We start from the raw sequence: 56,999 nt of genomic DNA, 5'->3' as shown, positions 1-56,999 counted from the left end.
GCAAAGGGCAGGTTTTGAATAAAACTCGTCGATATTGGAGCGCCACAAAATTTTCTCCGATCGAGATCGGACAAGAAGTCGATAATCGCATAAATATGACTCGAAGGAAATATCTCAACGATAGCCCGGACCACATCTTCAGACCCCCCCCAACTGCTCAACCACTCGTGAGAAATAGCAATTCGAAGATTATTCAACACCTGTAATGAAGAATCTTTTTTACTTATCATGATGAATGATCCAGCGAAACCAAAGACAACAAATAAAGCAACCAACGGGAGTATAAGGGTCTCGATTACAAAATCAACAAGGCGCCCAAAAAATACCTTGAATTAATTTTTCCATGATGTGCAAAAGTGGCAAACAACCCAAAATATCGCCATTTCCACGCCTCATAGATGAAAATTAAAAATGCATCATCGCACAGCGAAGCGCAACGCTTCAAATTTATATTTTCAGTCAAGCGCTACGCCGCGGCTTAAACCAAAACTTGGCCCAATCAAGAGTCAAGGGACTCCCAACCAACACTGCGAGTTGAATCAAAAATGCACATCCAGCCAGACCTAAAATCCGCCCCCACCACGGATCAAAAGACATCACAGATACGCCGCTTAATAGAAATGCGGCAATGGCTCCACTCACCAAAGGCTGAGCAACATCTTTCATCAACCAATCACGCCAAAAATTTGGCAAAAATCGCTTATTAATCAACCAAACATGGTACACCAAAAGACATGCATTGGACAAAACCCAAATCCATCCAACTGCGACCAGGCCATATTCAGGCACCGCCCACAGCGTCAATGGAATAACCAAACCCATCAGAAAAATATTACAACCAATAGCGAATCTTGTTATACCTTGGCAAAATTGAGTAAACAATGGAATCTGCGCCAGAGCATTAGAATAAATACCTACCATCATAAACCTGATCACGAGAGTCAATGAATGGTAGTCGAAATCGGGCGATAGCCAGACTTGAACCAGCTGATCAGAGAATACAAATACAAATAAAAAGACCCCGGTGGTCAGCACTGATATCCATCTGGAGAAATGATGAATGCTCCGTAAAAATTCTTGCCCAATTCCACCTATCGAAAACATTCGGACCAAAACGGGATAAGCGGCATTGGAGATAGGTGAATAGAAAAGCACCAGCCCGTTTGCAATAGTCAATGCCAACGAAAAGTACCCGAATTCCCGCAATGGAAGAAGCTGCGTTAGCAAAAGCCGGTCTAATTGAGTAAGCATCGCTTGACTCACCGCAACCATGCTTAGCCCTAAAGAGAAACCCAATACCACTTTGATATTTCTCCATCGAAATGGCAATTTCAATCGGTGGCCCAACCAAGTTTGGCGCAGCAACAGCCACATTAAAAAAGCTTCCAACCCCAAAGAACCAACCAGCACCAAGCAATAACGATCAATTCCTCCTTGGGGGTTCTCAAATACAAACCATGCGCCCAGCAAACGCAATAAAGTAGTACCAAACAAACTGCCGGCAGCAACACCCTGTGCGCCCAAACCAAATAATGCATTTCGATACAGCATCACCAAAGTTTGGCCTGCAATCATAGGTCCAAAGAGCTGAAGCGTCGTCAATCCACCTGAAATTCGCGCAGCGCCTTCAAATATTCGCACCCCTAACTTCGAATCAAAGAAAAAATAGAATATGACCACCATGACCAACGAGATAATCAAGTAGCATTTTTCAACAGAAGAAAAAACAACGCGAGCACTGTACTGCCGATCATTTTTAGAATCAGCCTCGGCGAGCATCTTGACCATCCCATAGGAAAATCCGATCTCAAGCAGCCCAAACAAGGTCTGTATTAATAATCCGGTGGCTAACAGGCCGTAGGCTTCAGGGCCCCATCGTCTCAAAACGAACGGGGTTATAAAAATTCCAAACAGTGCAGCACCTAAATTTGCCAGAAAATTAAGTACTACATGAACTTTCATAGCTCACACGTGGAATAAAATTGTTGTAGCTGCTTCAAACAAGAAGCAGCACTATTTTCCCAGGAACAAGTAGAAATTGAACTGGGACATCCATCTCGTTGCCCATAAACCTTCTCTACTTTCTCAGCACAACTCGATACACTACCTTGACGATAGTATTCGACATACTCATCAGAATTCTCAATGAATGCTGGGATATCAGAGGCCACAACTCGCAACCCACGCGCTCGAGCTTCAAGCAATGGCAAACCGAAGCCTTCAGCCAGCGACGGGAATATAGCAGCGATAGATGAACGATAAATCAGATCAAGCTCTGCATCATTGGCATCATGAACTACCCACAACCGCTTACCCCATTGAGGATGAAATGGCAATTGATCCGTAAACTCTTTCAAATCCGAGTTCAGACGCCCGACTAAAAATAGACCACAAGGAAAACCACGAGCCCACATCTGCTCAAAAACATTCAACAGCCAAGGATAATTCTTCCTGTGCTCAAAGCTCCCAACGGAACAAAAATAGGAACCTAACTTGACAATGAGCTGCTCGATAGACTTTCGAATAGGAGTGCCTGCCAAAGACTTTTCATCAGCCCCCAATCTAAAGTTAGACAGCGGCATTTCAGGGATATTATTCGCAACCATCCATTCAGCCACTTCATTTTTTGTATGAACTGAATTGCATATAACAGCGTCACAATTTTTCAGTATCTTTTCGAGCCAAGACGAAAAAATATAAGAGAAAAGAGGTGAGCAAAATTGGCGGTGATTGATAGGTATCAAATCATGAACCAGCAAGACGACAAATGCACCTTGTTGCCGCGCATGGCGAGCGGCCAGCCAAACGTGATAGCTCCAAGAGGCATCGGGCAGAAAAACCAAATCACCCGTTTGGTAGGTGATATTTTTATTGTTCTTGGCCAGCAGACGAAAAACTATATGCGAATGAATTGACCAAGCGATGTACGCTAACTGAAGTGGCAAAATCCACAACAAAAGTCGGCGCAATGGACCTTCCGTCACCCACCGATGAAATGCAGCCAATAATACTTTTGACGTGCTCAGTTCATCTTTTTTCTTTGATACCACAGAACTTTCATCTGACTTATTCAGCGCAGAGTCAGCATATCGAAATCCCTTAGGGTGATAAACCACGGGCAGAACCTCAACCCCTGAGCATCTTTGCTGGGATTGCATACAAGTCAACAAGCGCTGTACCGCTCGAGTGATACCAACCACACCCGATTGGGTACGGGTAAAGCTCACGTCAATAAAAATGCGGTGGAGCTTTCTCATATCTGGCGCTCCCACGGCAAACCAGCCCGGCCTCGTAACTGTTGGCAATCGAGCGTGAAATGCCCTGCCGCCACATCTTCAACAGATCCGACCCTGGTGATTTGATAGGATCTATAGTATTTATAAAACACCCCTGACTGGGGAATTGCATAAATTTTCATATCTGATCCAGGATAATTTCTCAAACCACCGCCGTTCAAAGGCAGGGTAGAACTCTCACCAGTCCGAAAGAATCTTGGGCAGATTAACTCCAATTGATTCAAAGCAGCCTCGATTATTTCTGGTATTTCCTTCTTGGACGAAATAGATTGCTTGTACGCGACTTTCAAATGGCATTGCCAAAATGAAAACATCGGTGTTTTGGCACTTTGACCGATCAAAGAAGCCCCACCGTCATTATCCGACGACTGAGAAATAGGCAACAAATAGCAAGAATTTGATTCCTCAGTCAGCTCCAATTGAAAAGGAGCCACCATATCATTGATGCTAAGGCGCATAGCTTGGTCTGGCAATCCATCACGATCCATATGATCGAGAATCGCCGGCAAAATCAGGTCGATGCGTTCCGCATCAGCTAATTTTCTTTTTGCTTTTTCAAAAAGTCCTACGCGCTCTTCACGGCGATCCAATGAGAGCAAACCAATCCATTGGGTCGCAGCATCCATTTGCGGCGCGAGTATCGAATACGACAACGAAGAAACTGAGACGAAAACTCTCTTATTCGGTTTGATTGAAATCTCAGGCCAGACCACCTTAAATACGGGCCCACGAGACCAGGGGAAAAAATTCCAATTATTCCAAGGCACTGTCAGGCATAGTAAATAGCCTTGCAATGACATCGCAAAAAAGATCAGTGTTAACCTGAATTCGGCAGTGGTCGGCAGGGCTCGGATGCACATCACGAGCAACGGTCCCACCACAAACAGGCAATACATGAAATATCGGCCATTTCCAGAGGTGATCAACCAGGGAATGAATGACAGGCCAACGAGGAGGGTCAATGCAAACATGACATGGACCTGTGCCTGCTTTAATACACGCTGCCGACCAAGCACCCAAAGCAGCAAAAACATCAAAACAAATAAGGCAAACCGACCATCAGGAGCCATAATCTCAACATAGATACCGCCATTTGGAAAAAACATCGAGAAAGGACGCAGCAGGGCCTCCCAGAATGAATCAGGCATGAATCTGATCATGGCTGCCATCCAAAAACGCGGCGCGCAGTTTCAAATAGATTATCGTAATAGGGATAAATGGGATTTCCAAAATACTGCCACAGAACCGATCCCCAATATCCATAAATAACGAGAAAACCAAACAATACAGAAAGACAAGCACATATCATGTACATGGACTTTCTTACAAGGCTGCCAGGCGCAACATACATCCAAAATACGGGAAATACGATTGACAGCGGTCCGTTGCTCAACTTAAAAGCGACTGCCATACCGACAAAAAATCCAGCAACAATAAATTTGGTCAGATCAATAATCTTTGGAGTTCCGACCTGATCCTGAGTGGATCTGGTGGGCAGAACAGTGAATGCGACGGCCCATAGCATGGGTATGGCGGCAACCCAATCGTTGGCTGTGGTATCCAGGAAAGATAATGATACACAGGAGGTGAACGCCAGAATGCTGCCTAAGATACGGCAAAACTGATCGAAGACTGTGTTCTGAGGCATTCCTGCCTTGCATATCAACCAGACTGCAGGCACCGATAACAAATACTGAATATTGATGATGGCGCCAGCCAAGGCTCCATTGATATCCGCGTGCATCAAGCGATAAGGCAGCCAATACAAATATGGAAATTGGTAAACCTGGGTACCAGCTGCCTGAATATCTCGGCCAAACCTCTCATGCTCAGCACTCCATCCAAGATAGATGTGATGATTCAAACCATCCCAGCTAAATCCAATATGCCCAAGCATCAAAGGAACACCGCAAAAGACAAGCCCTGCCAAAACCATCAGAAACAAAATCTCTCCACGCGTTGACAGCCACGCCGATCGGTATAGGACTTTCATGGAGTATCCGCAGCTGGAGAAGGCTTATAAAAATCAAGTGCTGTGACGAAAAATGTAGCCATGGCCAGTTGACCACCGACCATCATCAATGTCACGGCAGGAATGACCTGTCGCATCATTTGCACAGGATCAAGTGGACCAAAATGAAGTGCACGCCACGTTCCAAACAGAGACCCCGACCATACCAAGCCAGACATAAAAATCAGAAAGGCAGATAGTCCGCCGACCTCCAAACCCAACCAAGACGGCCAGTGATCCAACCACTTGGTCTTAGTCCTGAAACCAAACCACACACTGCTCCAATGCGTGATCCCAGCCAATATCAGTAACTGCACACCCAAGACGATAGCCACCATCATGTAGAGCAAGGAATGAACACCAAAACCCAAGGTAGGCAAACTCACCGGCCCGGAACTCAAAAGCGACATGCCTAGAAGGCCGATCAGCAAAAAAACGGCGCCGGGATAAAAAAACAACCAACGCGGACAAAAAAGAAGTAGAAATCGCAGATGGCGCCAGCCATCGCGCCAGGGGCGAAGATGAGGCGCGCGTGCACGCCCATCTGGCCAGAGGATGGTCGGCACTTCACAGATACGTAAACCTGCCAACGAAGCTTTGACAACCATTTCGCTGGCGAACTCCATGCCTGTGGTTTTGAGCCCTAGTTTCAGAACGGCAGCTCGATCGAACCCACGCAGACCACAGTGAAAATCTCGCACAGCAGAGCGAAAAAATAAGCGCCCAAGAAAACTCAGAATGGGATTACCAAGATAGCGATTGAGTATCGGCATTGCGCCTGGTCGGATGCCTCCTGCGAAGCGGTTCCCCATCACCAGTTGAGCTCCTTGCCGCAGGGCGGCCACAAAACCGCCCAAATCAGAGAAGTCGTAGCCGTCATCGCAGTCCCCCATGATGACAAAACGCCCCTTGGCCTGCTTGATGCCCGCAGTGAGGGCTGCGCCGTAGCCCCGCACAGGCACAGAGATCACTCGAGCGCCATTGTTTGCTGCAATCTCCTGGGAGCCATCTTGTGAGCCATTGTCGGCAATCAAGACCTCGCCAACGATGTTCTGAGACGTGAGAAATTGGCGAGCCTTGCGAATACAGGTCGACAAAGTGGCCGCCTCATTGAGGCAGGGCATCAGGATCGTGAGTTCCATAGCAAGCACCAAGAAAAAAGGGCGGCATCAGCCGCCCTTTCGAATAGCTTCAAACAAGCCGCATCAAGCGCCCTTGCAGGAGCCAGGCAGGTACTTGGTGGCAAGCGATGTACCGCTGCCGCCACACAGCCACAGCTGAATGGTCTGGTTCGGGGCAGACACGGCAGAACCGCAGGTAGCCGATACGCCAGTACCCGAAGTGGCGCTGGTCTGACAAGGCTGCAGGGTCACTGCACCTGCGATGCTGCTGCCCAGATTTTGCGAAGTGGCGGTAATGACACCTGTACTGCTGACAGACACCGAAGCCACATACTTGCTGGCTGCAGTGGAAGACTCACAACCCCAATTGCCAGAGGTCGGCAATGCCGAAGCTGTGGAGGTCTGTACGGTCTCAGTCACAGTGGTACGGCACGCAGACGCCGCCAAAATCACTTCCGACACCTTGGCACGCACGGTGTAGTCCTGATATGCCGGCAGAGCCACGGCAGCCAAAATGCCGATGATCGCAACCACGATCATCAATTCGATCAGGGTGAAACCCTGTTGGACGGTACGCTTCATGTGAAAACTCCTGAAATGAAGGGGAAGAGCGGTCGAGTTCAGCAGATTTCGTGCCATGCAGTTTCTACGAATTTGTGCGTAGGAAGTCATCCAAGTCGCCCCAGCATGAGCAAAGGTGTCATATGTGTATTTTTGTTGCGGCCCGGCGGACAATTTTGTCAGAACAAAAATGTCATGGGCTGTTGTTTCAGATTTCAAACTCATCGCCTGAAGCCAGCCACTGCAGCGTCAGGGGCCAACCCACGGGATGCTCGGCCTGCTGCTCGAGGGCCTGGAGTTGGGCGGCGATGTCTGCGGTTTCAGAGGGTTTGGTGTGGGTGATGTGGATGGAGAAACCCGGCTGGGCGCCAAGATGACGCAGTTGTTCGATCAGGCTGGTGGGTGACAGGTGGCGGCTGCGCACGGCAAGATCGTGCTCGGCTTCGCCAAAGGCGGTCTCGATCACCAGCGCCTTGACAGGCAATTGTCGGATGCGAGCCCAGAAAGCGGGATGGCCACAGGTGTCGCCCGTGAAAACCCAGGCCCCCCGGCCGACATCGACAGAAAAGCCCACAGCCGGCACAGCGTGTTCAGCCGGCAGCACCTCGATCTGACAAGAACCAGAGGCCAGAACATCGCCGCACTCGAAAGGATGCAGGGTCACAAAGGGCTGCGCGGGGTTCGGCAGCCGGGTGAAATCGGGCCAGATGACGTCGTTGAACACGTGCTGACGCAAGGCCTCCAGGGTTTGCGGAAGGGCTCGCACGCGCAGTGGGCTCTGGCGCCACTTGCTCACAGAATCGAGCATCAGGGGCAAGGCGGCGATGTGGTCAAGGTGGGAATGGGTCAGGAACACGTCGTTGACGCGCACCATTTCCTCCAGGGTGAGTTCACCCACGCCGGTGCCGGCGTCGATGAGCACCGATTCACCGATCAGAAACGAGGTGGTGTGGCAGCCTCTGGCAATGGCGCCCGAGCAGCCCAGAACCCTGATTTTCATGCGCAAACATCCCTACTTGATGTCAAAGACCGTCACGCCATCCCAGTCGTCGGGAGGGGGTGTCTGCTGGTAGTGCAACAAACGCTCGCCATATATCTGACAAACCGTTACCAACGACTTCATTTTCCGCAACTCTTTCAGCATCTGGCCACAGACAGCCCAATTTTTTGCGCGGTAGTTCGCCAAAAATTCCGCCCATTGGGCCAACTCGTCCTGAAGGAGGCGCCCTGAGACCTCACTCGCGGGCACAGGGTGGGGCGTGTGGATCAGTACAGGCTCCCCCTTGCCCTTGACGCGCACACAATCCAGCGTCTGCCACAGGGCCTCACGGTCGGCTTGCCGTCGGGTGGCATCCCCAGCAATCACCGAGACACCATAGAGCCTGGACAGGCCCTCCAGGCGCGAAGCCAGGTTGACCGCGTCACCGATCACGGTGTAGCTGCGGCGCAGGTCCGATCCCATGTCACCCACCCGCATCAACCCGGTGTTGAGGCCGATGCCGACGCTCACGCTGGGCAGGCCCTGAGCCAGCCGCTCCTGATTGAAACGCTCCACCTCGGCCACCATGTCCTGCGCGGCACGCACTGCCAACGCAGCGTGGTTGGGCAGGGTCACCGGCGCACCCCAAAACGCCATGACGCAATCCCCGATGTACTTGTCGATGGTGCCTTGATGACGCCGGATGCAGACCGTGAGTCGGCTGAACAACTGATTGAGCAAGGCCTGCACAGCCTCGGGCTCCAACCCTTCGGAGAGTTGAGTGAAGCCCCGCATGTCGCAGAACATGACGGTGAGCTCGCGGCTGGCGGCACGCATGCTGTATTGGTCAGGTGCCTGCAACATCTGATCGACCAGTTCCGGGGGCACATAGGTGCCAAAGACGCTGGCCAGGCGGCGCTTGGCACGGCTCTCCACCAAGTAGCCGTAGCTCATGTTGACGCCGAAGGTCAGCAAGATCAGCAACAGGGCGCTGGCCAGGGGCAACACCAGCCCGTGCGCGCTGTAGAGGGCAAAGTTGAGACCACTGACCAGCAGCAGACTGGCCAGGCTGGTCCACATCGCGGCAGCCGCACTGAGCCCGGGCAGCAGCAAGGCCAAGGTCAAGCCCACGGTAGCGAGCACCAGCACCTCGTACCCGGCGGCGTAATCGGGACGCACCAGCAGATGCCGGTCCAGCAAGCCGCTGATCAGATTGGCGTGGGATTCCACCCCGGGGTAGATCTGCCCCACGGGCGTGGCCCGCAAATCCAGCAGCCCCGGCGACGTGGAGCCCACCAGTACGATGCGGCCCTGAAGATCCTCACGCGAGGCATTGGCCTGCAGCACATCGATCGCCGAAACATAGCGGTAGGAGCCCCCCCCCGGCCCACCCCGCCCGCGAAAGGGCACCAGGGCGGTCCCTGATGGATCCAAGGGAACGCGCTCTGTGCCGGTGGCACCCTGCAATTGCAAGGCCTCCAGCACCGGAACCGATGAATCCCCACCGGGCGATTGCGCCCAGACCGGACCGCTCACCTGCAGGTCGCGCGCAACACGGTACAAGGCCAGGGCCAGTGACTCAAAGTACTGCCCATCATGCCGGGACAGCAGCGGCAGGGAGCGGACCACACCATCCTCATCGGTGACCGAGTTGAAAAAGCCGGCGCGCGGGGCCGCTCGCGCCAACTCGGGCAGGCTGGCACCGTAGCCGTCCCAGTCCAGCACCTGCAGGCCTTCCGAGGGCACCTGCGCCGCATTCAGGACGGGTGCTGGCAACTCGCCTTTGCGTCGTCCATCGCGATCGCTCGAAAAGTAATAGCCCAACACCACCGGGCGGCCCTGCAGCGCCTGTGCAAAGCGCCGGTCGTAATTCAAGCTGGGGGTGAGGTGGTCCAGTTGCTGCCGAAAGCCCTGGTTGTCCTGCAGCGGGCCGCTGGCCAAGGCCTGCAGAGAGGCCAGCCCGGAGCTGGTGTCCGACTCGGAGAACAGCACGTCAAATCCCAGTGCGGCAATCCCGTAATGCTGGAACAAACGGTCAGCCAGCAAGGCCAGTTGATCGCGCCCCCAGGGCCAATGCCCCAGTTGGGCCAGGCTTTTCTCGTCGATGTCGACAATCACCACCCGCTCGTCCAAAGTGGCCGGCATGGTCAGGCGCAGGCGGACGTCGTAGATCTGGTCGTCCAGCCGATTCACCAGGGTCAGCGGAACGGCTCCCAGCACATGGGCCAGCAGCAGCACGGCCGGCACCAGCATGACGCCGCGACGCCAGAAGTGCCGAATGCGCAAGCGGCGCAGGGTTGCCGCCACGGCAGGCCAGACCATGCGGGCCGCCCTGAAAACGCTCAAACCTGGAAGAACTGCATCTGTGTGCCTGCCAGCTCCAGCACGTCGCCACTTTTCAAGGTGACGGGCTCGGCGCTGACAGGGTTCCCATTGAGGGTCGGGAACGTACCGCCTTCCACATGGGCCAACACAAAACCATGCGGGCGACGGGTGATGGCGGCCACCGCCACCCCAGGCTTGCCGATGGTGGTGACCACCTTGGTCAGGCTGACCTCACGGCCAGCCGCGGAGCCCGACAGCACCTTGATCGAACCCGCCAGGGATTCGCCGGCCTGCATGGGTGTCGACTGGTAGCTGCCCATCGCCGCGGGCACTGTGGAAAGAGATTCGGAGATCGACACCGGCGGCTTCACCACCATCGTCTTGTCGTATTCGCTGGATTCCAACTCGGCGATGAAGCGAATCTTGTATTTGCCCACTTCGATGGTGTCGCCGCTCTGCAGTTGCTGCTTTTTGACGGCCTTGCCATTCACATAGGTCCCGTTGGTACTGTTGAGATCTTCCAGCGTGACCACGTGTCCCGCCATCTGCAGCACGGCATGCTCACCGCTGACGGCCAGATTGTCGATGACGATATCGTTGTAAGGCCTCCGGCCCAGGGTGGTGCGCTCCTTGGTCAGCTGCACTTCCTTGATGACGACCCCATCGATCGATACGATCATCTTGGGCATGTTCGGTACTCCTGAAAACCTGGCTTGTTATGGATCGGTGGTATTCGCACCTCGGCGAATCGGCGAGTTGGCAGCGCTAGCCGCCCCAAAGGCGTGACAGAAGCCTTTTCTTGGACGAGGCGTCCCCCGCTCGGACCAGCAATACGCTGATATTATCGCGCCCCCCATGGTGATTGGCGATCTTGATCATGCGCGTTGCTTTCTGGGTCAATGCCTCGGGCGCATTCAACAATTCGGCGATCTCGGACGCACCGATCATGTCCGACAAGCCATCCGAGCACAGCAGGTAAAGATCGCCGTTCTCGACCCGACATTCGCTGACCTCCAGAATGGCGGCGTCCTCCACCCCCATGGCACGGGTGACCAAGTTGCGATTGATGGACACCGCGGCTTGCTCTGGCGTGATCAGCCCGGCGTCGACCTGCTCCTGCAGCAACGAGTGGTCCTTGGTGAGCTGTGCCAGTTCGCCATCGCGCAGGCGATAGCAGCGCGAGTCGCCGATGTGGCCCAGCATCAGGCGTGCGTCCTGAAACACCCCCATGACCAGCGTTGTGCCCATGCCCGAGTACTGTGGATTGCTGTGGGCCGCATTGAAGATGGCCCGGTTGGCGTTGTCCACACAGATTTCCATCGCCCGCTGGATTTCCTTGGCGTTGGCATGGCGCCCGGCCTGGGACAGCCAGCGTGACAACTCGGTGCGGATGAAGGTAGTGGCCATGCCGCTGGCCACCTCGCCAGCGTTGTAGCCGCCCATGCCATCGGCCAGCACAGCCAGACAGGTCGACTCGTCAAATGTGACGGAATCCTCGTTGTTGGCACGGGCCAGACCAGGGTCCGTGAAGGCACAAAACTCGTATTTCATGGTTCAAAAACTGGATTCGGCTCAAGGAACCCAGGACAACCGCGGCAGCTCCGCCAGCCTCTCGCAGCCCACGCCAAGGCATGGACAACCCCCTCGACAGCGGAGGCACAAGGCACACAGCGCCCTGCAGCGGGAGCACCGGCGTCAACCTTGAACCACTTCGTCGATCACCCCCAGCGCAGCGCGACCGCGTGCGCAGCACACCTCGTCACGGCACACGCAGGCCCACCCGATGAGGCCTTCATGACCTCGCCAAGACAGACCACGCAGCAGGGTGATTTGTTGACTTATTTACACAAATAAACTGATCGACACACTATCAGAGCCCCTAAGGCGGAGCAAGCCGGCTGCAGCAGAAAAAGACAACGGGGCCAGCGCGTGAGCGCTGGCCCCGTTGTTCAATCGCAGCCCGGCTGGAATGCCGGGCCCCTCAGCAAGTGCTCTCAGGCGGCCTTGTGGGCCGCGGCGGCGCGGGCCTGCAGCACCTTGCCCACCAGCACCACCAACACGGCACCTGCCGTGGCAGCTGCGTAGTGCAGCCAGGGGTTGGCGTGTGCAAAGTCAGCCAGGAAGACATCGCTGGCGATTGTTTCACCGCCCACCCAGCCAATCAGTGCGGCACCCAGCATCACGATGATCGGGAAGCGTTCCATCAGCTTGATCATCAGCGTACTGCCAAAGATCACCAGGGGAATGCTGATGCCCAGGCCCAGGATCAGCAGCAGATCGCTGCCCTTGGCAGCGGCGGCCACGGCGATCACGTTGTCCAGGCTCATCACCAGGTCAGCGATCAGGATGGTGCGCACAGCGGCCATCATGTTGCCCGACGACTTGGCTTCGCCTTCTTCCTCTTCTTCTTCGCTGAGCAGTTGGACACCGATCCACAGCAGCAGCAAACCGCCAACCACCTGCAGGAACGGCAGGCCCAGCAGCTTGGCAGCCACAAAGGTCAGCACGATGCGCAACACCACGGCAGCGCCGGAGCCGAACAAAATGGCCTTGCGTTGCAGTTCGGGGGGCAGCGAGCGGGCCGCCAAAGCGATCACCACCGCGTTGTCACCGGACAAGATGATGTTGATCCAGACAATCTTGATCAGACCGATCCAGAAGTCCGGGCTTTGCAGCATTTCCATGCAGTTTCTCCTGTGTTTTGAATGCAAGAAGCGCCCGAAACCTGCGTTTCGAGCGCTTCTGTTGAGTGTGAGGCCGCAGTTTAACGGCCCCTTGCACAATGGCCGTCCGTAATATTGCTTACGGACGCCGCTGGCTTACTTGAGCTGAGCTTTCAGCAGCTTGCCCAGTTCGGACGGGTTGCGCGTCACGACGAAGCCGCACTCTTCCATGATGGCGAGCTTGGCATCGGCGGTGTCAGCACCACCCGAGATCAGGGCACCGGCGTGGCCCATGCGCTTGCCGGGAGGCGCGGTCACGCCAGCGATGAAGCCGACCACCGGCTTCTTCATGTTTTCCTTGCACCAGCGAGCAGCGTCGGCTTCATCGGGGCCGCCGATTTCACCGATCATGATCACGGCGTCGGTGTCCGGATCGTCGTTGAACGCCTTCATCACGTCGATGTGCTTCAGGCCGTTGATGGGGTCGCCACCAATGCCCACGGCGCTCGACTGGCCCAGACCGACTTCGGTCAGCATGGCCACGGCTTCATAGGTCAGGGTGCCCGAACGCGAGACCACGCCGATGCGGCCCTTGCGGTGGATGTGACCCGGCATGATGCCGATCTTGATTTCGTCAGGGGTGATCAGGCCAGGGCAGTTGGGGCCCAGCAGCAGGGTGCGCTTGCCACCGGCGGCTTCCTTGGCCTTCATCTTGTTGCGCACTTCCAGCATGTCACGGACGGGGATGCCTTCGGTGATGCAGATGGCCAGGTCCAGGTCGGCTTCAACAGCTTCCCAGATGGCGGCAGCGGCGCCTGCGGGCGGCACGTAGATCACCGACACGGTGGCGCCGGTCTCAGATGCGGCTTCCTTGACGGAGGCGTAGATCGGGATGTTGAAGATCGACTCGCCGGCCTTCTTCGGGTTCACGCCTGCCACGAAGGCGTTCTTGCCGTTCGCGTATTCCTGGCACTTTTCGGTGTGGAACTGGCCAGTCTTGCCCGTGATGCCCTGGGTGATGACCTTGGTGTCTTTGTTGATGTAGATCGACATGTGTGTTCTCCGGGCTTACTTGACGGCAGCCACGATCTTGGTCGCAGCTTCGGCCATGGTGTCGGCGGCAATGATCGGCAGGCCGGATTCGGCCAGCAGCTTCTTGCCCAGCTCTTCGTTGGTGCCCTTCATGCGCACCACCAGCGGCACGGACAGGTTCACAGCCTTGCAGGCGGTGATCACGCCGTTGGCGATGGTGTCGCACTTCATGATGCCGCCGAAGATGTTGACCAGAATGCCCTTGACCTTTTCGTTCTTGAGCATGATCTTGAAGGCTTCGGTCACCTTCTCGGCCGTGGCGCCGCCGCCGACGTCCAGGAAGTTGGCCGGCTCGCCGCCGAACAGCTTGATGGTGTCCATGGTGGCCATGGCCAGACCGGCACCGTTCACCAGGCAACCGATGTTGCCGTCCAGGCTGATGTAGGCCAGATCGAACTTGGAAGCCTCGACTTCAGCCGGATCTTCTTCGTCCAGATCGCGGTAGGCCACGATTTCCGGGTGACGGAACAGGGCATTGGCGTCGAAGTTGAACTTGGCGTCCAGGGCGATCAGGTTGTTCTTGCTGTCGCGGTTCAGCGGGTTGATTTCAACCAGCGAAGCGTCGGTGTCCATGTAGCACTTGAACAGCTTCTGGAAGATGTCCACGGCCTGGGCGGTCGACTCGGCGGGCAGGCCGATGCCGTTGGCGATGCGGGTGGCTTGCTCGGCATCCAGACCGGTCAGCGGGTCGATGAATTCGGTGATGATCTTCTCGGGCGTGGAGTGAGCCACTTCCTCGATGTCCATGCCGCCTTCGCTGGAGGCAATGAAGGCCAGCTTCTGCGTGGCGCGATCGGTCACGATCGAGACGTAGTATTCCTTCTGGATGTCGGCGCCGTCTTCGATGTACAGACGACGGACCTTCTGGCCTTCAGGGCCGGTCTGGTGGGTCTTGAGCTGCATGCCCAGGATCTCGCCAGCCAGGCGCTTCACGTCATCGATGGACTTGGCCACCTTGACGCCGCCGCCCTTGCCGCGGCCGCCCGCGTGGATCTGGGCCTTGACGACCCAAACCGGGCCGCCCAGTTTCTGGGCAGCTTCCACCGCCTCTTGAACCGTGAATGCAGGGATGCCACGGGGGACGGGCACACCAAACTGACGCAAGATTTCCTTGCCTTGGTACTCGTGAATCTTCATGAGGTCTCTCTCAGGAATGGATGATTTTCACCCGGCGACCTCGCAAAAGCTGGCGTCGGGCAGTGGACACAGCAACCTCGAAATGTATCATGCTGCCCTGCACAAACCTTGTGCGTAACTTACGTGGTTACCACATCACTCAGTCAGGAAGACACCATGGCCTTGGTTTTTATTGACGGCGAAGCAGGCACCACCGGCCTGCAAATCCGGGAGCGGCTGCAACACATGCCTGCCATCGAACTGGTGAGCATCGCCCCCGAGCGGCGCAAAGACCCGGCCGCCAAGCGCGAGCTGCTGGCCGGTGTCGACCTGGTCATTCTGTGCCTGCACGACGACGCCGCCCGCGAGACCGTGGCCCTGGTCGACGAGCTCGAGCGCAGCACCGGCCGCCCCGGCCCCAAGATCATCGATGCCTCGACCGCCCACCGCGTGAGCCCGGGCTGGGTCTATGGCTTTCCCGAGCTGGCCCCGGGCCAGAAAGAGGCCGTGCGCCAGGCCCGCCGCGTGGCCAACCCGGGCTGCTACGCCACCGGCGCCATCGCCTTGCTGCGCCCCCTGATCGATGCCGGCCTGCTGCCCAAGGACCACCCGGTGGCCCTGCCCTCGGTGAGCGGCTACTCGGGTGGCGGACGCACCATGATCGAAGCCTACGAGAAGGGCGAAGCCCCCTTGTACGAAGCCTATGCGCTGGGCCTGCAGCACAAGCACATCCCCGAGATCATGGCCTGCACCGGCCTGACACGCCGCCCCTTGTTCGTCCCCGCCGTGGCCAACTTCCGCCAGGGCATGCTGGTGCAGCTGCCCCTGCACCTGGACACGCTGCCGGGGGCCCCCAAGGCGGCCGACCTGCATGACGCCCTCGCCCGCCACTACGCGGCCAGCGCGGCCGACGGCGGCTGGGTCAGCGTGCTGCCCGCCACTGAAGACGGCAAGCTCGATGCCCTGGCCCTGAACGACACCAACAAGCTGGAGCTGCGCGTGTTCGGCAACGATGCCTTCCATCACGCCGTGCTGATCGCCCGCCTGGACAACCTGGGCAAGGGCGCCAGCGGGGCCGCCGTGCAGAACCTGCAGTTGATGCTGGGCCTCTGAGCCGGCCAGCCCCAACGCAGAAAAGGCCCCTCGGGGCCTTTCTTCATGTTGGGGTCTTGTCGGCTGCGGCGATCAATCCAGGTCGGGCTCATCGCTGCACATCGACTCGTCTTCCTCGGCGCCCCGGCCCGACAGCACCTGGCGCACCACCTCGGACGAAAAACCCCGCGCCATCAGAAAACGGGTTTGCCGGGCCCGCTCAGAGGCCTCGGCCGGCAGGTGATCAAAACGCTTGCCCCACACGGCCCGGGCCCGCGCCAGCTCGGTGTCGCGCAAGCCGGCCAGCGCCTGCTGCACCGCCTCGCCCTGCAGGCCCTTGGCCTGCAACTCCTGGCGCAGCCGCCCCGCACCCAGGCGCGAGGCCCGGCGGTACAGCAGCGACTCGATCACGCGCTGCTCGTCGATGAAGCCACGGGCCTGCAACTCGTCCAGGGCCTGGGCCAGTTCGCCGGGCACCTCTTCGTGGGGGGCCAGCTTGCGCTCCAGCTCGGCGCGCGAATGCTCGCGCATGGCCAGATAGCGCAGGGCCCGCCCCTTGAGCGAGATCTTTTCAAACGACATCGGCACTCAGCCGGCCCGGGGCACCCACCCAACGGCGGGCCCCAGGGCCAGGCCTGTTCACTCGGCGTCGGCAGCGGCCGCCGGGCTGGTCAGCACCGGGGGCAGCAGGGCGATGCCCAGGCTCTCACGCACCTTGTTCTCGATCTCGCGGGCCAGGTCGGGGTTTTCGCGCAGGAACTCACGGGCGTTGTCGCGGCCCTGGCCGATCTTTTCGCCGTTGTAGGCGTACCAGGCACCCGACTTCTCGATGATCTTGGCGGTCACGCCCATGTCGATGATCTCGCCATGGCGGCTGATGCCCTCGCCGAACAGGATGTCGAACTCGGCCGTCTTGAACGGGGGCGAAACCTTGTTCTTCACCACCTTCACCTTGGTCTCGTTGCCGATCGACTCTTCACCCTTCTTGATGGTGCCGGTGCGACGGATGTCCAGGCGCACCGAAGCGTAGAACTTCAGCGCATTGCCGCCCGTGGTGGTTTCGGGCGAGCCGAACATCACGCCGATCTTCATGCGGATCTGGTTGATGAAGATGACCATGCAGTTGGTCTTCTTGATGGTCGAGGTCAGCTTGCGCAGCGCCTGGCTCATCAGACGGGCCTGCAGGCCAGGCAGGGAGTCGCCCATTTCGCCTTCGATTTCGGCCTTGGGGGTGAGAGCGGCCACCGAGTCAATCACGATCAGGTCCACCGCGCCGGAGCGCACCAGGCTGTCGACGATCTCCAGGGCCTGCTCGCCGGTGTCGGGCTGGCTGATCAGCAGCTCCTGCAGGTTCACACCCAGCTTCTGGGCGTACTGGATGTCCAGGGCGTGCTCGGCGTCGACGAAGGCGCAGGTGCCGCCTTGCTTTTGCATCTCGGCCACCACCTGCAGGGTCAGCGTGGTCTTGCCCGAGGATTCAGGGCCGTAGATCTCGACCACCCGGCCGCGCGGCAGGCCGCCCACGCCCAGGGCCACGTCCAGGCCCAGCGAGCCGGTGGAGATCACCTGGATGTCTTCGATCGCCTCGCCCTCGCCCAGGCGCATGATCGTGCCTTTGCCGAACTGCTTTTCGATCTGCGCCAGCGCGGCCTGCAAGGCCTTGGCTTTTTCGGGATTGGCGGCGTTGCCTTTGACGGGTGCGTCCATGGAGAGCTCCTGAAGAGGGTGGAATGATCGGTCGGGTCAGTCACTGTGATTGATCACAGGCTGGATGCTTGAACAGCAGTTTAAACAAGGTCTTCTGAAAAATTTCATGTTTTTTAGTCAGTTTGCCTGACTATTAAAATCCCCCCCATGCTTGCCCCGCCACCCGCCGCCGACGCCTGGCGCCTGACCCACCTGGGCCGGCTGATGGGCCACGCCTTGCGCCGCTTCGATGAGCGCGTGCTGACCCTGATGGCGCACGACCTGGAGGTGCCCCTGGCCCTGTCCAACCTGGCGGCCCGCGGCCAGGTGAGCGCGGCCCACATCCACATCACCCGCCACCTGGGCCTGGACGGCTCGCGCCTGACCGACCTGGCCGCCAGCGCCGGCATGAGCAAACAGGCCATGGGCGACCTGGTGGTCCAGTGCGAGGCCTGGGGCCTGGTGCGGCGCGAAGCCGACCCGCAGGACGCGCGGGCGCGGCGCATCTGCTTCACCGACACCGGCCTGGCCTGGCTGCAGGCCTTCCGGCGCGCCGTGACCCAGGCCGAGGCCGAATTCCGTGCTGCCGTCGGCAACGAGGTGGCCACCGTGGTGGCCCTGGGGCTGGAGGCCTACGCTGGCAGTTGAGGGGGGTTTGTCTGAGGACAAGCTGGCCGCTCATCCGGCCTAGAATTTGGGGTGAACGGCCATGCCGAGCCGAACGCCGCCCGCACCCCAGGAGACCCCATGAGAATTCTGATTGCCGAAGACGACCAGGTGCTGGCCGATGGCCTGCTGCGCACGCTGCGCGCTTCGGGCGCCGCCGTGGACCACGTGGCCAGCGGCGCCGAGGCCGATGCGGCACTGATGACCAACAACGAGTTCGATCTGCTGATCCTCGACCTGGGCCTGCCCCGCATGCACGGGCTGGAGGTGCTCAAGCGCCTGCGCAGCCGCGGCTCGGCCCTGCCGGTGCTGATCCTGACCGCGGCCGACAGCGTTGAAGAGCGCGTCAAGGGCCTGGACTACGGCGCCGACGACTACATGGCCAAGCCCTTCTCGCTGCAAGAGCTGGAAGCCCGCGTGCGGGCCCTGACGCGGCGCGGCATGGGCGGCACCAGCAGCACCATCAAACATGGCCCGCTGATCTACGACCAGGCCGGGCGCGTGGCCACCATCGACGGCAAGATGGTCGAGCTGTCGGCGCGCGAGCTGGGCCTGCTCGAGGTGCTGCTGCAACGCGCCGGCCGCCTGGTCAGCAAGGACCAGCTGGTGGAGCGCCTGTGCGAATGGGGCGAAGAGGTGAGCAACAACGCCATCGAGGTCTACATCCACCGCCTGCGCAAGAAGATCGAGCGCGGCCCGATCCGCATCGCCACGGTGCGCGGCCTGGGCTATTGCCTTGAAAAAATCCCTGGCTAGGCCCACCCCTTGAAAATCTTCCAGCGTGAGCAGCGGTCGCTGTTTGGCGAGATCCTCGACTGGATGCTCACGCCCCTGCTGCTGCTGTGGCCGGTCAGCCTGGCCCTGACCTGGCTGGTGGCGCAGGGCATCGCCAACAAGCCCTTCGACCGGGCGCTGGACTACAACGTGCAGACGCTGGCCCAGCTGATCACGGTGCACGACAACCGCGCCAGCTTCAACCTGCCCCTGCCTGCCAGCGAGCTGCTGCGTGCCGACGACTCCGACATGGTGTACTACCAGGTCATGGGCACGCGGGGCGAGTTCCTGTCGGGCGAGGCGGCCCTGCCGCTGCCCGCTGAAGAAGACAAGCAGGTGATCGGCGTGGTGCGCCTGCGCGACGACGAGCTCAAGGGCCTGGAAGTGCGTGTGGCCTACATCTGGGTGCGCCTGCCGATCGAGAACGCCGAGCCGGCCCTGGTGCAGGTGGCCGAGACCCGCGAGAAGCGCTCGGTGCTGGCCACCGAGATCATCAAGGGCGTGATGCTGCCTCAGTTCGTCATCCTGCCGCTGGCGGTGCTGCTGGTGTGGCTGGCCCTGGCCCGCGGCATCAAACCGCTGTCGCAGCTGGAAGAACGCATCCGCGCCCGCGACCCCGACGACCTCAGCCCGCTCGATGACAAGGCGGTGCCGGTCGAGGTGGCGCCCCTGGTGTCATCCGTGAACGACCTGCTGACCCGGCTCAACGACTCGATCGCCACGCAAAAGCGCTTTCTGGCCGACGCCGCGCACCAACTCAAGACCCCGCTGGCGGGCCTTCGCATGCAGGCCGACCTGGCCCAGCGCGAAGGCACCAGCACCGACGAGCTCAAGCAGTCGCTCAAGCAGATCGGGCGCTCCAGCATCCGCGCCACCCACACCGTCAACCAACTGCTGTCGCTGGCCCGGGCCGAGAACAGCGGCGCCGCCCTGACACGCCAGCCCTGCGACCTGGCCCGGCTGACCATGGAGGTGGTGCGCGACTCGGTGCCCCGCGCCATGGAAAAACGCATCGACCTGGGCTACGACGGCGCCCACCCCGGTGCCGCCGGCGTGCAACTGATGGGCAACCCCACCCTGCTCAAGGAGCTGGTGCGCAACCTGGTGGACAACGCCATCAACTACACCCCCAGCAGCGACAGCCGCCCCGGCGTGGTGACGGCCCGCGTGCTAGCCGACCCCTTCAGCCGGGCCCTGCTGCTGCAGGTGGAGGATTCGGGCCCCGGCATCCCAGAGGCCGAGCGCGAGCTGGTGTTCCAACCCTTCTACCGCGCCCTGGGCACCGATGCCGACGGCTCGGGCCTGGGCCTGCCCATCGTGCTGGAGATCGCGCGCCAGCACGACGCCAGCATCACGCTGACAGACGCACGGCCCGGCGAACAGCCGCCCGGGGCACGCTTCACGGTGCGATTTGTGTCGAACTGCCCTGAAGGCCTGCCCACCTGAGCCTGTGCCGCCCGGCCTCAACAGGTTCAACAGGTTCAACAGGTTCAACAGGGCCTGAGGCTCTTGCCGCCCAGGCTGTCGCGCAGCGGCTCCAGTTTGCTGCGCAGGGCCTCGCCCACCGCCGGCAGCTTGAGGGCGTAGGCCTTGCTGTCGGGGCGCTCCTGCACCACCTTGGCCGTGCGCACACCGCGCTGCGACAAGGCCGCCAACTCGTCATTGGCCGCGCCCTGGGTGCCGAAGCTGCCCAGCGACAGACCGGGCTCCAGGGCCGGGTTGGTCAGGGGCTCGAACGGGATGCGGCGCGCCCGCAGCTCAGCCTTCTTGCGGTTGAGCAGGTCGGTGTCGCCATAACGGCCCATGTAGATGATCCAGCGCCCCGGCACGGTGATGGTGTCCAGGCTCCATTGCCCGGCCGCCAGCGACTGCGTGGCGGCCTCGCGCACCGCAGAAGCCAGCTTTTCATCCAGGGGGCCTGCCGTCAGGCACTCGGTGACGCTGGCCGCGGCGGCCTCGGCCGCCAGGCGCTTGGTCTCGTCGGCCGTCATCAGCGTCAGCGCCTCGGGCTTGATCTGCTGGGCCAGGTGCTGGGGCTCGGACGGGTTCACCGGGGCCAGGCCCAGCGGGGCCAGATGCCCCTGCGTCCACAGAAAATACGCGCCATTGACCAGCAGCAGCAAGACGACGAGCAGACGAAGCATGGGCAGGTGTGAAACAAGGGCGGTGGGTTGAGACCAGGCCTCAGGAGCCCGGTGGCGACACAGGCACCGGCCGCACACTCACCTCGGAGCTGTGGATGGCCTGGGTGCCCTGTGCAGTATGCACGAGCAAGGCCCCCCCGGCATCCACCCCGGCGGCCACGCCCTCCAGGCCATCGCTGGTGCGCACCGGCCGGCCCAGCAACACATCACGGGCCAGAAAGCGGGGCAGCAGCGGGGCAAAGCCGCTGCCGGCAAAGCCCAGCACCATGGCCGCCAGCGGCGGGATGACCCGCAGCAGGGCCTCGGGCGCGCTGGCCTGGGGCTGCCAGTCACGCAGCGCGGCCAGCGGGGTCGAGGTGCCCTCGATGGGGCGCTGCAGCACATTGATGCCGATGCCGATCACCACATAGCGCGACACGGGCGGCTGGCCCGGCAGTGCGGCACCGCCACCCGCCGTCTCGATCAGAATGCCGGCCAGCTTGCAGTCGTGGCGCCACAGGTCGTTCGGCCACTTGAGCCCCAAGCCCGCCCGTGCGTCGGGGTCGAGCGACTCCGCCACGCTCAGGCCCACGGCCAGCGACAAGCCCGACCAGTCGACCGGCGCCAAGGGCAGGCCCAGCGAAAACATCAGCGAGGGCAGCTCACCCGCCTCGGGTGCACCGCCGTCCTGCCAGACCCGGCCCATGCGGCCACGGCCGGCCGTCTGGCGCTCGGCCACCAGCAGCACCGGTTCATGGCGGCCGGCCCGGGCGCGGCGCATCAGCTCGGTGTTGGTGGAATCGATCTCGGGCAGCACCTCAACCGAGAAGCCAGGCAGCAAGGGCTCCACGGCCTCCCAGACGGCCTCGGCCGGCCAGCGCACAGGGTTCAAAGCCATGCGATCCCCCTCAGGCCGCCCGACGCCGCGCCTGCGAAGGCGCCTTGGCGGTCTTGGCTGTCTTGGCTGTCTTGGCGGTCTTGAGCTGGCTGGGCGTCTTGGGCGTGGCCGGGCGGCGCTTGGGCGCCAGCAGGGTGCCGCGGCACTGGGCCGCACCGCACCAGCAGGGGTACTCGGCCTTGAGCTTGGGCGTGTAGCGCTCTTCGATGATCAGGCCGTAGTCATAGTTGAGCTCTTCCCCGGCGCGGATGTTGCGCAGGGCGCGGATGAAGATGCGGCCGTCTTCCTCATCGGCGATGCAGTTGGGGTCGCAGCTGTGGTTGATCCAGCGCGAGGAGTTGCCGCCGTTGAGCGCGTCGATCACGCGGTCGGCGTCGACGTGAAAATAAAAGGTGTGGTTCGGGTCGCTCGGGTCGTGCGGGTGGCGGTCTTGCGCCTCCTGCCAGGTGATCACCTCGCCCACGTACTCGATCAGGGTTTCGCCCTCGGCGATGTCTTGCAGGGCAAACACGCCTCGGCCATGAACCCCCGAGCGGCGGGTCTGGAGGCGGCGACCGGAAATCGAGGGGGCTTTTGCGGACATGACCAAAAACTCTGTTAACTTGGAAAGAGCACCTGCGCGTGCGTACACACAGGTGCGTGTGTGCGTGCATGCGCGCGAAACCCGGATTGTAGGAGGCTGGCAGACCAGCTTCGGGCCGGACCTTGAAAAGGGAAGACGCTGAAATGACAAAGACTCTGGTGATTGCTGAAAAACCGTCGGTGGCACAGGACATCGTGCGGGCGCTCACCCCCAGCACAGGCAAATTCGAGAAGTTCGACGATCACTTCGAAAACGAAGGTTTCGTGGTGACCAGCGCCGTGGGCCACCTGGTCGAGATCCAGGCCCCCGAGCAGTTCGACGTCAAGCGCGGCAAGTGGAGCTTCGCCAACCTGCCGGTGATTCCGCCCTTCTTCGACCTGAAGCCGGTCGACAAGACCAAGAGCCGCCTGAACGCCGTGGTCAAGCTGGCCAAGCGCAAGGACGTCAGCGCCCTCATCAACGCCTGTGACGCGGGCCGCGAGGGTGAGCTGATCTTCCGCCTGATCGAGCAGTACGCCGGCGGCCAGAAGGGCGGCCAGTACCAAGCCCTGGGCAAGCCCGTCAAGCGCCTGTGGCTGCAGTCGATGACGCCCCAGGCCATCCGCGACGGCTTTGACAAGCTGCGCAGCGACAGCCAGATGGCCGGCCTGGCCAGCGCCGCCCGCAGCCGCTCCGAGGCCGACTGGCTGGTGGGCATCAACGGCACCCGGGCCATGACGGCCTTCAACTCACGCGATGGCGGCTTCTTCCTGACCACCGTGGGCCGGGTGCAGACCCCCACGCTGGCCGTGGTGGTCGAGCGCGAAGAGCAAATCCGCAAGTTCATCAGCCGCGACTACTGGGAAATCCACGCCAGCTTCGGCGCCGCCGCAGGCGAGTACCCGGGCAAGTGGTTCAACCCGGCCTGGAAGAAAGACCCCGAAGACGCCGAAAAGCGCGCCGATCGCGTCTGGAGCGCGCAGGAAGCCCTGGCGATCGCCAACGCCGTGCGCGGCAAGCCGGCCACCGTCACCGAGGAGAGCAAGCCCACCACCCAGGCCTCGCCCTTGCTGTTCGACCTGACCTCGCTGCAGCGCGAGGCCAACGGCAAGTTCGGCTTCAGCGCCAAGACCACGCTGGCCCTGGCGCAAAGCCTGTACGAGCGCCACAAGGCCCTGACCTACCCGCGTACCGACTCGCGCGCCCTGCCCGAAGACTACCTGCCGGTGGCCCGCCAGACCTTCGAGATGCTGGCCGACAGCGGTATGCGCCACCTGGCCCCACACGCCCTCACGGCGCTCAACAACGGCTACATCAAGCCCAGCAAGCGCATCTTCGACAACAGCAAGGTCAGTGATCACTTTGCCATCATCCCCACGCTGCAGGCGCCCAGCGGCCTGAGCGAAGCCGAGCAGAAGCTGTACGACCTGGTGGTGCGCCGCTTCATGGCGGTGTTCTTCCCGAGTGCCGAATACCAGGTCACCACCCGCGTGAGCCAGGTGCTGGAGCACCACTTCAAGACCGAAGGCAAGGTGCTGGTCAAGCCCGGCTGGCTGGCCATCTACGGCAAGGAGGCCGCCGCCGAAGTGGCCGACGCCAAGGAAGGCGACAAGGGCCAGAACCTGGTGCCCGTGGCCCCGGGCGAGAAGCCGCTGGCCGAAAGCGCCGAGGCCAAGGGCCTGAAGACCCGCCCGCCGGCACGCTACTCCGAAGCCACGCTGCTGGGCGCCATGGAAGGCGCCGGCAAGATGGTCGAGGACGACGAACTGCGCGAAGCCATGCAGGAAAAAGGCCTGGGCACGCCAGCCACGCGCGCCGCCATCATCGAAGGCCTGATCCTCGAAAAATACATGCTGCGCGAGGGCCGCGAGCTGATCCCCACGGCCAAGGCCTTCCAGCTCATGACGCTGCTGCGCGGCCTGGGGGTTGAAGAACTGTCGCGCCCCGAGCTGACCGGCGAGTGGGAGTACAAGCTCTCGCAGATGGAAAAAGGCCTGCTCAGCCGCGAAGAGTTCATGCAGCAGATCGCGGCCATGACCGAGCACATCGTCAAGAAGGCCAAGGAATACGACCGCGACACCGTGCCCGGCGACTACGCCACCCTGGGCGCGCCCTGCCCCAACTGCGGCGGCGTGGTGAAAGAGAACTACCGCCGCTACAGCTGCACCGGCGCCGACGGCCACAGCGAGGGCTGCGGCTTCTCGTTCACCAAGTCGCCGGCCGGCCGCACCTTCGAGCCTGACGAGGCCGAGGCCTTCTTGCGCGACAAGCACATCGGCCCGCTGGAGGGCTTCCGCTCCAAGGCCGGCTGGCCCTTCGTGGCCCAGATGGCGCTCAAGTTCAGCGAAGACGACAAGAACTGGAAGCTCGAGTTCGACTTCGGCGACGACAAGGACGGCGAAGAGACCGGCGAGCTGCAAGACCTGTCGGGCCAGGAATCCCTGGGCCCCTGCCCCAAGTGCGGGGCACCGGTGGTCGAGCACGGTGCCAACTATGTGTGCAGCAAATCGGTGCCCACGGCCGAGCAGCCCACCCCAAGCTGCGACTTCAAGAGCGGCAAGATCATCCTGCAGCAGCCGGTGGAGCGCGATCAGATGCACAAGCTGCTGAGCACCGGCAAGACCGACCTGCTCGACAAGTTCGTCAGCATGCGCACGCGCCGCAGCTTCAAGGCCTTCCTGGCCTGGGACGCCACGGCCAGCAAGGTGAACTTCGAGTTCGAGCCGCGCGAGAGCAAATTCCCGCCGCGCAAGACCGCGGGGGCCGCCGCCAAGGCCGCCCCGGCCAAGAAGGCAGCCGCCAAAAAGGCCACGACCAAGGCCGCCACCAAGACCCCGCGCAAGGCCACGCCGGGCAGCGGGCTCACGCCCAGCGCCGCCCTGGCCGCCGTGATCGGGGGCGAGGCCGTGGCGCGCACCGAGGTCATCAAGAAGGTGTGGGACTACGTGAAAGCCAACGGCCTGCAGGACGCGACCAACAAGCGCGCCATCAACGCCGACGCCAAGCTGCTGCCGGTGTTCGGCAAGGCGCAGATCACGATGTTTGAGCTGGCGGGCATCGTCGGGAAGCATCTGACCGCGAATTGACTCCCCCCTGAGTCGCCTTCGGCGCCTTCCCCCTCCGGGGACGACACCAGCGGCCTGGCAAAGCCAGCTCCACGGTGTCTGCTGGCATGGCCTGCTCCGCGGCCTTTTGATCGTTGCGGGCGCGCCAGTTTCAAGGGACTGAGCATGTAGCCTGAAACCTGGATGCTTTTCACCCAAGTGACACGACAGGCGCTTTTTCAAGCTCTGGGCAGGGCCAGCGTCAGATAGCCCAGCAGGGCCTGGGTGGCTTGTTGCTCCAGCGTGTCCAGGTCGGGCGGGGTGGGGTGGGCCAGGTGGGCGTGGGCGACCAGACCGTAGAGGATGGTCTGGCAGACCCGGGCCGTGGCGGGGGCCTGGGCCCGCGCGGTCTCGGGCAGGTCGCCTGCGGCCTCGATCACCTGCACCCAGCCGTCGACAAAGCGCTGGTACATCTTGCGATACGCCTCCACGCCCGACAGGTGCCGCTCCAGCAGGTAGTGGGCGCTCCATTCGGCCGGCTGGGCCCGGTGGGCCGCCAGCTGTGAGGTCAGCACGGCCTGCACCAGCTCGGCCAGGGGGCGGCCGCGCCGGGTCTCCACGGCCTGCTGCAGGGCCGTCAGCAGCTCCTTGGAGCGCAGGTGCAGGCAGACCCGCGCCAGGTCTTCCTTGCTGGCAAAGTATTCGTAGAAGCTGCCCAGGCTGGTGCCGGCCAGGCCGGTGATTGCGCGGATGCTGATGCGGGGGTAGTCGCTCTCCACCAAAAGCTGAACAAAGGCCTGCTGCAAGGCCTGCGCCGTGAGGCGCGCGCGCGACTGGCTGGGCCGCCGTCGCTGGGGCTTGGTGGGGGTTGGGGGGCGGGGCAAGGTCATGCAGGCAAATCCGGACACCCTGCGGGCCAGGGCTTCATAGAATTTTCGAGGGGCTGGGCGCGCCATTTTGACGGCCCAGTGACCGCCCGGCGAACCCCCAGGAGACACACATGATCGGCCACCACCCTGACAACCAGGTCCCGGAACTCAAGGACTACAACCTGTACGCCAGCGACCCCGTGCTGCGCCGCTCGGTGCAGCGCGGCGGCGCCGCCTGGCGCGAGCCCGAGCTGCTGCGCCAGGGGCCGAGTACGGCAGCGAGCCCGTGCTGCGCGCGGCCGAAGACGCCAACCTGTACCCGCCCGAGCTGCGCACCCACTCGGCCACCGGCCAGCGCATCGACTTCGTGAAGTTCCACCCCGCCTGGCACACGGTGATGGCGATCGCGCGGCGCAACGGCAATGCCAATCTGCCCTACACCGACACCCGCCCCACGGCCTGGACGGCCTACGGCGCCTCGATGTTCATGCACAGCCAGATCGAGTCGGGCTCGGGCTGCCCCACCACCATGACCAAGGCCTGCATCCCGGTGATCGCGCTTAACGCGCCGCTGTACGCCGAGCTGGCCCCCAAGCTGCTGTCGCTGGAGCACGACCCGCGCGACCTCCCGCTGGCGCAAAAGAGCTCGATCACGGTCGGCATGGGCATGACCGAGAAACAGGGCGGTAGCGATGTGCGCACCAACACCACGCGCGCCGTGCCGGTGGGCAGCGGCCCCTGGGGCGAAGAATTTTTGCTGACCGGGCACAAATGGTTCTTCTCGGCCCCGATGTGCGACGGCCACCTGGTGCTGGCCAAGACCGACGAGCACGGGTCCTCGTGCTTTTTCGTGCCGCGCTGGCGGCCCGACGGCAGCAAGAACCCCATCCACATCCAGCGCCTCAAGTCCAAGGTGGGCAACCGCTCCAACTCCAGCAGCGAGGTCGAATTCAAAGAGGCCTGGGGCGTGCTGGTAGGCGCCGAGGGGCGGGGCATCCGCACCATCATCGAGATGGCCAACTACACGCGACTGGACTGCGCCTTGTCCAGCGCGGGCTACATCCGCCAAGGCCTGGCGCAGGCCCTGCACTACACGCGCAACCGCTTTGTGTTCGGGCGCTACCTGGTCGACCAGCCGGCCATGACCACGCTGCTGGCCGACATGGCCCTGGAGGCCGAGGCCGCCACCGTGCTGGCCATGGACCTGGCGGCGCACTTCGGCTCGACCACGCCACAGGACGTGGCCTGGCGCCGCCTGATGACCCCGGCGGCCAAGTTCTGGAACTGCAAGCGCGCCGTGGGCTTTTGCGGCGAGGCCATGGAGGTGTTCGGCGGCAACGGCTATGTGGAAGACGGCGCCATCGGCCGCCTGTTCCGCGAGGCCCCGGTGAACTCGATCTGGGAGGGCTCGGGCAACGTGATGTGCCTGGACGTGCTGCGTGCCATTGCCCATGCGCCCGACGACGCCCACGGCGTGCTCGACCTGCTGCAGGACATCGCCTCGCAAGAGCCGGAGCTGCTGCGCCAGGTGCACCTGCTGCGCAGCGCCCTGATGCTGCCGCCCGAGGCCCTGGAGGCCCAGGCCCGGCGCTTCACCCAGCGCCTGGCGCTGACGGCCCAGGCCTGCCTGATGCTGCAGCAGGCCAGCCCGCTGGCCTCGGGGGCCTTCATCGCCAGCCGCTTCGACCCCGACTGGGGCCCGGTGAGCGGCATCACGGCCGGCACCGCCCAGGCGGCGGAATTGGTGCGCGCCGCCACCGAGGGCTGATCAAGCCGGGGACGCCGGTCGGCGCAGGAGGGCACAATCGCCCCAGCACTGCCGGCCCCCTTCGAACCGGCAGGCCCCTGACTGGAGACCGACCCATGCCCGCCTGCCCCTGGACCCCATACCGCCCCCAACGACCCCGACGCCTGCTCGGCCTCGCCCTGTTGGGCGGCCTGCTGCTGAACCTGGGCGGCCAGGCCGTGGCCGCAGGCTGGCCCAGCGAGCGCCCCATCAAGCTGGTGGTGCCGTTCCCGCCCGGCCAGGCCACCGACCTGTTTGCCCGCGCCCTGGCCGAGCCGCTGTCCCAGCGCCTGGGCCAGAGCGTGGTGGTCGAGAACAAGGCCGGCGCCGGCAGCAACATCGGCAGCGAGTTCGTGGCCCGCTCGGCCCCGGATGGTTACACCCTGCTGGTGGCGGGCAGCGCCATGGCCGTGAACCAGACGCTGTACAAAAAGGTCAATTTCGACCCTGCCAAGGATCTGGTGGGCATCTCGCTGATCGCCAAGGTGCCCCTGATCTTCCTGGCCACCCCCTCCTCAGGCATCACCAGCCTGCGCCAGCTGGTGCAGCAGGCCAAGGCTGCACCGGGCCAGCTCAGCTACGCCAGCGCCGGCATCGGCGGCACGCAGCACCTGTCGGGCGAGATGCTCAAGGCCCAGGCCGGCGTGTTCATCACCCACATCCCCTACCGCGGCAGTGGCCCGGCCCAGGCCGACTTTCTGGGCGCCCAGGTGCCGCTGATGGTCGACTCGGTGACGGCCGCGCTGCCGCACATCCAGACGCACAAGGCGGTGCCGCTGGCCGTGACCTCGGCCACGCGTTCGTCTCAACTGCCCGAGGTGCCCACGGTGCGCGAAGGCGGGCTGCCCGCCCTGAAGAACTTCGAGGCCGTGGGCTGGCTGGGCCTGATGGCGCCACGCGGCACCCCGCCCGAGGTGCTGCAGCGCCTGAACACTGAAGTGGTGGCCCTGCTGAAGTCTGAGAAGCTGGCCGCCTTCATCCGGGAGCGGGGCTCCGAGCCCAGCCCGGGCACGGGGGCCGAGTTCGACCGCTTCATTGCCAGCGAAATTGTGAAATGGGGCGCCGTGGTCAAGACCTCCGGCGCCAGCGCTGAATGAATGTGGCCCCCACGCTCCCTCACTTCGTGTGGTCGCTGCCCCCCGAGGGGGCCCAGCCCGCCTGGGGGCGGCCCGGCGGCGGGCTGGACTGTGAGCCCCCACGCTCCCTCACTTCGTGTGGTCGCTGCCCCCCGAGGAGGCCCAGCCCACCTTGGGGCGGCCCGGCGGCGGGCTGTTCAGGTTTGGCGTTGGTAGGTGAGCAGGCGGCCTTTGTAGGCGGCCTGGGCGGGGCGGGCGGGGTGGTCCAGGCGTTCTTCGGTTCTGGAGAAGCCTTGCTCGGCCATCTGTTTGTTGAAGGCGGGGCGGTTGCCGCGGTCGGGGTCGACGATCCAGACCTGGGCCGAGGCGCTGGCGTGCTCGCCGATGAAATGGGCCAGGTCGGCGTGGGTGTCGCGCTCGTACAGCAGGTCGCTGCCCACGATGAGGTCGAACAGGCCCTCGACCGACTCACGCGGCGTTCGCGCGGGTTCGCCGGGCAGGGCCTCGGGGGCGCCCCAGTGGCCGTGGCGGTACTTCAGGGGCAGCAGGTCGTTGAGGCGCAGGTTCTCGCGCAGAAAGCCGCCCGTCAGGGGGTGGCAGTCGCTGGCGGTCACGTCGGAGCCGCGGCGATGCGCCACCAGGCTGGCCAGCGCCAGGCCGCAGCCGATCTCCAGGATGCGCTCGCCGGGGCACAGCACGCGGCTGCCCATGCGGGCGGCCAGCTCGGCGCCCGAGGGCCACAGCAGGCCGAACAGGGGCCAGGTGGCCGAGGAAATGCCCAGGTGTTCGGCTTCGCCATCGGGGTCGGAGAACTGCTGGTGGTCCAGCAGGGATCGGATGATGAGGTCGTCAACGCCCGCAACGGCGATGCTCTCTTGCTTGGTGGCGTAGCCGGGCATCGTCGTGGCCCGGTCGGCTTGAATGACCTGGGCTGGGGCAGAAAGAAGAGGGCCATTATGCGCCCCACCCTTGGCAGGCCCCCAGGGGCGGCCAAAATGCGGCCCATGCCCATGCCCATGCCCATGCCCAAGCCCTTCGACGTCGGGTGCAGCCCGCGCCCCAAGCACCTTGCCCGCTCCTGGCCAGCCCGCATGGCCCTCACCCTGGCCCTGGCAGCGCTGCTGGCGGGCTGCAGCAGCCCCCCGGCCAGTGACGCCCCCAGCGGCCCGCACCGCAACGCCCAGGGCTTTCGCAACCCCAGCGGCGTGCAGGTCGAAAAGCCCCTGGGCGACCTGCTGCGCTGGCAGTGGGAGAAATGGCGTGCCGGCCTGCCCCCGGCGGCCGGCCAGGCCACGCCCCAGCTGGCACCAGACCTGGCCTTTTTGCACCGCAATGCGGGTGCGGGTGCCCAGATGCAACCCACGCTCACCTGGATCGGCCACGCCAGCACCCTGGTGCAGGCCAGCGGCCTGAACGTGCTGACCGACCCGATGTTCTCGCAGCGCGCTTTCATGGTGCAGTGGCTCGGGCCACAGCGCCAGCAGCCCCCGGGCCTGACGCTGGCCCAGCTGCCCCACATCGATGTGGTGCTGATCTCGCACAACCACTACGACCACCTGGACCGCGCCAGCGTGCAGGCCCTGGCCGCGCAAGCCGGTGGCTCGCCCCTGTTCCTGGTGCCGCTGGGCCTGAAGGCCTGGATGCAGGAGCAGGGCATCACCCGGGTGGAAGAGCTGGACTGGTGGCAGGAGCGCCGGGTGGCCGGGGTGGACTTTGCGCTCACCCCGGTGCAGCACTGGTCGGCGCGCGGCCTGAGCGACCACAACCATTCACTGTGGGGCGGCTGGGCGGTGCTGGGGCCGGATTTTCACTGGTACTTCAGCGGCGACACCGGCTACAGCGCCGATTTCGTGGCCACCCGCGAGCGCCTGGCGGCGCGCCAGGGCCCGGCCCAGGGCGGGGGCTTCGACCTGGCCCTGATCGCCATCGGCGCCTACGCGCCGCGCTGGTTCATGAAAGAGCAGCACGTGGACCCCGACGAGGCCGTGCAGGTGCACCTGGACCTGGGCGCCAAGCGCAGCGTGGGCGTGCACTGGGGCACCTTCTTGCTCAGCGACGAGGCGCTGGACCAGCCGCCCAAGGACCTGGCGCGGGCGCGCCAGGCCCGCGGCCTGGGCGAGGCCGACTTCGGCGTCATGGCCCTGGGCGAGACCCGACACCTGCCCCAACGTCTGCCCCAACGTCCGCCCCAGAGCACCCCCAGCGCCCCCTGAGCCCCGCAGGCCTCCGTGCGGCCATCCGGACGGATGAGCCCGCAGTGCGCGACAATGCGGGCCTTGTTTTTTCCGCCCACAAAGGCCGCGCATGAAGATCGATAAAGACACCGTCGTCACCCTGCAATTCAAGGTGGCCAATGCCCAGGGGCTGCTGATCGAGCAGAGCAAGACCCCCATGGTCTACCTGCATGGCGGCTACGACAACACGCTGCCCAAAATCGAAGAGGCGCTGCAAGGCCAGGAGGCCGGCTACAAGGTGCTGCTGAAGCTGCAGCCCGAAGACGCCTTCGGCCTGCGCGACGAAAGCCTGGTGCGCGTGATCCCCAAGGCCGAGTTCCCGCCCGGCGTGAAGGTGGGTGGCCAGTTGGAAGGCCGCAACGACCAGGGCCAGCCGCAGATCTACCACGTGGTGAAGATCAAGGGCCCGCAGGTGCACCTGGATGGCAACCACCCCCTGGCCGGCCAGGCCCTGCAGTTCACCCTGCACGTGACGGACGTGCGGGCCGCCAGCGAAGAAGAGATTGCCCACCGCCACGTGCACGGCGAGCACGGCCACCACCACTGAAGCTGCGCGCCCATGAAGAAGAACGGACTGGCCGACCTGGCCCAGTTGGCCAGCCTGGGGGGCCTGGTGACCACGCCGGCGGCCGAACGCAACTGCCCCGGCTGCGGCCAGCCCCTGGACCAGTGCCGCTGCGAGGCCCTGGCCCAGGAACGCGCCCAGAAGGCGGCCTTGAAAGGGGCGGCTGTGCGGGTGTGGCTCGAAACCAAGGGCCGGCGCGGCAAGGGCGTGACGGTGGTGAAGGGCCTGCCACTGGACGCCGCCGCCCTGGAGGCCCTGGCCAAGCAGCTCAAGGCGGCCTGCGGCTCGGGCGGCACGGCCAAGGATGGCGACATCGAGATCCAGGGCGACCACCGCGACACGGTGCTGGCCGCCCTGCTCAAGCAGGGTTACGCGGCCAAACGGGCCGGTGGCTGAGCCCGCCCGCAGCATGAAACCCGAAGACCTGCAACGCCTGGTGACAACGGAGATGCCCTTCGGCAAGCACAAGGGCACGCTGCTGGCCGACCTGCCGGGCCACTACCTGAACTGGTTTGCCCGCGAGGGCTTCCCCAAGGGCGATATCGGGCGCTTGCTGGCCCTGATGCACGAGATCGACCACAACGGCCTGTCGGAGCTGCTGCGCCCGTTGCGGGCCGGCCAGCCCCCACGCTGAAGTACTCAGCCGCCCGGATGCGGGCTACGCGCCAGCCCGCGCTGGGCCTTGAGCAAGGCCTTTTCGGCGTACATGCGCAGGTCGGCCGCCTTGACCAGGTCGCCCGGCTGGGTGGCGTCCTGGGGCCAGCAGGCCAGCCCCAGGCTGACTTCGATGTCGACGCTGCTCCCGCTGGCCAGTCGCAGCGGGCCATTGACGGTCTGGCGCAGGCGTTGCACCGCCTGCTCTCCCGTGCTGAGCGAGGACAGGTCGTGGATCAGGATCACAAACTCATCGCCCCCCAGGCGGGCCACGAAGTCGCCGCCGCGGGCAAACTCGCGCAGGCGCCGCGCCACCTCGATCAGCACCGCGTCACCCGCATCGTGGCCCAGGTGGTCATTGACCTGCTTGAAGCCATTGAGGTCGGCCATCACCAGGCCGAAAGACTGCTGGCTGCGCTGCCAGCGCGCCACCTCGCGGTCCAGGGTTTCGTCGAAATAACGCCGGTTGGGCAGGTCGGTGAGAGCGTCTTCGCGGGCCAGCGCCAGCACCCGGCTTTGCGCCTGCTGGTAGCAGGCCAGGCTGATGCTGTAGGTCCAGCCGACGATGAACAGCACCAGCATCAGGTACAGCACGCCCTGAAAAGGGTGCTCCTGGATGCTCGGGTCATCGGGGGCCAGGCAGGCCAGCACCCAGCGCGTGGCCATGGCCGCCGCCATCAGCAGCAGAAAAAAGCCGGCCACCCGGTGCACCAGGCGCTCCTCCGGGCGGCTGTGGCGGCACATCACCCAGGCCGACAGGCCCAGCAGCAGCACGCTGACGGCATCATGGATCTGGTAGCGCAGCACCGCATGCGCATGGTGGAGCACCGCCGACAACAAGGCCGCCGGCGCCAACAGCAGCAGGGCGCGGGGCCAGTGATCAGCCGCGGGGTGACCTCGAAAACGCAGGCAGCCCTGCAACAGCAGCATCAAGGTGATCAGGCCAGCCGCGTGGTTGACGATCAGCGCCTGCGAAAAAGACCAACCCGCCCCCAGCGCCATCGGGATGGCCAGAAAGCCCAGCGACATCGTGGCCGAAGAGGCCATCCACCAGCGCAGGCCGGGTACCTGGCGGTTGATGCGCCAAATCGTGTACATGACCAGCAAGGTCACCTGGGCCACCATCGAAACGACCACCGACAAAGTCTCGCGGTCCAACATCCATCGCATCTGAGCTTGCGCTTTCCGGGGCGCTCTGGGCCCCATCCGCCCGGGTTCCACAACCCGGGTCTGCGTCTCCCATTGTCGACCTGAGCACAAGCTCCGGCTTGATCTTGATCAAGCCCAAAACCGAGGCAGAAATCGCCTCAACAAGCCAGGGATTCGAAGAAGGGCAAGCCCCCTGCATCGCAACTCAGCCCCTGACCTTGCCAGGCCCAGAGTTCGCCCCGGCGGCCCCACAGGCGCAGGCTCACCGGGCCCTCCAGACGCGCCGGCAAGGGCAACTGCCGCAGGCGCTGGCCCTGCCACAGCAGCTCGCCATCGAGCAAGGCGCCCAAAGGCAGTGCGGCCTCCGAAACACCCTGCGCAGGGGCGGGCCACAGGTCGAGCAGCAGGCCCCGCACATGGCCCTGCCGAGGGCGCTCCCCCGGGCGCTCGGCAGGGGCGACGACCGCCGCTGCTGACCAGCGCAGTTGCAGCCCCGCCACCCCGTTGGGGCCGGGCCACCGCTGCACCCCGGCCAGCTCGGAGTCGGCGAAATGCAGGCTCAGGGCCACAGAGGGCGGGCCCATGCTCAGTTCAGCGGGGTGCGCACACCGTCGCGGTAGCCGTACAGGGTGACGGCCGGCTGGGTCAGCTCGCCCTTGGCGGTGAAGGCGATCTGGCCGGTCACGCCGTGGCGGTTGGTCTTGGCCAGGGCCGGCAGGTAGACCTTGGGATCGGTCGAGCTGGCGCTCTTCATGGCGTCGATCAGCACCAGGGTGGCGTCGTAGGCGTAGGGGCTGTAGATCTGGAACTGGCCGGGGAAGCGGGCGTCATAGCGCTTCTTCCACTCGGGGCCGCCCTGCATCTTGGCCACCGAGGCGCCCCCGGTGGCACAGGTCACGCCGGCCAGCGGCGCCGCCTTGGCCGACAGCTCGGCCAGCTTCTCGGTGCACAGCGCGTCGCCGCCGAACAGCTTCACCTCGCCCAGGCCCAGTTGTTCCATCTGGCGCAGCATGGGGCCGGCCTGGGCGTCCAGGCCGCCGTAGAAGATGGCGTCGGGCTTCTTGGACTTGATGGCCGTGAGGATGGCCATGAAGTCGGTGGCCTTGTCGTTGGTGAACTCTTCGCCCACCACGGTGATGCCTTTTTGCAGGGCCGTGGCCTTGAACACGCCGGCCACGCCCTGGCCGTAGGCGGTGCGGTCGTCGATGATGGCCACGCGCTTGACCTTGAGCGCATCGGCCGCGTAATAGGCCAGCGCGGCGCCCAGGGCGTTGTCGTTGGCAATCAGGCGGAAGGTGGTCTTGTAGCCGGGCTTGGTCAGGTCGGGGTTGGAGGCCGAGGCGGTGATGTTGGGCAGATCGCACTTGGCGTAGATCACCGCGGCCGGGATCGAGGTGCCCGACTGCAGGTGGCCGACCACGCCAGCCACCTTGGCGTCGCACATCTTCTGGGCCACGGCCGTGGCCTGGCGCGGGTCGCCGGCGTCGTCTTCGGCGGCGATCTCGAAGCGAACCTTCTTGCCACCGATCACGGGGTTCTGGGCATTGGCTTCTTCGATGGCCAGACGCACACCGTTCTCGGTGTCCTTGCCGATGTGGGCAATGCCGCCCGAGACGGGGCCGGCGTGGCCGATCTTGACGACCTGCACGTCCTGGGCCGAGGCCGATGTGCCCAGGGCCAGCACCGCGGCGAGGGCCAAGGTGGAGCGGATGAATCGCGCTTGAGTTTTCATGAAAAGTTTCCCTTGTGCGGCTGCAGACTTCAGGCCACGGAGCGGAGCAGCCACCTCCGATCCCGGCCGCCCGTGGGCGTGACACTGCACAGGGTCCATGCAGCGCGGCACGCGGGGGCAGATTCCAAAAACAAAACGCGCCCAAAGGCGCGTTTTGCAGAGTCAACGAGACTTACTTGGCGACAACACGCACCATTTCGAGGCACTTGTTCGAGTAGCCCCATTCGTTGTCGTACCAGCTCACGACCTTCACGAAGGTGCTGTCCAGGGCGATGCCGGCTTCGGCGTCGAACACAGAGGTGCACGATTCGCCACGGAAGTCGGTGGCCACCACCTTGTCTTCGGTGTAGCCCAGCACGCCCTTCAGAGCGCCTTGCGACTGGGCCTTCATTTCGGCGCAGATCTCGGCGTAGGAGGCAGCGCTGTTGAGTTCCACGGTCAGGTCCACCACCGACACGTCGGAGGTGGGCACGCGGAAGGACATGCCGGTCAGCTTCTTGTTGAGCTCAGGAATCACCACGCCCACGGCCTTGGCGGCACCGGTGCTGCTGGGGATGATGTTTTCCAGGATGCCGCGACCGCCGCGCCAGTCCTTGTTGCTCGGGCCGTCCACGGTCTTTTGCGTGGCGGTGGCGGCGTGCACGGTGGTCATCAGGCCGCGCTTGATGCCCCACTTGTCGTTCAGCACCTTGGCCACGGGGGCCAGGCAGTTGGTGGTGCACGATGCGTTGGAGACGATGGCCTGGCCGGCGTAGGTCTGGTGGTTCACGCCGTAGACGAACATCGGGGTGTCGTCCTTGGACGGGGCCGACAGGATGACCTTCTTGGCGCCAGCGGCCAGGTGCTTCTCGGCGGTTTCCTTGGTCAGGAACAGGCCGGTGGATTCGATCACCACGTCGGCGCCCACTTCGTTCCACTTCAGGTTGGCCGGATCGCGCTCTGCCGTCAGGCGGATCTTCTTGCCATTGACCACCAAGGTGTTGCCCTCGACGGCGATGTCACCCTTGAAACGGCCGTGCACGCTGTCGTACTTCAGCATGTACGCCAGGTAGTCGGGCTCGAGCAGGTCGTTGATGCCCACGATCTCGATGTCGGAGAAGTTCTGCACCGCAGCGCGAAACACCATGCGGCCGATGCGGCCGAAGCCGTTGATGCCAACCTTGATAGCCATGTCAGTCTCTTTCCTGGAGTTAAAAAATAACAAGGGGCGGCCGGCGTCGGGCGCCGGCTCGTTTTGATTTGCTTCGTGTGGGTTACTTCTTCTTGGCCTTGCCCAGCGCCACCAGCACGGTGTCGGTGACGTTTTCAGCGGTGAAGCCGAAGTGCTTGAACAGCACCGGGGCCGGGGCCGATTCGCCATAGGTGTCGATGCCCACCACGGCGGCCACGCCGTACTTCCACCAGCCATCGGTGCTGCCCATCTCGACCGCCACGCGGGGCAGGCCGGCCGGCAAGACCGACTTCTTGTAGGCCAGGGTCTGGCGATCGAAGGTGGTGGTGCTGGGCATGGAGACCACGCGCACATAGACCTTCTTCTCGGCCAGCAGCTTCTGGGCGGCCAGCGCCAGTTGCACCTCAGAGCCGGTGGCGATGATCACACCCTGGGGCTTGCGCTTGATGCCGATGTCGGCCGGCTCGCTCAGGATGTAGGCACCGCGGCTGATCTCGCCCAGGTCTTTCTTGGGCGAGTAGGGCAGGTTCTGGCGCGACAGCAGCAGGGCGGTCGGGCGGTTCTTGTTTTCCAGGGCCACGGCCCAGGCGATGGTGGTTTCAGCCGTGTCGGCCGGGCGCCACACATCGAGGTTGGGGATCAGGCGCAGGCTGGCGGCGTGTTCGATCGACTGGTGGGTCGGGCCGTCTTCGCCCAGACCGATGGAGTCGTGGGTGAACACATGGATCACGCGCTGCTTCATCAGCGCCGCCATGCGAATGGCGTTGCGGCTGTAGTCGCTGAAGGTCAGGAAGGTGCCGCCGTAGGGGATGAAACCACCGTGCAGGGCCAGGCCGTTCATGATGGCGGCCATGCCGAACTCGCGCACGCCGTAGTTGATGTGGCGGCCACCCACCAGCTGGCCATCGGCCGCAGCGGTCTGCACCACATCGCCGGCGGCGTCAAAGCGCAGGTTGGGCGTGCTCTTGGTGTTGGTGAGGTTGGAGCCAGTCAGGTCGGCCGAGCCCCCCAGCAGCTCGGGCAGAGCAGCGGTGAAGGCTTCCAGGGCCAGTTGGCTGGCCTTGCGGCTGGCCACGGTCTCGGCTTTGGTGTGGGCGGCGATGGCGGCATCGACGGCCACCTGGGCAAAGTTCTTCGGCAGCTCGCCGGCCATGCGGCGCAGCAGCTCGGCGGCCAGCGCCGGGTGGGCGGCCTGGTAGGCGGCGAAGCGGGTGTTCCATTCGGCTTCAGCGGCAGCGCCACGGGCCTTGGCGTCCCAGGCGGCGTACACATCGGCCGGGATCTCGAAGGGGGCGTGCGGCCAGCCCAGGGCTTCGCGGGTCAGGGCGATCTCTTCGGCGCCCAGGGGTTCGCCGTGGGCCTTGGAGGTGTTGGCGCGGTTGGGCGAGCCCTTGCCGATGGCGGTCTTGCAGATGATCAGGGTAGGGGCCGCGTTCTGGCCCTTGGCCTGGGCGATGGCCTGCGACACGGCGTCCACGTCGTGGCCGTCCACCGGGCCGATCACATTCCAGCCATAGGCCTGGAAGCGTTGGGCGGTGTTGTCGATGAACCAGGGCGCGACCTGGCCGTCGATGGAGATGCCGTTGTCGTCGTACAGGGCGATCAGCTTGCCCAGCTTCCAGGCACCGGCCAGGGCGGCCGCTTCGTGGCTGATGCCTTCCATCAGGCAGCCGTCGCCCATGAAGACGTAGGTGTGGTGGTCGACCACGGCGTGGCCGTCGCGGTTGAACTCCTTGGCCAGCAGCTTCTCGGCCAGCGCAAAGCCCACGGCATTGGTGATGCCCTGGCCCAGCGGGCCGGTGGTGGTTTCCACGCCGGGGGTGATGCCCACTTCGGGGTGGCCGGCGGTCTTGCTGTGCAGCTTGCGGAAGTTCTTCAGCTCTTCGATCGGCAGCGGGTAGCCGGTGAGGTGCAGCAGCGCGTAGATCAGCATCGAGCCGTGGCCGTTGGACAGCACGAAGCGGTCACGGTCCAGCCACTGGGGCTGACTCGGGTTGTGCTTGAGGTGCTGGCCCCACAGGGCCACCGCCATGTCGGCCATGCCCATGGGGGCACCCGGGTGACCGGAGTTGGCGAGTTGAACGGCGTCCATGGCCAACGCGCGGATCGCGTTTGCCATATCTTGTTGTTGCTGGGTGTTGGCCATCGGGAGAAGCTCCGGATTGGAGGGTCTGGGGGAAACCCCGCATTTTACCGGTCGCGCCCGACCCAGGTCGCGAAGCCCACTTTCAGGGCCGCCATCCGGCGCATTCAGCCCCTGACTTGCACTAAAGTGGAGCCTCTTATGCTTGGCCTCCACCTGACCGCTGATTTGCACGACTGCCGCTGTGCGCCGCACTGGCTGCAAGACGCGCCAGCGCTGGGCCAGGCCTGCCTGGAGGCCGTGGCCGCCAGTGGCCTGCAGGCGGTCAGCCAGCTGGTGCACCCCTTCCCGGCCGGCCCCAACGGCCCCGGCGGCGTGACCGCCACCGTGCTGCTGGCCGAATCGCATCTGTGCGTGCACACCTGGCCCGAACTGGGCGCCGTGACCCTCGACGTGTACGTGTGCAATGTGGGGGCCGACCACGCGCCCCAGGCGCGTGCCCTGCAGGCCCGATTGCTGGCGCTGTTCCAGCCCGGGCGCCAGCGCCTGCAAGAGCTGCAGCGTGGCAGCCTGATCGAAGCGGCCCAACCCCTTGCGGCCTGATGCCCCGGCCTGATCCATGAACCCCACGCCAGACGCCCTCATGCAAGACACCCCGGCCATGCTGCTGGCCGCCGGCCGTGGCGAGCGCATGCGCCCGCTCACCGACCGGCACCCCAAGCCGCTGCTGGCGGTGCAGGGCCGCCCGCTGCTGCAGTGGCAGCTGGAGGCGCTGGCCCGAGACGGCTGCCGTCGCGTGCTGATCAACACCGCCTGGCTGGGCCAGCAGATTCAAGACCATTTCGGCCCGCAGTTCCCCACCACGCAGGGCCCGCTGACCCTGAGCTATTCCGACGAGGCCGCCGACTTTGGCGGCGCGCTGGAGACCGCCGGCGGCATTGCCCGCGCGCTGCCCCGCCTGGGCGAGGTGTTCTGGCTGGCCGCGGGCGATGTGTTTGCCCCCGACTTCGTGTTCGACCCGCAGGCCCTGGCCCAGTTTCGCGCCGGCACGGCCCTGGCCCACCTGTGGCTGGTGCCCAACCCGGCGCACAACCCGCGCGGCGACTTCGGCCTGAGCCCCGAAGGCCTGGCCCTGAACCTGAGCGCCGACCAGCCCGGCCCGCGCCACACCTACAGCACCATCGGGCTGTACCGCGCCGAGCTGTTCACGACCCCCTGGTGCGACATCGCCGCCGGCAACCCGCAGGGGCAGGCCGCCGCGCTGGCACCGCTGCTGCGCCGCGCCATGGATGCCGGCCGCGTGACGGCCAGCCTGTACACCGGGCGCTGGACCGACGTGGGCACGCCCGAACGCCTGGCCCAATTGAACGAGCACCAGAACGTGCCCCTGAACGAGCCCCAGAACGCGGCCTGATCCGCCCCACCCCAGCCCACACCGCCGCTGAAAGCCCGCCATGTCCGACCTCCCCACCCTCGCCCCCACCCCCTTGAGCGTCTACGCCGAACGCCGCGCCCGCGTGGCCCAGGCCATCGGGCCCAACGGCATCGCCATCGTGCCCACCGCGCCCGAGCGCCAGCGCAACCGCGACAGCGATTTCCTGTACCGGCACGACAGCTACTTCTACTACCTGACGGGCTTCACCGAGGCCAACGCCTGGCTCGTCATCACCGGCGACGGCCACAGCACGCTGTGGTGCAACCCCAAGGACCTGGAGCGCGAGATCTGGGACGGCTACCGCCTGGGCCCTGATGCGGCCCCCGCGGCCCTGGGTGTGGACACGGCCTGGCCGGTGACCGAGCTGGACACCCGCCTGCCAAAGCTGCTGGAAAACCGCGATGTGGTGCACTACCCCTTCGCCACCCACAAGGGCCTGGAAACCCGGGTCGACGGCTGGCTGGGCCAGGTGCGCGCCCGGGTGCGCTTCGGCGCCCTGTGCCCGGCCATGCAGCGCGACCTGTGCGGCGTGCTTGACGAGATGCGCCTGATCAAGGATGAGTACGAGCTGACCATCATGCGCCGGGCCGCCCAGATCAGCGCCGGCGCCCATGTGCGCGCCATGCAGCTCAGCGCCAGCCGCCTGCGCGCCGGCCAGGAGGTGCGCGAATACCACCTGGACGCCGAGCTGCTGCACGAGTTCCGCCGCCATGGCTCGCAGTACCCGGCCTACAGCTCCATCGTGGCCGCCGGGGCCAATGCCTGCGTGCTGCACTACCGCGCCGACACCGCACCGGTGCGCGACGGCGAGCTGGTGCTGATCGATGCCGGCTGCGAACTCGACAGCTACGCCAGCGACATCACCCGCACCTTCCCGGCCAATGGCCGCTTCAGCGGCCCCCAGCGCGCCCTGTACGACCTGGTGCTGGCCTCGCAGGACGCGGCCGTGGCCGCCACCCGTGCCGGCGCCCGCTTCAACGACCCTCACGACGCCACCGTGGCGGTGCTGGCGCAAGGCCTGCTTGACCTGGGCCTGCTCGACCGCAACACCGTGGGCAGCGTGCAGGATGTGATCGAGAACCGCAGCTACTTTCCGTTCTACATGCACCGCACCAGCCATTGGCTGGGCATGGATGTGCACGACTGCGGCAGCTACGTGGAGCCCACCGAGCTGGGCGAAGCCAGCTTGCGGCGTGACCCGCTGTCGGGCGAGACCATCACCAACCGGCCCAGCCGCATCCTGCACCCGGGCATGGTGCTGACCCTCGAGCCCGGCCTGTATGTGCGCCCGGCCCCGGGCGTGCCCGAGGCCTTCCACCACATCGGCATCCGCATCGAAGACGATGCCGTGGTCACGGCGCAAGGCTGCGAACTGATCACCCGCGACGTGCCCGTGCACGCCGACGAGATCGAAGCGCTGATGCGCTGATGGCCGGATGAAGCAGACCGCCCCCCAGTCGGCATGAGCGCCGCCCCCGCCCCCCGACCCGAGCGCCGTGCCCTGCGCCTGATCGCCAACGAGAAAACCGTGCCGCGCCTGCACCTGGTGGGCACGCTGGTGGTGGTGCTGAGCCTGACGCTGGCCCTGGTGGGGTTCTTCTCATGGCAGAACCTGGCCGAGCAAAAGGCCTCGTTGCAAAGGGTGGAAGCGGTGCTGCAACAGCAGCAACGGCAGCGCCTGTCGGCCGAGATGGACTCGGCCCTGAGCTACATCGAGTTCGTGCGTTCACGCACCCACGACGTGCTGCGCCACAGCCTGGTCAACCAGGTCGACAACGCCATGCAGGTGGCCGAGGCCATCTACCGGCGCGAGTCGCCGCTGCGCCCGGCCGCCGAGGTGCGCCAGCTGATCATCGAGGCGCTGCGTGAGGTGCGCTTCTACGATGGCCGGGGCTACTACTTCATCGACGACATGGAGGGCCGGTTCATCCTGCTGCCCACCGCGCCGCAGCTCGAAGGCAAGCTGTCACCGGACAACCGAGACGACACCGGCCACCCCATCATGAAGGGCTTGATCGAGGCGGCCCGCCAGCCCCGTGGCGCGGGCTTCTCGCGCTACCGCTGGTACCTGCCTGACCAACCCAAGCAGATGGCCGACAAGCTGGCCTATGTGCGCTACTTTGCGCCCTATGGCTGGCTGATCGGCACCGGCGACTACACCTCGAAGTGGGAGGAGCTGCAGCAGCAGGAAGCACTGGCCCACCTGCGTTCGCTGCGCTTCGGCCTCAGCGGCTACTTCGGCCTGGTCGACCGGCAGGGCCGATCATTGCTGTCGCCCTCCAACGCTTCGATCGAAGGGCTGCACTTCTCCGGGCTGCCACCGGCCGAGGCGGCCGCCGTGGAGAAGATCTTCCGCACTGGCCAGGACGGGGGCGGCTTCATCCACTACGAATGGCCCCACCCCAACAGCGGCCAGACGAGCCCCAAGACGGCACTGGTCAAGGTGGTCGAGCCCTGGGGCTGGGTGATTGCCGCCACGGTGTTCGACAACGAGCTGGAGTCTTCGATCAGCCGCGAGCGGCAACTGCATGACGAAGGCAACCCGCAGCGCTGGCTGACCCTGGGCCTGGCGGTGCTGGTGGCGCTGGGCGTGGCGCTGGGGGCCTCCTTGCTGTTCTCGCGCTGGTCGCGGCGGTTGTTCCTGGCCTACCACCGCGAGAATGCGCGCCACCTGGAGGCCCTGCGCCAGCAGGCGGCCGAGCTCAAGACCCTGTCGCGCGCCATGGCACAAAGCCCGGTGTCCATCTTGATCACCGACACCGACACCAGCATCACCTATGTGAACCCCGAGTTCGAACGCATGAGCGGCTATGCCCTGGCCGACGTGCTGGGTCAGCAACCGAGCTTTTTGCGCGCACCGGGCGAAGACAAGGCCCGCTATGAAGCCATCTGGGATCTGGCGCGCCAGGGCCAGGCCTGGCAGGGCGAGCTGCCGATCCGCTGCCACGACGGCACCCTGCTGTGGCACAAGGTGCAGGTCTCGCCCGTGCTCAACGACCAGGGCAGCATCGCGCAGTACCTGGCCATCCTCGAAGATGTGACCGAGCGGCGCCGCATCGACGCCGAGCAGCGCATCGCCGCCACCGCCTTCGAAACCCAGGAAGGCATGATGGTGGCCGACCGAAATGGCGTGATCCTGAAGATCAACCAGGCCTTCACCGATATCACGGGCTACAGCTCGCAGGATGTGGTGGGGCAGACGCCCAAGATCCTCAAGTCGGGGCGGCATGAGCGCGCGTTCTATGACGGCCTCTGGCAATCGGTGCTCGAAACCGGTCGGTGGCAAGGTGAGATCTGGAATCGGCGCAAGAACGGCGACATCTTCCCCGAGTGGCTGACCATCACCGCGGTGAAGAGCGAAGGCGGCGAGGTCACGCATTACGTCAGCACCCTGACCGACATCACCCAGCGCAAGGCGGCCGAGAACGAAATCCGACACCTCGCCTTCTTCGACCCGCTGACCAGTCTGCCCAACCGCCGCCTGCTGCTGGACCGCCTGCGCCAGGCCCTGGCCGCCAGCGTGCGGCGCCAGCGCAACGGCGCGCTGATCTTCATCGACCTGGACAACTTCAAGACCCTCAACGACACCCTGGGCCACGACAAGGGTGACCTGTTGCTGCAGCAGGTGGCACGGCGGCTGTTGCACAGCGTGCGCGAGAGCGACACCGTGTCGCGACTGGGGGGCGACGAGTTCGTGGTCATGCTCGACGGGCTGGACGGCAACCCCGTGGACGCGGCCCGCCAGGCCGAGACCGTGGGCGAGAACATCCGCCTGGCCTTGAACCACCCCTACGACCTGGCCGGCAACGAATACCACTGCTCGCCCAGCATGGGGGTGGCCCTGTTCGACCAGCACTCGCAGGTGGACGAGATGCTGCAGCGCGCCGACCTGGCCATGTACCAGGCCAAGGCGGCCGGCCGCAACACGCTGCGCTTCTTCGACCCCGCCATGCAGGCCCTGGTGGCCGAGCGCGCCGCCCTTGAATCGGACCTGCGCGTGGCCATCCGCGATGGCCAGCTGCTGCTGGCCTACCAGGCCCAGGTCAGCGCGGCCGGCCAGGTGCTGGGGGCCGAGGCCCTGGTGCGCTGGCGGCATCCGCAGCGCGGGCTGGTCTCGCCGGTCGACTTCATCCCGCTGGCAGAAGACACGGGGCTGATCCTGCCGCTGGGCCTGTGGGTGCTGACCGAGGGCTGCCGCCAGCTTGCCCAATGGGCGCTGAGCCCGACACACGCCCACCTGACCCTGGCCATCAATGTGAGCGCCCGCCAGTACCGGCAGACCGACTTCGTGCAACAGGTGCTCGACACCCTGGCCACCACCGGCGCCCCGGCCCACCGGCTCAAGCTGGAGCTGACCGAAAGCCTGCTGCTGCACGACGTCGAAGACATCATCGCCAAGATGAGTGCGCTGCAGGCGCACGGGGTGGGCTTCTCGCTGGACGACTTCGGCACCGGCTACTCCAGCCTGAGCTACCTCAAGCGCCTGCCGCTGGACCAATTGAAGATCGACCAGTCCTTTGTGCGCGACCTGCTGGAAGACGCCAACGACGCCACCATTGCGCGCACCATCGTGGCCCTGGGCAAGAACCTGGGCCTGGCGGTGATCGCCGAAGGCGTGGAGACCGCTGAACAACGCGACCGCCTGGCCAGCTATGGCTGCGATGCCTACCAGGGCTACCTGTACGGGCGCCCCGCCAGCGCCGCCGAACTGCCCTTGAGCGGCGAGGTGTGACGTGGAAGTGCTCAGCGTGAACACCGGCCACGTGCGCCCCTTGCAGATCCAGGGCCGCCGCATCATGAGCGCCATCGGCAAGCGCCCCGTTGACGGCGCGGTCACCGTGGCCCGGCTGGGGCTGGCGGGCGACGAACAGGCCGACCTCAGCGTGCATGGGGGGCTCTCGAAAGCCGTCTATGCCTGGCCCGCCGAACACTACCCCTGGTGGCAGCAGCAGCGCCGCGAGGCCGGCGTCAGCCTGTTCGACGAAGCGCTGCCCCCGGGGTTTGCAGGCGAGAACCTGACCCTGACGGGGCTGCTGGAAGCCGAGGTATGGGTCGGCGACGAACTGCACTTTCCGGACTGCGTGCTGCGCGTCACCGCCCCACGCGAGCCCTGCTTCAAGTTCAACGCCGTGATGGGCTTTGCCCAGGCCGCCCGCCTGATGGCACAAAGCGGCCGCTGTGGCTTCTACCTGTCGGTGGTGCAGGAAGGCACGATCACCGCCGGCCAACGCTTCGAGTTGCACCCCGGCCAGCGCGGCCTGGGGATTGTGGAAGCTCTGGCTGCGAAATGGGCCAAGCACCGGAACTGAGTGCGGCCACCCATCAGAAGCGCGGCTCTGCGTCGCCAGTGCGCCAGACCGGCCAGCGCAGCATCACGCTGTCGAACAAGGGGCTGGCCAGCCATTGGGCCAACCACTGCCGAAGGCCGGGCAAGGGCGCCTGGGCCCACCAGGCGGCGTCCACCTGGGCGAACTGACGCACAAAGGGCATCAGGGCCGCATCCAGCAGGCCGGGGCGGGGGCCCAGCAGGTGCGGGCCGCCCCGCGCCTGCCACAGGCCTTCCAGGGGCAGAAGGTGTTGCACCAGCGCCTGCTCGCGCCAGTGGCTGGCCGGGTGCTCCGGGTGGCGTTCGGGGTATTTGTAGCGGTCCAGCAGGGCCTTGAACCCGCCATCGTTGGCGGCCAGCCCATGCCGGGTCAGCTCCGCTTCCCGGCTGCCCTCGGTGTGCAGCCAGCCGAGGGGGTCGTGCTGGGCCAGCGCCCAGCGCATGATGTCCAGGCTTTGCTCGATCACCTCGCCCGTGGGCAGCACCAGCACCGGGACCGTGCCCTTGGGGCTCACCGCCAACAGCTCGGCCGGCTTGTCGCGCAGCACCACCTCACGCAGGGCCACCGGCACACCCGCCGCCTTCAGGGCGAGCCGGGCGCGCATGGCATAGGGGCAACGGCGAAACGAATACAAGACGGGCAAGGTGGGCATGGCTTGGGAGCACGGGAGAGTTCAAGCCACTCGATTTTGCCGTGTGCCCAAAAAAAGCGGCCCGATGCGCAAGCGCACCGGGCCGACCAAGGACTGACTGCGAAAAAAACCATCGCGCCGGGTACGGCGCCAGGCACAGCGCCGCTTATAAAGCCCGGTGCCTAGTGCGCCTCAGTGCGCCTCAGCGCGCCTTCAGGAACTCGGCCACGTCGAGCAGCACCAGCTCGTTGTCGTCGGCCTGGTTGGGTTCGCGGCTGCTGCTGAAGGGCAGGTTGTTGTCGTTGCCCACCACGATGTGGGTGGCATCCACCACGTCCACGTTCTCGATGGTGAAGAAGGGGAAGGTCAGCACGCCCTTGTTCAGCGGCTTGCGCGCCAGGTGGGCCGGGTCGGCGATGTTGAGCAGATCGATGTAGCCGATCTTGCGCACCGGGCCGCCCACGTTGGCCTCGCTCAGTTCGATCTTGTAGACGCGCTTGAACTTGGCCAGGTCATGGAAGCAATCCGGGCGCTGCTGGCCCTCGGGGCAGGCCTTGTCGGCCGTGCCTTCACCGTTGTCACGCTCGATGATCATGCCGGTGCTGTCGTCGATCATGTTGAAGTCGCCGATGGCGTGGTGACCGGCTTCCAGCACGTATTTCCAGTGGCGACCGGTCCACTGCTCGGTCTTCACGTCGAACTCGAGCACGCGCAGATAGGGCTTGCCCTCCAGCGATTCGTAGGCCTTGGCCTCGGAGTTCCACAGGGCGCCTTCGAGCAGGGCGTAGAGCTTGCTGCCATCCTTGGACGAGGCCATGCCCTCGAAGCCCTTGGAGCGACGCACCTCGAAGTTGACGCTGCCGCCGGGCGCCGCCGGCGTGGTCAGGGCCGGGTGGTCGGGCGAGCGCACCACCTTGCCGTCGACCTGGGTGTCGAACACCGCCAGCACCTTGCCCTTCATGTCGGCCTTGATCAGGAAGGGGCCCAGTTCGTCGCCGATCCAGATCGAGCCACCGGCGAACTGGAAGCTCTCGGTGTCGAAATCCGAGCCCGTCAGGTAGCGCTCGGGCGTGCCTTCATGGACGATGCGAAAGGGCACCTTCTTGTCGGGGTCGTGCAGAAAGACCGTGTCCAGGCGCTTGAAGTGGCCACTCTTGAAGTCCACCGCATAGTGGTTCAGGTACAGCATGAAGTCGGGCGAGTTGGCTTTGGCGCCGGCACCGTTGTCGGTGATGATCCAGAACGTGCCGTCGGCCATGTGCTTGATGCCCGAATGGCCCTGCAGCGGCTGGCCCTTGAAGGGCAGCGACACGCCGGTGGGGCGGCCGAACGACAGACCGGGCACGGAGGCGAGCTTCTCGACGCGCACGCCGGTGGTGTATTTGCCGCTGCTCTGCAGGTCTTGCGGGGCGTTCTTGGGCGCCGGCACAAAGCTCTGGGCCGGCAGCACGGCGTGGCCTGCCAGGCGGGCCTCGAAGGCCTGGGGCGCAGCGGTGTTGGACTGGGCGGCCACGGGCAGGGCCCAGAGGCAGGCCGTCACGGCCAGGATGGAAGCGGCAACAGAATTGAGAGCGCGGGACATCGGAAAAATCATCACAACAGGAAACAAGCCCTCAATGTCGGGGCCAGCCGTGACGCGCCGATGACAGGAATGTCACGCAAAGGCTTGTGGCAATTGGTTACAACTTTGGAATGTTGGGTAGGATGGGTTGGTGCAACTCCTCTCCGCCTCCGAAAGCTACCTGCTGGGCCGCCGCTTCCGGCGCCTGCTGCGCTGGGCCGGGCTGGCGGTGGGCCTGGGGCTGATCGGCCTGGGCTTGTGGTCGATCACCCAGGATTACGACAGCACCCGCCGCCTGGCCCATGACAACAGCCAGCAACTGACCGAAAACCTGCGCCACCTGAGCGAGCAGACCCTGGAGCAGACCGCCCTCAGCCTGAGCAGCCTGGGCAGCGAGCTGATGCCCAGCAGCGGCGTGCACCCCCCGCCCGATGCCCGAGCGCTGCAGGCCCTGCTGGAGGGGGCCATCCGCTTCGACAGCGTGTCGCAGTTGCTGTTCGTGCGCCGTGGCGACCAGTTGGTGGCAGCCGATCGGCATCAGCGCCTGGCCCCGGAGGACCTGCAACGCCTGCGCCAGTTGCCGCAACCCGAGGTGGCCGGCCCGCTGCAGTTGCTCGGCCCGATCCGATTGAACGAGCAACAGGGTGAACTGCTGCCGATGCTGATGCGCCTGAGCGGCCCGGAGTCGGGCCAGGAATGGCTGCTGGGCGCACTGATTCCGTTGACAGCGCTGCACCCGCCCGCACCGCCGCAGGACAGCGATGCGCAGGCTCCGCTCAACCGGCTCGACCAGGCGGTCTACCTGCTCGATGGCCAGGTGCTGATGCACACCGGCGAGCCCACGCCGGGCACCGGGCGCATGGCCCCCGAATCCGAGCTGCTGGCCCGCCTGGCCAGCGAGCAGCCCAGCGGCGAATTCAAGACCTCGACCCGCGACAGGCCCGAGCTGTCGGGCACCTTCCGGCGCTCCGGACGCTACCCGCTGCTGGTGGCCAGCCTGCAAACCGAAGCCCAGGTGCTGGCCCCCTGGCGGCAACGCAGCGCCACCAAGGGGGTGATGCTGGCCCTGGCGCTGCTGGCCCTGGGCCTGGGCACGCGCACCCTGCAGCGCATGCTGCAGGTGCTGGCCACCAGCGAATCGGTGTACCGGCGCCTGTTCGAGGACGTGGCCGATGGCGTGCTGGTGTTGGACCCCGCAGGCCGCGTGCTGGCGCTGAACGCGGCGGCCCTGCGCCTGGCCGGGCGCAGCCAGGCCGAGGAGGTGGTGGGCCACGCCCTGTCGGAGTTCTTTCCCCACCCCATCGACCCGGCCACCGGGCAGCCCAGCACCTTGCCGCGCCAGCGCATGCAGCGGGCGCTGGCCGGGGAGCACCTGCGCTTCGAGTACAGCTTTGACGCCCCGCTGACGCAGCAACGCGTGGACTGCGAGATGCGCCTGTCGGCCTTCACGCTCGACGGCGCACCCCAGCTGCTGTGCCTGGTGCGCGACCTGAGCGAAGAGCGCCGCTTCAACCGCCAGCAGGACTACCTGGCCAACCACGACCCGCTGACCGGCCTGCCCAACCGGCACAGCCTGCTGCGCCGACTGGATGAACGCATCGAGCGCCAGCCCGGCCATCGCTTCGAGCTGGTGTTCGTGAACCTGGCGCGCTTCAAGGAGATCAACGAGGCCTTTGGTCACCGCACCGCCGACATGGTGCTGGAGGTCACGGCGCGACGCCTGGAGCGCCAGTTGCTCGCCCATGGCTGGAGCCTGGCACGGGCCGGCGGCACCGACTTCGTGGCCGTGCCACCGCCCCCCGACGACCCGGCGCCCCACCTGTCGACCGAGACCGTGTGCGAGCTGATGGTGCAGGTCAGCCGCGAGCCCATCACGCTGGGTGACACCGCAGTGGAGCTGCACCTGAAACTGGGCAGTGCCGAATACCCCGCCGATGCGCCCGACGCCGGCCAGTTGCTGCGCTGTGCCGACGTGGCGGCGGCCCGGGCGCGCACGGTGGTGGGCTCGCAGGTGCGCTACAGCCGCAGCTTCGAGCACGCCCCCGGGCACGATCTGAAAATGCGCTCCGAACTGTCGGCCGCCCTGCGCGGCGGCCAGCTGCAACTGGCCTGGCAGCCCAAGCTGTGGCTGGAAAGCCGTGAGCTCGAAGGGGTGGAGGCCCTGCTGCGCTGGCACCACCCGCGCCTGGGCTGGATTCCACCGTCCGAGTTCATTCCGCTGGCCGAATCCACCGAGCTGATCTACCCGCTGACCCGCTGGGTGATCAGCGCGGCGCTCGACCAGATGGCCCGCTGGCAAACCCTGGGGCAGCCGCTGAAGGTGGCCGTCAACATCAGCGCCAACAACCTGCAGGACCCTGACTTCACCGACCACATCAAGGGCTTGTTGGCGCAGAAAAACGTGCCGGCCCAATGGCTGGAGCTGGAGGTCACCGAGTCGGCCCTGGCCGTCAACCCCGACCTGGTGTTGCGCCGCCTGCAGGAATTGCGGGCCGCCGGCATGCCCCTGGCGCTGGACGACTTCGGTACCGGCTTCTCCAGCCTGTCGTATGTGAGCCAGTTCCCCTTCACCAGCATCAAGATCGACCGCAGCTTTGTGAGCGCCCTGCTGCGCAGCCCGCGCGACCGCCATGTGGCCGAGTCCACCATCGCCCTGGGCCGCAAGCTGGGCCTGCGCACCGTGGCCGAGGGGGTGGAGGACGACAGCACCGCCGCCGCCCTGATGGCGCTGGACTGCGATGTGGGCCAGGGTTACCTGTTTGCCAAGCCTTTGATGGGAGAGGCCTTCGAGCACTGGCGCCACGCGCACCAGAGCAAGCTGCTGGCGGCACGCCGCCACGCCGCCGGGCAGCACCGCTAGGGCCGCCACTCAGGGCAGCGAGCGCCACAGGTAGACCGCCCCTTCGCCGTACCCTGCCAAGGTGGCCTGGGAGGCGGCATCAGGCCGGCGGTCCTGAAAGCCCTGGCGGCGCCAGAAAGGCTGCGAACCCTGCACCGCCACCAGGCCCAGCCCCCCCAGGCCTTCGGCCCTTGCCAGGGCCAGCGCCGCCGCCACCAGGCGTGGCCCCAGGCCCAACCCCTTGGCGCTCGGGTGCACGGCCAGGTCATGCAGGTACAGCGCCGTGGACTGGGGCGCCGGGTCAAAAGGATGATGCAGCGGCGCCACCGCCCCCGGCACGCTGCGGTAGGCCAGCAGGTAGGCGCACAGTGCGCCCGGCGCATCGAACAGGCCCCACACCGTGAGCGGGGTGATGGCCAGGCGCTGGGCCATGACGGCAGCGGGCTCGACAAAGGCAGCACCGTAGGCCAGCGCCTGCAGCGCCATCAGGGCAGGCAGGTCGGCGGCCTGCAGGCCCCGCAAGGTGGGCTGCTCAGCGCTCATGAGGGGGTGCGCCCACGCAGTTGTTGCACGGCCAGCAGCCCGGCATCGTGCCCACGCGTGAAGGCCTCTTCGAACACCGAGTAGCCCGACCAGTCGCTGTGGGCGTAACTGACCCGCCCCTGGGCCAGGGCCGCAGGCACGCTGGCGCCGGTGCGGCGTTGGCGCAAGGCGGGCACGGCCTGGGCGGCTGCAGCCAGCGGCAGGCGTGACAGGTGGGCCAGCACCCCGGGCACGGGCACGGCCATGGCGTGGCCGTGGCGGCTCAGCGAAAACTCGCGGGCATGGCTCAGCAGATCGGGGTGGGGGCCCAGAAATTCGTCCAGCATGGGGCCGCGCCAGTGCGTCCAGGGCTGCTCCAGCAAAGCCTTGCGGGCCGGTTTGGCGGCCCCCAGCGCGCGGTAGAAGGTGAGCACGGTGGGGCCGGGGCGCGGGTCCAGGCGCTGGTGGGCCGCGTTCACATAGCCCAGGCCGCTGGAGCCATAGATCACGTTGTCCCAGGCCGGGGCGGCGCCAGGTCGGTCGAGCAGGGGCTGGTCGAGCAGCAGGTTGCCCACCACCCAGGCCGCATGCTGCCAGCGCAAGGCCGTGGACTGCAGCCAATCGGGCGCAGTCACCACCACCCGGGCGGCCACATGCACCGGCAGGGCCACGATGCAGTGCGCGGCCAGCCAGCGCTCCACGCGCTGCCGGGCCACGTCCCACACGTCCACCGCCACGCCCTGGCGCTGGTCTTCGATGCGCAGCACCACCCGGCCCGGGTACAGCGGGCCATGGCGGGCGTCGCCCTGCCAGGGCGCGGCCAGCCGGTCGACCAGCCAGCCATTGCCCTCGGGCCAGGTGAGCACCGGGGTGTCGGCGGCTTCGGCGGCCTCATCGCTGCCCGGGGCATGGAAGCCATGCCGGCTGGCAAAGTAGTGGATGCCGGCCCAGGCCGAGACCTCGGCCAGGCCGGCGCCGTAGTCGTCGCGGCAGCAGTAGTCCAGGTACCAGCGCAGGCGGGCGTCGTCCAGGCCCTGCTGGGCCAGCCATTGCGCGAAGGTCTGGCTGTCGAGCGCCAGCTGCACCGGGCTCAGGCCCTGGCTGGCCAGCGGAATGGCAAACCGGGCCTGGCGCTGCAGGCCGGCCACCAGGCCGGCAAAGCGCTGGTACTGCGCCCGCGTGGCCGCGCTCAGATCGTGCGCCGGCAGCAGGCCCTCTTGCCAGCCGCCCTCCACGTACAGGCGCTCCTGGGGGCTGTGGCACAGGGCTTGTTCGTCGTACACCCAGCGGCCCGCCTGGCGCCGGCGCAGGCCCAGTTCTTCGAGCAGGGCCTGCACCTCGGGCGCGTCGTCGCCGGGCAGGGGCAGGTAGTGCGCACCGGTGGGGCAGGGCTGGCTGCCCAGCAGGCGGCCGCGGCTGTTGCCGCCGGGCTGCTCGTCGAGCTCCAGGATGGCCAGGTCGTCCACCCCGCCCAGGCGCAGCGAGCGCGCCGCCGCCAGGCCGGCGATGCCTGCGCCCGCCACCACCACGCCCACCCGGCGCGACACCGCCGGCGCCGGCCAGCGGCGCGGGTTCTCGCGCAGCAGGTGGCCGCGTTCAAAGGCCGCCCCCTCAAACCCGCCTTGCAGGGCCGGTGCAGCGGGCGAGCAGCCCGCCAGGCCCAGACCTGCGCCCCCCATCAAAGCCAGCCAGTCGCGGCGGTGCAGGCCGCCTGCCATCGAATCAGCGGCGTTATCGGTGCGGATCAATGGGCCACCTTGCCCCATTCCTGCTCATAGGTGCGCACCAGGATCTGGTTGGACAGGCGGTTCACCCCGGTGGGCACGGCGGCCATGTCCTGCGGAAAGTCGAACAGCATGGGCAGGGTCTGCAGGTTGAGAAAGCGCAGGCCCTCGGGCAGCTTGGTAGGCTGGCGCCAGGGGCGGCGCGAGGCCACCACAAAGCCCCACTCGCCAAAGCTGGGCACGTTGGCGTGGTAGGGCGTGGCGCCCAGGCCGGCGGCCTCGATGGTGTGCACCACGGTCCAGAAGCTCTGGCGCGCCACCAGGGGCGAGGTGGTCTGCACCACCGCATAGCCGCTGGCCGACAGGCGCTGGTCCAGCAGGGCGTAGAACGACTGGCTGTAGAGCTTGCCCAGCGCAAAGTTGGTGGGGTCGGGGAAGTCGACCACGATGACATCGAAGGTATCGGCCTCGGTCTGCAGCCACTGGAAGGCGTCGGCATTGACGATGCGCACGCGCGGATCGGACAAGGCCCCGCCATTGAGCCGCTTGAGCGCGGGTTGGGTGCTGAACAGGCGCGTCATCTCGGGGTCGAGTTCGACCAGGGTGACCTGCTGCACGCCGGGGTACTTGAGCACCTCGCGCACGGCCATGCCGTCGCCCCCGCCCAGCACGGCCACCCGGCGCGGGTTGCCCTGCGCCGCCATGACCGGGTGCACCAGGGCCTCGTGGTAGCGGTACTCGTCGCGCTCGGCAAACTGCAGGTTGCCATTGAGGAACAGCCGGTGCCCCTGCGCCCCGCTGGTGACGACGATGCGTTGGTAAGGGCTGGTGGCGGTGTAGATGACGCGGTCCTGGTAGAAGCGGTCTTCGGCCACAGTGGTGATGGCATCGGCCCCGATCAGGGCGCCCAGCAAGGTCAGCAGCACGCCGGCACAGGCCAGCACATGCACACGCAGGCGGCGCAGCTCATGGCGGAACAGCCACAGCGCCCACACCGCCACGGCGGCATTGAGCAGGCCGAACACCAGCCCGGTGCGCACCAGGCCCAGGTGCGGCACCAGCAGGATGGGGAAGGCCAGCGAGACGGCCAGCGCGCCCAGGTAGTCGAAGGTGAGCACCTGCGAGACCAGTTCCTTGAGCTGCACGTGGCGCTTGAGGATGCGCATGACCAGCGGGATCTCCAGCCCCACCAGCACCCCCACCGCCCCCACCAGCAGGTACAGCACCAGGCGGAAGGCCCCGGGCACAAAGGCACTGCACAGGAACAGCAAGGCCGGCATGCCGCCGCCCAGCAGGGCCACCAGCAGCTCGATGCGCAGGAAGTGCGCCGGCAGTTGGCGGTCGAAATGGCGCGAGGCCCAGGAGCCCAGGCCCATGGCGAACAGGTAGGCCCCGATCACGGTGGAGAACTGCAGCACCGAGTCGCCCAGCAGGTACGAGGCCAGGGTGCCGGCGGCCAGTTCGTACAACAGCCCGCAGGCGGCCACCACGAACACGCTGCTCAGCAGGGCCAGCTCGACCGGCCGGGGCGCACCGCGCCCGGTGGAGGGGTCGGGCGATCGCGCGCCACGCCGCCCAGGCACGCGCCAGGGCACATCGGAGACGACCGCCGCAGGCAGCAGGGGGTCGGAGGAATCAGGTCGCTGGCTCAAAACAATCCACAGTCTTCAAAACAGGGCCGCCGACAAATCGACGGACTCCAAAATTAGTAGGCTCCAGGCTCAGCCGTGGATCGCGGCCGCCACGATGAGGCAGATGCCCAGCGACATGGCCGCCACCACCAGGCCCAGGGCCACGTTCTGCTTTTCCACCAGTTCGCGCCACAGATCGTAGGGCGTGAGCTTGTCGATGACGACGAAGCTCAGCCAGAACACCAGCACGCCCACCAGGGCGAACACGATGGAGCCCAGCACGGCGCCGGGGCGCAGCCATTCAAGTCCCATGGAAACCTCCGAAAAAGAGTGGTTGGTTCAGCATGTCGGTGTCACATCATCTACTTGTGGCTGCCGCCGCTGCCCGAATAACCCCCGTAGGCGCCGCCCGAACTGCGGTAGCCGCTGCTGCTGCAATTCTCCAGCGCCGGGTCGCAGCGGGAGCAGCGGCTGAGCAGCAGCACCAGCACGATCAGCAGCACCGCAATGATCAGGATGGTGCCCCATCCCAGGGCCCGGAAGCTGCCCGCCGGCGCCACGTCGGCCCGGCGCAGCAGGTCTTGCCGGGCCTCGAGCTTGAAGGCCTTGGCCACCGTGGCCGCGTCCAGGCGGCTGCCGCCCGACCAGGTGATCTCGTTGGGGGTGCTTTCCTCGGACAGCAGGCCCTTGGCGCTGGCAAAGTCGCGGTTGCTGGTCTTCTGGCCACGCGCCACCGGCCAGTAGAACTCGCCGCAGGCGTAGCTGGTCTCGGCGTCGTAGCGGTACTGCAGCTCGTAACGGGTGCCCAGGTAGGTGGCCGCACGCCCCGAGGCATCGAGCTTGGGCGCCCCGGTGAGCGGGCGCACCAGGCTCCAGCCATCGGTGGCATCGACCAGGAAGCTGAAGCCGCGCTGGCGGTTGTAGAGCAGGTACTCCTCCCAGCCGAACAGCTCGTCATCGCCGGGTTCGCGGCCCATGCGGTGCTGAAAACCCACCACCTGCCAATCCACCCCTTCGAGCCGGCCCAGGCTGCCCAGCGCGATCAGGGGCGCCACGGGCTCGTCCTGCAGGGCGTGGCGCAGTTCGCCGCCGAGGCCTTGCGAGACATCGATCAGGCTGTTGCAGCTGCGGCAGGTGAGGGTCTTGGTGCTGGCCAGGGTGATCTCGACCGGAGCGCCGCAATGCGGGCAGTTGAACTGGCGCCCGGCTTCGTTCTTGACCGACGCGTCCTTGAGGCCGCTCAGGGCCAGGTCTTCGAGCCGCACCGAGCGGCCCGCCGACAGGGCGGGCGGGGTGCGGCTGTAATCGAGGCTGAGCACCTCGCCGCTGTCGCTGCGCAGCTCCACCAGGCCGAAGGCAAAGCCCAGCGGGGGCAGGCGCGGCAGTTCGCCCTGGGCCGAGATCAGGCACACCTGGTCGCTGAAGGCCACGGTGAAGGGCTGGCCATTGACCGCCGTGCTGGCCCCGGGACGGAAGGCCGAGGCCGGGGGCATCTCGCGCTGCAGCTCACGCGGGCGCGCCATCACGTAGGCGCCGTTGTCTTCGCTGAGGAAGGCCTGGCTGCCGTCTTCGAACAGCGCGATCCACTCGGCCCACACGCCGGCGGGCGACTTGTACTGCAGCCGGCCGATCAGCACAAAGGGCTGGGTGTCGAAACGGCCACTGGCCATGAGCTGCAGCGGGCTGTGGTCGTCGAACAGCTCGGCCATGCGGCCGATGCGGCTCAGCACCTCGCCCTGACGCAGCACCGTGCTCTGGCAGTAGGGGCAGACCGCATGCGTCGATTGGGCGCTGCGAAATTCAACGGGGGCGCCGCAGCCCGGGCAGGGCGCGCGGTAGGAACGCTCTGTCACGAACGGGCGGGGCGGTTCAGACGAGCTTCTTGAGCAGTTCGGCCTTCTTGGCGTCGAACTCTTCAGCGGTCAGGATGCCTTTGGTCTTGAGATCGGCCAGCTTCTCCAGCGTGGCCATGATCTCGTCGGGCTTGAGGCCGCTGGCCGC

The 56,999-nt window shown here is 65.1% G+C and carries 50 protein-coding genes and 1 pseudogene (2 of these 51 running past the window's edge); 17 read left to right on the top strand and 34 right to left on the bottom strand.

The annotated features are described in order from the left end of the window. The 14 genes from F624_RS32365 to sucC form a co-directional block, all read right to left on the bottom strand. Positions 1-230, bottom strand: partial view of a glycosyltransferase gene (locus tag F624_RS32365; protein WP_051107349.1) — the 5' portion only. It extends 982 nt beyond the left edge of the window; only the first 230 of its 1,212 coding nucleotides appear in the window; its start codon is at positions 228-230; the stop codon falls past the left edge of the window. Between the two features lie 229 nt (positions 231-459). Then, complete coding sequence (locus F624_RS34010) at positions 460-1,962, bottom strand: oligosaccharide flippase family protein (RefSeq protein WP_084679456.1); 1,503 nt, start codon at positions 1,960-1,962, stop codon at positions 460-462. Next, positions 1,959-3,257 carry a glycosyltransferase family 4 protein gene (locus F624_RS34005; RefSeq protein WP_084679455.1) on the bottom strand — a complete coding sequence of 433 codons (1,299 nt, stop codon included), beginning with the start codon at positions 3,255-3,257 and terminating at the stop codon, positions 1,959-1,961. The genes F624_RS34010 and F624_RS34005 overlap by 4 nt, the downstream gene beginning before the upstream one ends. After that, entirely contained in the window at positions 3,254-4,444 is a 1,191-nt protein-coding gene (locus F624_RS34780; protein WP_157443379.1) for a hypothetical protein, read from the bottom strand. The genes F624_RS34005 and F624_RS34780 overlap by 4 nt, the downstream gene beginning before the upstream one ends. A gap of 8 nt (positions 4,445-4,452) precedes the next feature. Continuing rightward, positions 4,453-5,289: a hypothetical protein gene (locus F624_RS34775; protein ID WP_157443378.1), complete on the bottom strand. Its 837-nt coding sequence runs from the start codon at positions 5,287-5,289 to the stop codon at positions 4,453-4,455. Further along, on the bottom strand, positions 5,286-6,449 hold the full coding sequence (locus tag F624_RS0108630; RefSeq protein WP_019573891.1) for a glycosyltransferase family 2 protein: 1,164 nt from the start codon (positions 6,447-6,449) through the stop codon (positions 5,286-5,288). The genes F624_RS34775 and F624_RS0108630 overlap by 4 nt, the downstream gene beginning before the upstream one ends. Positions 6,450-6,512: 63 nt before the next feature. Continuing rightward, on the bottom strand, positions 6,513-7,010 hold the full coding sequence (locus tag F624_RS0108625; RefSeq protein ID WP_019573890.1) for a pilin: 498 nt from the start codon (positions 7,008-7,010) through the stop codon (positions 6,513-6,515). Between the two features lie 187 nt (positions 7,011-7,197). Then, positions 7,198-7,989: an MBL fold metallo-hydrolase gene (locus F624_RS0108620; protein ID WP_019573889.1), complete on the bottom strand. Its 792-nt coding sequence runs from the start codon at positions 7,987-7,989 to the stop codon at positions 7,198-7,200. Between the two features lie 12 nt (positions 7,990-8,001). Then, positions 8,002-10,290 (bottom strand): CHASE2 domain-containing protein, encoded by a 2,289-nt coding sequence (locus F624_RS0108615; protein WP_019573888.1) that lies wholly within the window; start codon positions 10,288-10,290, stop codon positions 8,002-8,004. Between the two features lie 20 nt (positions 10,291-10,310). Continuing rightward, a complete protein-coding gene (locus F624_RS0108610) occupies positions 10,311-10,982 on the bottom strand; it encodes an FHA domain-containing protein (protein ID WP_019573887.1) in 672 nt (223 codons plus the stop codon). Between the two features lie 76 nt (positions 10,983-11,058). After that, entirely contained in the window at positions 11,059-11,844 is a 786-nt protein-coding gene (locus F624_RS0108605) for a Stp1/IreP family PP2C-type Ser/Thr phosphatase (RefSeq protein ID WP_019573886.1), read from the bottom strand. A gap of 443 nt (positions 11,845-12,287) precedes the next feature. After that, positions 12,288-12,977: a TerC family protein gene (locus F624_RS0108600; protein ID WP_019573885.1), complete on the bottom strand. Its 690-nt coding sequence runs from the start codon at positions 12,975-12,977 to the stop codon at positions 12,288-12,290. Positions 12,978-13,112: 135 nt separating this feature from the next. After that, the gene (gene sucD / locus F624_RS0108595; RefSeq protein ID WP_019573884.1) at positions 13,113-14,009 is read right to left on the bottom strand and encodes a succinate--CoA ligase subunit alpha; all 897 of its coding nucleotides are present in this window, start codon (positions 14,007-14,009) and stop codon (positions 13,113-13,115) included. A 15-nt stretch (positions 14,010-14,024) separates the two neighbouring features. Further along, entirely contained in the window at positions 14,025-15,185 is a 1,161-nt protein-coding gene (gene sucC, locus F624_RS0108590) for an ADP-forming succinate--CoA ligase subunit beta (RefSeq protein WP_019573883.1), read from the bottom strand. Between the two features lie 156 nt (positions 15,186-15,341). On the opposite strand from sucC, the gene argC reads away from it, so the two are divergent. Then, positions 15,342-16,277 carry an N-acetyl-gamma-glutamyl-phosphate reductase gene (argC, locus tag F624_RS0108585; RefSeq protein WP_019573882.1) on the top strand — a complete coding sequence of 312 codons (936 nt, stop codon included), beginning with the start codon at positions 15,342-15,344 and terminating at the stop codon, positions 16,275-16,277. Between the two features lie 72 nt (positions 16,278-16,349). Here argC and recX read toward each other — a convergent pair whose 3' ends face one another. Both recX and recA read right to left on the bottom strand, forming a co-directional pair. Continuing rightward, positions 16,350-16,838 carry a recombination regulator RecX gene (gene recX / locus F624_RS0108580; RefSeq protein ID WP_019573881.1) on the bottom strand — a complete coding sequence of 163 codons (489 nt, stop codon included), beginning with the start codon at positions 16,836-16,838 and terminating at the stop codon, positions 16,350-16,352. Between the two features lie 57 nt (positions 16,839-16,895). After that, entirely contained in the window at positions 16,896-17,963 is a 1,068-nt protein-coding gene (recA, locus tag F624_RS0108575) for a recombinase RecA (protein ID WP_019573880.1), read from the bottom strand. 147 nt (positions 17,964-18,110) lie between these two features. On the opposite strand from recA, the gene F624_RS0108570 reads away from it, so the two are divergent. The 3 genes from F624_RS0108570 to F624_RS0108560 all read left to right on the top strand — a co-directional run bounded on the left by F624_RS0108570 (position 18,111) and on the right by F624_RS0108560 (position 20,828). Further along, positions 18,111-18,590 (top strand): MarR family winged helix-turn-helix transcriptional regulator, encoded by a 480-nt coding sequence (locus F624_RS0108570; RefSeq protein ID WP_019573879.1) that lies wholly within the window; start codon positions 18,111-18,113, stop codon positions 18,588-18,590. 99 nt (positions 18,591-18,689) lie between these two features. Further along, entirely contained in the window at positions 18,690-19,364 is a 675-nt protein-coding gene (locus F624_RS0108565) for a response regulator (protein WP_027474739.1), read from the top strand. A gap of 9 nt (positions 19,365-19,373) precedes the next feature. Then, positions 19,374-20,828: a sensor histidine kinase gene (locus F624_RS0108560; RefSeq protein ID WP_019573877.1), complete on the top strand. Its 1,455-nt coding sequence runs from the start codon at positions 19,374-19,376 to the stop codon at positions 20,826-20,828. A gap of 44 nt (positions 20,829-20,872) precedes the next feature. Here F624_RS0108560 and F624_RS0108555 read toward each other — a convergent pair whose 3' ends face one another. Genes F624_RS0108555 through F624_RS0108545 form a run of 3 tightly spaced genes read right to left on the bottom strand, consistent with a single transcriptional unit; the run spans position 20,873 to position 22,986 of the window. Then, entirely contained in the window at positions 20,873-21,526 is a 654-nt protein-coding gene (locus F624_RS0108555; protein ID WP_019573876.1) for a hypothetical protein, read from the bottom strand. Positions 21,527-21,566: 40 nt separating this feature from the next. Continuing rightward, the gene (locus F624_RS0108550; protein WP_019573875.1) at positions 21,567-22,403 is read right to left on the bottom strand and encodes a biotin--[acetyl-CoA-carboxylase] ligase; all 837 of its coding nucleotides are present in this window, start codon (positions 22,401-22,403) and stop codon (positions 21,567-21,569) included. A gap of 10 nt (positions 22,404-22,413) precedes the next feature. Further along, complete coding sequence (locus F624_RS0108545; RefSeq protein ID WP_043425688.1) at positions 22,414-22,986, bottom strand: SET domain-containing protein; 573 nt, start codon at positions 22,984-22,986, stop codon at positions 22,414-22,416. Between the two features lie 143 nt (positions 22,987-23,129). On the opposite strand from F624_RS0108545, the gene F624_RS0108540 reads away from it, so the two are divergent. Beyond that, positions 23,130-26,051, top strand: coding sequence for a DNA topoisomerase III (locus F624_RS0108540; protein ID WP_019573873.1), 2,922 nt, complete (start codon positions 23,130-23,132; stop codon positions 26,049-26,051). A gap of 197 nt (positions 26,052-26,248) precedes the next feature. On the opposite strand, the gene F624_RS0108535 is transcribed toward F624_RS0108540, so the two are convergent. After that, complete coding sequence (locus tag F624_RS0108535) at positions 26,249-26,899, bottom strand: TetR/AcrR family transcriptional regulator (protein WP_019573872.1); 651 nt, start codon at positions 26,897-26,899, stop codon at positions 26,249-26,251. 110 nt (positions 26,900-27,009) lie between these two features. Between F624_RS0108535 and F624_RS32360 the strand changes: the two are divergent. Beyond that, positions 27,010-28,646 (top strand): annotated as a pseudogene (locus tag F624_RS32360) (acyl-CoA dehydrogenase family protein). A 95-nt stretch (positions 28,647-28,741) separates the two neighbouring features. Next, positions 28,742-29,761, top strand: coding sequence for a tripartite tricarboxylate transporter substrate binding protein (locus F624_RS0108525; protein WP_019573870.1), 1,020 nt, complete (start codon positions 28,742-28,744; stop codon positions 29,759-29,761). Positions 29,762-29,937: 176 nt separating this feature from the next. Here the strand turns inward: F624_RS0108525 and F624_RS0108520 are convergent, their stop codons facing one another. Further along, positions 29,938-30,639: a class I SAM-dependent methyltransferase gene (locus tag F624_RS0108520; protein WP_019573869.1), complete on the bottom strand. Its 702-nt coding sequence runs from the start codon at positions 30,637-30,639 to the stop codon at positions 29,938-29,940. Positions 30,640-30,735: 96 nt separating this feature from the next. Here F624_RS0108520 and F624_RS0108515 point away from each other — a divergent pair, with 96 nt between their 5' ends. From F624_RS0108515 to F624_RS0108500, 4 genes are all read left to right on the top strand, one after another. Continuing rightward, positions 30,736-31,953, top strand: coding sequence for an MBL fold metallo-hydrolase (locus F624_RS0108515; protein ID WP_019573868.1), 1,218 nt, complete (start codon positions 30,736-30,738; stop codon positions 31,951-31,953). A gap of 91 nt (positions 31,954-32,044) precedes the next feature. Continuing rightward, entirely contained in the window at positions 32,045-32,521 is a 477-nt protein-coding gene (locus F624_RS0108510; protein ID WP_019573867.1) for an FKBP-type peptidyl-prolyl cis-trans isomerase, read from the top strand. A gap of 12 nt (positions 32,522-32,533) precedes the next feature. Continuing rightward, complete coding sequence (locus F624_RS0108505; RefSeq protein WP_019573866.1) at positions 32,534-32,935, top strand: SUI1 family translation initiation factor; 402 nt, start codon at positions 32,534-32,536, stop codon at positions 32,933-32,935. Between the two features lie 13 nt (positions 32,936-32,948). Further along, positions 32,949-33,173 carry a DUF3820 family protein gene (locus F624_RS0108500; RefSeq protein ID WP_031254511.1) on the top strand — a complete coding sequence of 75 codons (225 nt, stop codon included), beginning with the start codon at positions 32,949-32,951 and terminating at the stop codon, positions 33,171-33,173. Between the two features lie 5 nt (positions 33,174-33,178). Here F624_RS0108500 and F624_RS33355 read toward each other — a convergent pair whose 3' ends face one another. The 5 genes from F624_RS33355 to tkt form a co-directional block, all read right to left on the bottom strand. Next, positions 33,179-34,363, bottom strand: a complete 1,185-nt coding sequence (locus tag F624_RS33355; protein WP_157443377.1) for a GGDEF domain-containing protein — start codon at positions 34,361-34,363, stop codon at positions 33,179-33,181. 137 nt (positions 34,364-34,500) lie between these two features. Continuing rightward, complete coding sequence (locus F624_RS0108490; RefSeq protein ID WP_019573863.1) at positions 34,501-34,926, bottom strand: hypothetical protein; 426 nt, start codon at positions 34,924-34,926, stop codon at positions 34,501-34,503. 2 nt (positions 34,927-34,928) lie between these two features. After that, positions 34,929-36,074, bottom strand: coding sequence for a branched-chain amino acid ABC transporter substrate-binding protein (locus F624_RS0108485; protein WP_031254508.1), 1,146 nt, complete (start codon positions 36,072-36,074; stop codon positions 34,929-34,931). A gap of 172 nt (positions 36,075-36,246) precedes the next feature. Then, positions 36,247-37,245 carry a type I glyceraldehyde-3-phosphate dehydrogenase gene (gene gap / locus F624_RS0108480; protein WP_019573861.1) on the bottom strand — a complete coding sequence of 333 codons (999 nt, stop codon included), beginning with the start codon at positions 37,243-37,245 and terminating at the stop codon, positions 36,247-36,249. Positions 37,246-37,327: 82 nt separating this feature from the next. Then, positions 37,328-39,391 (bottom strand): transketolase, encoded by a 2,064-nt coding sequence (tkt, locus tag F624_RS0108475; RefSeq protein ID WP_019573860.1) that lies wholly within the window; start codon positions 39,389-39,391, stop codon positions 37,328-37,330. A gap of 138 nt (positions 39,392-39,529) precedes the next feature. Between tkt and F624_RS0108470 the strand changes: the two genes are divergently transcribed. From F624_RS0108470 to F624_RS0108445, 5 genes are read left to right on the top strand one after another with little or no spacing between them, the layout of a single operon-like run. Then, on the top strand, positions 39,530-39,931 hold the full coding sequence (locus F624_RS0108470) for an S-adenosylmethionine decarboxylase family protein (protein WP_019573859.1): 402 nt from the start codon (positions 39,530-39,532) through the stop codon (positions 39,929-39,931). Between the two features lie 16 nt (positions 39,932-39,947). Next, the gene (locus tag F624_RS0108465) at positions 39,948-40,742 is read left to right on the top strand and encodes a nucleotidyltransferase family protein (RefSeq protein ID WP_019573858.1); all 795 of its coding nucleotides are present in this window, start codon (positions 39,948-39,950) and stop codon (positions 40,740-40,742) included. Positions 40,743-40,782: 40 nt separating this feature from the next. Next, positions 40,783-42,192 carry an aminopeptidase P N-terminal domain-containing protein gene (locus F624_RS0108460; protein WP_019573857.1) on the top strand — a complete coding sequence of 470 codons (1,410 nt, stop codon included), beginning with the start codon at positions 40,783-40,785 and terminating at the stop codon, positions 42,190-42,192. A 33-nt stretch (positions 42,193-42,225) separates the two neighbouring features. Then, the gene (locus F624_RS32350) at positions 42,226-45,495 is read left to right on the top strand and encodes a bifunctional diguanylate cyclase/phosphodiesterase (protein ID WP_019573856.1); all 3,270 of its coding nucleotides are present in this window, start codon (positions 42,226-42,228) and stop codon (positions 45,493-45,495) included. Between the two features lies 1 nt (position 45,496). Continuing rightward, positions 45,497-46,072, top strand: a complete 576-nt coding sequence (locus F624_RS0108445; protein WP_019573855.1) for an MOSC domain-containing protein — start codon at positions 45,497-45,499, stop codon at positions 46,070-46,072. A 13-nt stretch (positions 46,073-46,085) separates the two neighbouring features. Here F624_RS0108445 and F624_RS0108440 read toward each other — a convergent pair whose 3' ends face one another. Together F624_RS0108440 and F624_RS0108435 are read right to left on the bottom strand one after the other, a co-directional pair. Further along, entirely contained in the window at positions 46,086-46,742 is a 657-nt protein-coding gene (locus F624_RS0108440) for a glutathione S-transferase (RefSeq protein ID WP_019573854.1), read from the bottom strand. A 181-nt stretch (positions 46,743-46,923) separates the two neighbouring features. Further along, positions 46,924-48,303 carry an esterase-like activity of phytase family protein gene (locus F624_RS0108435; RefSeq protein WP_031254504.1) on the bottom strand — a complete coding sequence of 460 codons (1,380 nt, stop codon included), beginning with the start codon at positions 48,301-48,303 and terminating at the stop codon, positions 46,924-46,926. Between the two features lie 130 nt (positions 48,304-48,433). On the opposite strand from F624_RS0108435, the gene F624_RS0108430 reads away from it, so the two are divergent. Beyond that, positions 48,434-51,142 carry a putative bifunctional diguanylate cyclase/phosphodiesterase gene (locus F624_RS0108430; protein WP_157443376.1) on the top strand — a complete coding sequence of 903 codons (2,709 nt, stop codon included), beginning with the start codon at positions 48,434-48,436 and terminating at the stop codon, positions 51,140-51,142. A gap of 9 nt (positions 51,143-51,151) precedes the next feature. Here F624_RS0108430 and F624_RS0108425 read toward each other — a convergent pair whose 3' ends face one another. From F624_RS0108425 to F624_RS0108400, 6 genes are all read right to left on the bottom strand, one after another. Next, the gene (locus tag F624_RS0108425; protein ID WP_019573851.1) at positions 51,152-51,664 is read right to left on the bottom strand and encodes a GNAT family N-acetyltransferase; all 513 of its coding nucleotides are present in this window, start codon (positions 51,662-51,664) and stop codon (positions 51,152-51,154) included. Continuing rightward, on the bottom strand, positions 51,661-53,361 hold the full coding sequence (locus F624_RS0108420; protein WP_019573850.1) for an NAD(P)-binding protein: 1,701 nt from the start codon (positions 53,359-53,361) through the stop codon (positions 51,661-51,663). Before F624_RS0108420 ends, F624_RS0108425 begins: the two co-directional genes overlap by 4 nt. 26 nt (positions 53,362-53,387) lie before the next feature. Further along, a complete protein-coding gene (locus F624_RS0108415) occupies positions 53,388-54,950 on the bottom strand; it encodes a polyamine aminopropyltransferase (protein WP_031254502.1) in 1,563 nt (520 codons plus the stop codon). A gap of 138 nt (positions 54,951-55,088) precedes the next feature. Beyond that, positions 55,089-55,310 carry a DUF350 domain-containing protein gene (locus tag F624_RS0108410; protein ID WP_019573848.1) on the bottom strand — a complete coding sequence of 74 codons (222 nt, stop codon included), beginning with the start codon at positions 55,308-55,310 and terminating at the stop codon, positions 55,089-55,091. A gap of 50 nt (positions 55,311-55,360) precedes the next feature. Beyond that, positions 55,361-56,851: a DUF4178 domain-containing protein gene (locus tag F624_RS0108405; protein WP_019573847.1), complete on the bottom strand. Its 1,491-nt coding sequence runs from the start codon at positions 56,849-56,851 to the stop codon at positions 55,361-55,363. Positions 56,852-56,867: 16 nt separating this feature from the next. Further along, on the bottom strand, positions 56,868-56,999 hold the 3' end of the coding sequence (locus F624_RS0108400) for an SPFH domain-containing protein (RefSeq protein WP_019573846.1). 906 nt of this gene lie beyond the right edge of the window; only the last 132 of its 1,038 coding nucleotides appear in the window; its start codon lies off the right edge, out of view; its stop codon occupies positions 56,868-56,870.

The organism is Curvibacter lanceolatus ATCC 14669, from assembly GCF_000381265.1.
Taxonomy (GTDB): domain Bacteria; phylum Pseudomonadota; class Gammaproteobacteria; order Burkholderiales; family Burkholderiaceae_C; genus Curvibacter; species Curvibacter lanceolatus.
Note: the sequence above shows the minus strand (reverse complement) of the source record. Positions and strands in the feature narration are given on the sequence as shown.

What these genes read in the sequence shown, in the direction of transcription:
- F624_RS34010 (WP_084679456.1), bottom strand. Translation starts at nt 1,962, where the DNA reads ATGAAAGTTCATGTAGTACTTAATTTTCTGGCAAATTTAGGTGCTGCA.
- F624_RS34005 (WP_084679455.1), bottom strand. Translation starts at nt 3,257, where the DNA reads ATGAGAAAGCTCCACCGCATTTTTATTGACGTGAGCTTTACCCGTACC.
- F624_RS34780 (WP_157443379.1), bottom strand. Translation starts at nt 4,444, where the DNA reads ATGCCTGATTCATTCTGGGAGGCCCTGCTGCGTCCTTTCTCGATGTTT.
- F624_RS34775 (WP_157443378.1), bottom strand. Translation starts at nt 5,289, where the DNA reads ATGAAAGTCCTATACCGATCGGCGTGGCTGTCAACGCGTGGAGAGATT.
- F624_RS0108630 (WP_019573891.1), bottom strand. Translation starts at nt 6,449, where the DNA reads ATGGAACTCACGATCCTGATGCCCTGCCTCAATGAGGCGGCCACTTTG.
- F624_RS0108625 (WP_019573890.1), bottom strand. Translation starts at nt 7,010, where the DNA reads ATGAAGCGTACCGTCCAACAGGGTTTCACCCTGATCGAATTGATGATC.
- F624_RS0108620 (WP_019573889.1), bottom strand. Translation starts at nt 7,989, where the DNA reads ATGAAAATCAGGGTTCTGGGCTGCTCGGGCGCCATTGCCAGAGGCTGC.
- F624_RS0108615 (WP_019573888.1), bottom strand. Translation starts at nt 10,290, where the DNA reads ATGGTCTGGCCTGCCGTGGCGGCAACCCTGCGCCGCTTGCGCATTCGG.
- F624_RS0108610 (WP_019573887.1), bottom strand. Translation starts at nt 10,982, where the DNA reads ATGCCCAAGATGATCGTATCGATCGATGGGGTCGTCATCAAGGAAGTG.
- F624_RS0108605 (WP_019573886.1), bottom strand. Translation starts at nt 11,844, where the DNA reads ATGAAATACGAGTTTTGTGCCTTCACGGACCCTGGTCTGGCCCGTGCC.
- F624_RS0108600 (WP_019573885.1), bottom strand. Translation starts at nt 12,977, where the DNA reads ATGGAAATGCTGCAAAGCCCGGACTTCTGGATCGGTCTGATCAAGATT.
- sucD (WP_019573884.1), bottom strand. Translation starts at nt 14,009, where the DNA reads ATGTCGATCTACATCAACAAAGACACCAAGGTCATCACCCAGGGCATC.
- sucC (WP_019573883.1), bottom strand. Translation starts at nt 15,185, where the DNA reads ATGAAGATTCACGAGTACCAAGGCAAGGAAATCTTGCGTCAGTTTGGT.
- argC (WP_019573882.1), top strand. Translation starts at nt 15,342, where the DNA reads ATGGCCTTGGTTTTTATTGACGGCGAAGCAGGCACCACCGGCCTGCAA.
- recX (WP_019573881.1), bottom strand. Translation starts at nt 16,838, where the DNA reads ATGTCGTTTGAAAAGATCTCGCTCAAGGGGCGGGCCCTGCGCTATCTG.
- recA (WP_019573880.1), bottom strand. Translation starts at nt 17,963, where the DNA reads ATGGACGCACCCGTCAAAGGCAACGCCGCCAATCCCGAAAAAGCCAAG.
- F624_RS0108570 (WP_019573879.1), top strand. Translation starts at nt 18,111, where the DNA reads ATGCTTGCCCCGCCACCCGCCGCCGACGCCTGGCGCCTGACCCACCTG.
- F624_RS0108565 (WP_027474739.1), top strand. Translation starts at nt 18,690, where the DNA reads ATGAGAATTCTGATTGCCGAAGACGACCAGGTGCTGGCCGATGGCCTG.
- F624_RS0108555 (WP_019573876.1), bottom strand. Translation starts at nt 21,526, where the DNA reads ATGCTTCGTCTGCTCGTCGTCTTGCTGCTGCTGGTCAATGGCGCGTAT.
- F624_RS0108550 (WP_019573875.1), bottom strand. Translation starts at nt 22,403, where the DNA reads ATGGCTTTGAACCCTGTGCGCTGGCCGGCCGAGGCCGTCTGGGAGGCC.
- F624_RS0108545 (WP_043425688.1), bottom strand. Translation starts at nt 22,986, where the DNA reads ATGTCCGCAAAAGCCCCCTCGATTTCCGGTCGCCGCCTCCAGACCCGC.
- F624_RS0108540 (WP_019573873.1), top strand. Translation starts at nt 23,130, where the DNA reads ATGACAAAGACTCTGGTGATTGCTGAAAAACCGTCGGTGGCACAGGAC.
- F624_RS0108535 (WP_019573872.1), bottom strand. Translation starts at nt 26,899, where the DNA reads ATGACCTTGCCCCGCCCCCCAACCCCCACCAAGCCCCAGCGACGGCGG.
- F624_RS0108525 (WP_019573870.1), top strand. Translation starts at nt 28,742, where the DNA reads ATGCCCGCCTGCCCCTGGACCCCATACCGCCCCCAACGACCCCGACGC.
- F624_RS0108520 (WP_019573869.1), bottom strand. Translation starts at nt 30,639, where the DNA reads ATGCCCGGCTACGCCACCAAGCAAGAGAGCATCGCCGTTGCGGGCGTT.
- F624_RS0108515 (WP_019573868.1), top strand. Translation starts at nt 30,736, where the DNA reads ATGCGGCCCATGCCCATGCCCATGCCCATGCCCAAGCCCTTCGACGTC.
- F624_RS0108510 (WP_019573867.1), top strand. Translation starts at nt 32,045, where the DNA reads ATGAAGATCGATAAAGACACCGTCGTCACCCTGCAATTCAAGGTGGCC.
- F624_RS0108505 (WP_019573866.1), top strand. Translation starts at nt 32,534, where the DNA reads ATGAAGAAGAACGGACTGGCCGACCTGGCCCAGTTGGCCAGCCTGGGG.
- F624_RS0108500 (WP_031254511.1), top strand. Translation starts at nt 32,949, where the DNA reads ATGAAACCCGAAGACCTGCAACGCCTGGTGACAACGGAGATGCCCTTC.
- F624_RS33355 (WP_157443377.1), bottom strand. Translation starts at nt 34,363, where the DNA reads ATGCGATGGATGTTGGACCGCGAGACTTTGTCGGTGGTCGTTTCGATG.
- F624_RS0108490 (WP_019573863.1), bottom strand. Translation starts at nt 34,926, where the DNA reads ATGGGCCCGCCCTCTGTGGCCCTGAGCCTGCATTTCGCCGACTCCGAG.
- F624_RS0108485 (WP_031254508.1), bottom strand. Translation starts at nt 36,074, where the DNA reads ATGAAAACTCAAGCGCGATTCATCCGCTCCACCTTGGCCCTCGCCGCG.
- gap (WP_019573861.1), bottom strand. Translation starts at nt 37,245, where the DNA reads ATGGCTATCAAGGTTGGCATCAACGGCTTCGGCCGCATCGGCCGCATG.
- tkt (WP_019573860.1), bottom strand. Translation starts at nt 39,391, where the DNA reads ATGGCCAACACCCAGCAACAACAAGATATGGCAAACGCGATCCGCGCG.
- F624_RS0108470 (WP_019573859.1), top strand. Translation starts at nt 39,530, where the DNA reads ATGCTTGGCCTCCACCTGACCGCTGATTTGCACGACTGCCGCTGTGCG.
- F624_RS0108465 (WP_019573858.1), top strand. Translation starts at nt 39,948, where the DNA reads ATGAACCCCACGCCAGACGCCCTCATGCAAGACACCCCGGCCATGCTG.
- F624_RS0108460 (WP_019573857.1), top strand. Translation starts at nt 40,783, where the DNA reads ATGTCCGACCTCCCCACCCTCGCCCCCACCCCCTTGAGCGTCTACGCC.
- F624_RS32350 (WP_019573856.1), top strand. Translation starts at nt 42,226, where the DNA reads ATGAGCGCCGCCCCCGCCCCCCGACCCGAGCGCCGTGCCCTGCGCCTG.
- F624_RS0108440 (WP_019573854.1), bottom strand. Translation starts at nt 46,742, where the DNA reads ATGCCCACCTTGCCCGTCTTGTATTCGTTTCGCCGTTGCCCCTATGCC.
- F624_RS0108435 (WP_031254504.1), bottom strand. Translation starts at nt 48,303, where the DNA reads ATGTCCCGCGCTCTCAATTCTGTTGCCGCTTCCATCCTGGCCGTGACG.
- F624_RS0108425 (WP_019573851.1), bottom strand. Translation starts at nt 51,664, where the DNA reads ATGAGCGCTGAGCAGCCCACCTTGCGGGGCCTGCAGGCCGCCGACCTG.
- F624_RS0108420 (WP_019573850.1), bottom strand. Translation starts at nt 53,361, where the DNA reads ATGGCAGGCGGCCTGCACCGCCGCGACTGGCTGGCTTTGATGGGGGGC.
- F624_RS0108410 (WP_019573848.1), bottom strand. Translation starts at nt 55,310, where the DNA reads ATGGGACTTGAATGGCTGCGCCCCGGCGCCGTGCTGGGCTCCATCGTG.